Source organism: Flavobacterium sp. GW821-FHT11G01 (assembly GCF_058808175.1).
In genome coordinates, this window is the sequence record NZ_JBXARK010000002.1 from 1 (window position 1) to 57,671 (window position 57,671).

Sequence of the window (57,671 nt, forward strand, 5' to 3'; positions counted from 1 at the left end):
AGTAGTTAAGCCCGCCTGCGCAGATGGTACTGCAGTTATGTGGGAGAGTATGTCGTCGCCTTTCTTTTAAAAACCCTATCCTAATCGGATAGGGTTTTTTGTTTTAAACCCGTTTGTGTTTTAAAATTGGGATTTCTTTTCAATGTGAAACTTCTTGTTTACCCTAAACCACTTTAATGATGGGGCGGTGTTCTTTTGCGGGAAATGAAACCTCATGATGAAATGCCTTAGACAGAATTCCGCAAAAGATTTAGCGAATCCCGAAGCCTCGGGACGACCCGAAGGGAAACGCCCAAATTATTCGTATTCTTTCAACAATATATCATCTTGTTTCTGTTAAATAAAAATCAATTTTGGGTTTTAATTTAACCTCGGTTAGCCATTTTAAATGTGAATCTGTATTTTTGTAGTTATATATTATAATTTAAGTATGAAAAAAAGTATTGTATTGTTGACATTGTTTGTTATTTCAAATTTAAGTGCTCAACAGCGCCCTAAGTTGGTAGTTGGTATTGTTGTAGATCAGATGAAAATGGAATATTTATATCGGTTTTCTGATGATTTTTCACCAAACGGATTTAAGAGATTAATGAATAATGGATTTACTTTTCAGAATATGCATTATAATTATATGCCAACTTATACTGCGCCGGGACACGCCTCTATTTACACTGGAACTACACCAGCGATTCATGGAATTGTTGGAAATGAATGGTTTAGTAGGACTCTGGGAAAAGAAATGTATTGTACTGATGATCCAGGGGTAAAAACTGTAGGTGATGGTACTGTAGAAGAAGGGGCAATGTCTCCTAAAAATCTTCAAAGTACTACTATTACGGATGAAGTAAGAATGGCTACTAATTTTCAAGGGAAAGTGATTGGTATGAGTCTTAAGGACCGTGGTGCAATTTTACCGGCAGGTCATTTTGCAAACTGGGCTTTTTGGTATAGTAAAACTGGTTCTTTTATTTCTAGTACTTTTTATGGTGAAAAATTGCCGGATTGGGTGACTCAGTTTAATAATGAGAAACATTATATGTCATACATAAATAAAGGTTGGGATTTGTACAAACCAGCGTCAACGTATAATGAAAGTTTACCGGATAATAATCCTTATGAAGGAAAACTATACGGTAGTGCAGCGCCAGTTTTTCCATATGATTTGAAAACTATGTATGAGAAAAATGATGCTGGAATTTTAAGAGCTACTCCTTATGGAAATGATTTGTTAGCTGAGTTTGCTAAAAAGGCTATTGAAAAAGAAGAATTAGGAAAAGATAATATTACTGATTTCTTAACCGTAAGTTTCTCTTCTACTGATTATGTTGGACATTTACTAGGACCACGTTCTATGGAACTTCAAGATACTTACCTAAGATTAGATCAAACAATCGCAGATTTTTTAACCTATTTGGATAAAACAGTTGGAAAAGATAATTACCTTCTGTTCTTAACTGCCGATCATGCTGGTGCTGAAAATGTAATTTACCTGAAGGATCGAAAATATAATGTAGATAATTATCCGTCAAAAGACTTTACTAAAAATTTAAAGGATTTCTCAGTAAAAACATTTGGCGTTGATTTACTTTTAAATTATTCTAACTTCAATATTTTTTTCAATAAACAAATAATTAAAGATAAAGGATTGGAGTTGACAAAAGTGAAACAAGCTTTTAAAGATTATATGATTTCATTGCCACAGATTAAAAAAGTGTATACAGAAGAAGAAATTTTAGCAAATTCTGGTAACGATTATTATTTGAATTTTGTTGCAAAGGGATACGATGTAACTCAGGATGGAGATATGGTTATCATTAACAAACCTGGAGATATGGAATATTCAGTTACAGGAACTTCTCACGGGACTCCATATAGTTATGATACTCATGTGCCGGCTATTTTTTACGGATGGCACATTAAAAAAGGAGAATCATATGATAAAAAAGCTATTACGGAAATTGCTCCAACAATAGCACAAAAAATCAAAGTTGCTTTCCCTAATGGAACTGAAGCAAAAATAATGCAGGAAGTTTTAGATGAAAGAAAAGAAGTTTTGAATGCAAAAAAATAAATTTAAAGGTTTAAAACCTGTCTAATTAGACAGGTTTTTTTATGCCATAAAAAAAGGCTTTTCAATTAAGAAAAGCCTTTTAAATAGTGTTTATTTAGTAAGCACTTATTTTAATGTTAGCACTATGCGTTTGCTAACACTAATTCTTCGTTAAAAGGAAGATTCCAAGCTTCAGCAACTCCTTTGTAAAGGATTTTTCCGTTAGCAATGTTTAATCCTTTTTTCAATTCTTCATTTTCATTACAAGCTTTTTCCCATCCTTTATTTGCTAATTGAACTGCGTAAGGTAAAGTTGCATTAGTTAAAGCTAAAGTTGATGTATAAGGAACGGCTCCTGGCATATTTGCTACACAATAGTGAACAATATCATCAATAATAAAAGTTGGGTTTTCGTGAGTTGTTGGGGTACAAGTTTCAATACATCCTCCTTGATCAACCGCTACGTCAACAACAACAGTTCCTGGACGCATTAATTTTAGCATATCACGTGTAATTAAGTGAGGTGCTTTTGCTCCTGGAATTAAAACAGCACCAACAATTAAGTCAGCATCTTTAATTGCTCTTGTAATATTATAATGATTAGACATTTCTGTATTTACGTTTGCTGGCATAATATCATCTAAATGACGTAAACGTGGCAAACTTAAATCCATGATAGTTACTTGTGCTCCTAATCCAGCAGCCATTTTTGCAGCTTGAGTACCAACAATTCCACCACCTAATACTAATACTTTTGCTGGTGGTACACCTGGAACACCACCTAAAAGAATTCCTCTTCCTTTTAATGGTTTTTCAAGATATTTTGCACCTTGTTGTATAGCCATACGACCTGCAACTTCAGACATTGGAACTAATAATGGTAAACTACGGTCTGTTTTTTCAACAGTTTCGTAAGCTAAACAAACAGCACCTTTTTCAAGCATTGCGTGAGTTAACGGCTCTGATGAAGCAAAGTGAAAGTAAGTGAAAAGTAATTGATCTTTTTTGATCAACGGATATTCAGAAGCAATTGGCTCTTTTACTTTAATAATCATTTCTGCAATAGCATAAACTTCTTCAATAGTTTCTAAAACTACTGCTCCTGCTTGCGCATATTCTTCATCAGCAAAACCACTCCCTAAACCTGCAGTAGCCTGAACATACACTGTATGTCCATGTTTTTTCATTTCAGAAACACCAGCTGGAGTTAATGCTACACGATTTTCGTTGTTTTTTATTTCTTTTGGAACACCTATTATCATCTTGTTATATTTTTTATTTTTTTCTTCAATTTGTTTTACAAAGCTACTGATAGAGAATATATTATTGATATTACACTTATAAATAAGAAAATATTATTTTATTTTATACTTTTACAGAAAAATATTCTTTTTAAGTGGGTTTGTACTTCTCAAAAAAGAAAAAATGACTAAATTTTACTAATTAAAGAAAACGTTTTCGTTATGGCTTTAGATGAAATTGACAAAAAAATCTTACGACTTTTGCAGGAAAATGCCCACTATACTTTAAAGGACATTGCAAATAAAATTAATCTATCCCTTACACCGGTTCATGACAGGGTTAAACGTCTTGAAAAAGAGGGAGTTATAGAGAAGTATGTTTCGATTTTAAACAAGAAAAAACTCGGAAACAATCTTACGGTTTATTGCCAGGTAACTTTAACAAAACAGACTTACGATACTTCTGAAGGGTTTAATCAATCCATTCTTAATTTGCCAGAAGTTGTTGAATGTAATTACGTTTCTGGAAATTTTGATTATATGCTTAAAATCATTATTCCGGATATGGAAAGTTATCACCATTTTCATCAAAAAAAATTATCAGTCTTGCCTGAAGTTTCTTTAATCAATACTGTTTTTGTAATTTCAGAAGTAAAAAGCACCACAGTTCTTCCAATTTAAAATAAACAAAAAACCATCAATAAAAATTGATGGTCTTAAGAATAGTTGGTTTTGGTTTTTATATTAATAATAAGTAAAACGTCTCACTTTAGCAATGTATTTGGCTAAACGAATTACCTGATGACTGTATCCATATTCGTTATCATACCAAATATAAAGCACAATATTTTTTCCGTCTTTAGAAACAATTGTTGCATTGCTGTCATAAATTGAGGGAGCAGAAGTACCTACAATGTCAGAAGAAACTAATTCATTATTTAGAGAATATTTGATCTGCTCTACAAGTTCTCCTTCTAAAGCATATTTTTTCATTATTTTATTGATTGCTACTATAGAAGTGGCTTTTTTAACTTCTAAGTTTAATACAACTAAAGATCCGTTTGGAACGGGAACTCTAATAGCATTAGAAGTTAATTTCCCTTCAAGAGATGGAATTGCTTTTGCAACTGCAGTTCCGGCACCAGTTTCGGTAATCACCATGTTTAATGCAGCTGCTCTTCCTCGACGGTATTTTTTATGCATATTATCAACCAGATTCTGATCGTTTGTATAGGCGTGAATGGTTTCTAAATGTCCTTTTGCAACTCCTAAAGTATCTTCAATGACTCTTAAAATTGGCGTTATAGCATTTGTAGTGCATGATGCTGCAGAAAAAATATTTGTTTCGTCGGGATTATATTCGTTGTGATTAACGCCGTGAACAATATTTGGAATTCCTTTTCCAGGAGCTGTCAATAAAACTTTGCTAACTCCATTTGAAGTTAAATGCCTTTTTAGAGTTTCCTCTGTTGTAAAGGCACCAGTATTATCAATAATTAAAGCATCATTGATTCCGTATTGTGTATAGTCTATTTCTTCCGGAGTATTGGCATTTATTATGTGAACAGTAGTTCCGTTTATAATTAGAGCATTATTTTTTGGATCTGCAATTACTGATCCTTGGAAATCTCCATGAATTGAATCGTAACGTAATAGAGAAGCTCGTTTCTCTAAAATTGACGCATCATTTTTGTCGCGGGTTACAATTGCTCTCAAACGCAATTGGTTTCCTTTGCCAGTTTTTGACATTAATTCTCTCGCTAACAAACGTCCAATTCTTCCAAAGCCATATAAAACAACATCTTTTGGCTGAATCTCTTTTGTTGATTTAGCTTTTTTCAATTTTTCCATTACAAAATATCTTGCATCCGGATATTTTTCTTCTTCTAAAAGATATTCGTATGTAAGTTTTCCTAAGTCTAATTTTGCAGGTGGAAAATCTAATGACAAAATTACTTTTGCAATTTCAACAGAATCAAAAACACTAATAGGTTTACCTACGAATTCACCTGCATATTGATGCAAATTGATTATGTCACTGACATTTTTATCTAATAATTGGTTTTTGAATAAAACCATTTCGATGGATTTGTCATACCATAAATCGCTTATGACTTTTATTAATTCGACACCAGCTCTTCTTCGGTCGACTTGTAATGATACCTCTTTTTGGTACAAAGATTTTTTACTCATAATTGCCTAAATTGAAAAAAATAAAACGCTCACTATTTTTAAATTTGGCGCAAAAGTATCCATTTCAATCGATTTCGTAAACTATTTTGTGATTTATTTTTGAAAAATAAAAAAGCCATCTTAATTTATAAGATGGCTTTTTTGAAGTTTTCAGTCAGAGTCTCAGTCGTCAGTCATAAAACTGAAAAATGAGACTGACAACTGTGATTAAATGATGATTCTAAAGATTTCTCCATTTCGGTTTATCATTTCTATACGGACACTTTGCCCTTCGTCTTTTTTACTTAAAAGTTTCGAAACGGTTTCAACATTTATTGCTTTTACATTATCAATGCTCAAAATAATATTTCCTTGCAATTCATTTTGATATTGCATTAAATTCTCATTGGTTATGTTTTTAATTTTTACTCCATAATCAATGTGGAATTTCTTTTTATCAACTGCATCAATATTTTCTAATTCTATTCCTTTGAATTCAGCACTGTAAAATTCATTTTTACTTAAAGTTACAGGAACTGTTCTTGATTGTCCGTTTTTCATATAAGTAACCTTAACAACATCGTTTGGTCGTTTTGTATTAATATAACCTGAAAGGTCGGCATAGGTTGCAATATTTTGATCATCCAATTTTACGATAATATCACCTTTTGCAAGACCCGCTTTTTCAGCTCCGGAATTTTTAGAAACTTTACTGATGTAGAAACCCTGAGTTTGCGTAACACCTAATTCTTTTGATGCTGTACTGTTTAATTCACCACCTTCAACACCTAAAATTCCTCTTTGAACATTTCCGAATTCCATGATATCTTCAATAATTTTTCTGGCAATATTAGACGGAACTGCAAATGAATATCCAACATAAGAACCAGTCATTGATGAAATCATTGTATTAATTCCAATCAATTCGCCTCGGGTATTGACAAGTGCACCTCCACTGTTTCCAGGATTTACAGCCGCATCAGTCTGAATGAATGATTGAATTCCACTTGTATCTAAATTTCTGGCTTTCGCCGAAACAATTCCCGCAGTTACAGTTGAAGTTAGGTTGTAAGGATTACCAACTGCCAAAACCCATTCTCCAATTTTTACATTATCAGAATTTGCAAATGCAGTATAAGGCAATTTTTCATCGGCATTAATTTTTAAAAGTGCGATGTCCATTTTCGAATCGGTACCAATCAATTTTGCAGTATATGATTTCTTGTTGTTTAAGGTAATTTCAATTTCAGAAGCATCTTTAATTACGTGATTGTTGGTCACAATATATCCATCTTCAGAAATAATAACACCAGAACCAGTTCCTACTTGTTCCTGCTGCTGTTGGCCACCATATCCATAGAAAAATTCCATCATCGGATTACTGATTGTTCTTCTTGAAACATTTTTTACGTGAACTACAGTGTGAATTGTTTTATCTGCAGCAGCAGTAAAATCAACTGTTTCAGCTGATAATGCAACATTTCTGCCAAGTGAATTGGGGGCTAGCGTAACAACAGAATTTTCTCTTCCAAAAAAAGAATTGTTGCTGTCAAATAATAATTTGTAAGCACCAAGTGTAGTAGCACCACTTAGTAATGACACTAAAAATAAGCTTGAAAATCTTTTCATAATTAGGATTTATGTTTAAGTTACTAACGTAAAATTAAAGGAAAAAATTATTTCAAAAAATGGTTTAACGCTCTTTAACAATGATTAACATTTCATTAATTAATAGTTCGTACTTTTGTACTTATTAATAGACTAAAAATGCAAATAGAATTTTATAAATATCAAGGTACCGGGAATGATTTTGTAATGATTGACAATCGTACTAATTTTTTCCCAAAAGAAGATATTCAACTAATTGAACGTTTATGCGACAGACGATTTGGAATTGGAGCAGACGGACTTATCTTACTAGAAAATGATTCGGATACTGATTTCAGAATGGTTTATTACAATTCTGATGGAAATGAAAGTTCGATGTGTGGTAATGGAGGTCGTTGTCTTGTAGCTTTTGCCAATCAATTGGGCGTTATCAATAATCAGGCAATTTTTATGGCTACTGACGGATTGCATCACGGTTCTGTGGGAGATGATGCAATTATTTCCTTGCAAATGATTGATGTTGATGAAGTTCAGAAACATGATTCACATACTTTTTTAAATACAGGTTCTCCGCATCATGTTCAGATTGTTGACGATTTAAGACAATATAATGTAAAAGAAAATGGCGCTGCAATTCGTTACGGAGAATTATATGGAGAAAAAGGCAGTAATATTAATTTTGTGAAAAAAATTGATGAAGATACTTTTTCACTTCGTACTTACGAAAGAGGTGTTGAAGACGAGACTTTAGCCTGTGGAACCGGAGCCACAGCCGTTGCAATCGCCATGAATGCAATTGGTCAAACAGATAAAACTTCAATTAATTTAAATGTTGAAGGTGGAAAATTAAATGTTTCTTTTGATAAATTAGGAGATCATTTTACCAATGTTTTTTTGACAGGACCTGCAAAATTTGTTTTTAAAGGAACAATAGAAATCTAAAATCTAGAGTACCAGTAAAAATGCTTTATGGACGAAATCAATGAAAGAAATTTTGTAAGTTATTTAGATCAGTTACCAGTAAATAATAGTTGCCTATATAATCATGCTGATTATCATTTATGGTCTGGAGTAGATCTTGCAATAGAGACTCAATATATCAAAGTTGGAAATATTAATGTTCCTTTTCAAAATTTGGCATATGATATAAGCATCGATAATAAGGAGATTAATCTGCATTTGTGGCCATATTATAATTGTAATATCTATTGCTGTAAAAGATGTAAAGCATTATTTTTTCATCATTATAAAGACATAGATAGTAGATATGATGGCTTTAGAATGATTCGAAAAGAAATATTAAATGAAGATTGTTTGAAAATTTCGACTGAGATTTATTCAGGTAATTTAAATAAGACGTCTTTTTTTAGAATTTGGAATAAATTATTTAAGAATTAAAAATGATAACACTCAAAGGCGAAAATATCTATCTGCGTGCATTAGAACCTAATGATCTGGAGTTTGTGTATGCGATGGAAAATGATCAAAACATTTGGGAAGTTAGTAATACCTATACGCCATATAGCCGTTTTTTGGTTCGTCAATATTTAGAAAATGCTCATCAGGATATTTACGAAGCAAAGCAATTGCGATTGGCTATTTGTCAGGATGAAGATTTCCCTGCTATTGGATTAATTGATTTATTCGAATTTGATCCGAAGAATAATAAAGCGGGTGTTGGAATCGTTATCCAAAACGATGAGAATAAAAGACAAAATATTGGTTCTGAAGCATTAGAACTTTTAATTAAATATGCTTTTTATAATTTAAATTTACATCAGCTCTACGCAAATATTAGTGTTGAAAATGTAGCAAGTATAGCTCTTTTTACTAAATTTGGTTTTGAGAAAATAGGAATTAAAAAAGATTGGATTTTGCTGAATAACCACTATCAAGACGAAGCAATGTACCAGTTAATTAACAAACAAATTTAAAATCTAGACTTTGAGCTTAAAAAAAATTATCACGATAACTGCTGTAGCCGTAATTTCAGTTTTAATGATTTACGGATTTATTTTGATCAGCAGAATTTTTAGCACCAACACAAAATTTGAGGAAAAGGAACTTTATGTTTATGTTCCAACCGGTGCAAATTATACCGATGTTAAAAAAATATTAGAACCTTATATTAAGAATTTCGATAATTTCGAAATGGTAGCCAATAAGAGAAGCTATCCTGAAAATGTGAAATCAGGACGTTTTCTTCTTAAAAAAGATATGAATAATATCGACTTAGTTCGTGCAATGCGATCTAATGTTCCGGTTAAATTAGCTTTTAACAACCAAGAACGTTTGGAGAATTTTGCCGGAAGGGTGGGTTCTGAAATCGAAGCTGATAGTTTATCTTTAATGAAAGCTATTAAAGATTCGACTTTCATGGCTGCTAATGGTTTTAATGAAGATAATGTATTCGCCATGTTTATTCCAAATACGTACGAAGTGTATTGGAATACTTCTGCAGAGAAATTCCGTGATAAAATGATCAAGGAATATCATAATTTCTGGACAGATAAAAGAATTGAAGAAGCAAAAAAACAAGGATTAACACCAGTTCAGGCTACTATTTTGGCTTCGATTGTTCATAAAGAATCAGTTAAAAAAGACGAAAGACCACGAATTGCAGGAGTTTATTTAAACCGTTTGCGTTTAGCAATGCCATTACAAGCTGATCCAACAGTAATTTATGCTTTAAAATTAAGAGATAATAATTTCGATCAGGTTATTAAAAGAGTATTTTATAATGATTTGGTTATGAAATCACCTTATAATACTTATGTAAATATTGGATTACCTCCAGGACCAATCGCAATGCCTGATATTACGGCTTTAGAGGCTGTTTTGAATCCGGAGAAAAACGATTATATCTATTTTTGTGCTAGTGTAGAACGTTTTGGATACCACGAATTTGCTTCAACTTTAGCGGAACACAATGTAAATGCAAAAAAATATTCAGACTGGATTGCTAGTCAAGGTGTAACAAGATAGTTATTAAAATTATTTCCATAAAAAAACCGAAGTTTAAAGCTTCGGTTTTTTTATGGAAATTTTCAAAGTACTATCGAGTTTTTAAATTAAAACAAAGAGTATTGTGAAACAATTCTTATTTTTTTTATCTGACTTAATAGAAAATCACATTGATTTATGTCTAAAAAAAATGGAAATCATGTAAGTTAAATATTATTATTTTAACAAATTTCCTAAAAAATTCCTAAAAATGACATTTTGAGGATTTATTTTTTGGACGTTTTTTGCAAAAATAAATACCTCTTGTTAACGCTCGAAAACTGCACCACTAAAGGGATAGGAAAGATATTAGTATTATTCAAAAACATGTAAACGCCTGAATGTCAGCATTGTTTGTTTTTGATTATCTTTGCACCGTAGAAATTTCAAAAGGGTGACAGCGTTTTGAAGAAAAACAATTTATGATAAAGAAATGGTATTTTTATGCGAGTTTAGTCGTTATTATTACATTTTTAAGTTTGGGTTTTAAACCCTTTAATCTAGAAACCAAACCTTGGTTTTTAATAGAAAAAACAGATGGATCAGAATACTTATTTCCATCGCTAGATAAGGATGATTATCCTGAATCAAACAAGTTAAACGTCCCATACACGGGAAATCATCTAATCGGTTTTAAAGAAGCAGTTGCTTTTAAAGAATCTCAGGGAAAATACCGAAAAGTAAATTCATTGGGTTACATGGGAAAATACCAATTTGGCTCTGAAGCATTGAGAGCTATTGGTATTAACAACAACAAAGCCTTTTTGAAAAACCCTGCTTTACAAGAAAAAGCTTTTGTTGCGCTCCTATCCAAAAACAAATGGATTTTGCGTAATGAAATTGAAAAGTACGAAGGTAAAATCATTAATGGTGTTGCCATTACCGAATCTGGAATTCTGGCTGCTGCTCATCTTGGTGGTGCAGGATCAGTAAAAAACTTCTTTAAAAATAAGGGGAACAGGCATTTTAGAGATGCTTACGGAACTTCATTAAGAAGTTATATGAAAGCTTTCGGAGGTTATGATCTTTCTTATATTGAGGCTGATAGTAACGCTACAATAAACGACTAAAAAAGTAAAAAGCTAAAAAATCCCGAGCTAATCGGGATTTTTTTTGGAATATATTTAATCAATTAATATTTCTAAAATTTTTATCGCTGCTTCACTAATCTTAGTTCCAGGCCCAAAAATTGCCACTGCACCAGCATCAAATAAATATTGATAGTCCTGCGCTGGTATAACACCACCTACAATTACCATAATATCTTCTCTGCCATGTTTTTTAAGTTCTTCAATAACCTGTGGAACCAATGTTTTATGTCCGGCAGCTAAAGAAGAAACACCCAATATATGGACATCATTTTCAACGGCTTGTTTAGCGGCTTCAGCGGGAGTTTGGAAAAGTGGACCAATATCAACATCAAAACCTACATCAGCATAACCAGTTGCAACCACTTTTGCACCTCTGTCATGGCCGTCTTGTCCCATTTTGGCAATCATAATTCTAGGACGTCTTCCTTCTTGTTTGGCAAATGCATCTGCTAGTTGTTTTGCCTTTTCAAAATTTTCGTCATTTTTTATTGCTGCACTATACACACCGCTAAAGGATTTAATTTGTGCTTTATACCTGCCAAAAACACTTTCCAGAGCATCGCTAATTTCTCCTAATGTTGCTCTTTCACGAGCTGCTTCGGTTGCAATTTCCAGTAAATTTCCTTGTCCGGTTTTGGCACAATGAATTAATTTTTCCAGTGATTGATTTACTTTTTCAGTATTTCTTTTTGCTTTTATTTCTTCAAGACGTTCAATTTGTTGTTTACGAACCATTTGGTTGTCAACATCCAGAATATGTAACGGATCTTCTTTTTCTAATCTAAACTGATTTACACCAACAATAATATCTTGTCCGCTATCAATTCTGGCTTGCTTTCTTGCCGCAGCTTCTTCAATTCTAAGTTTTGGAATTCCGGCTTCGATTGCTTTTGTCATTCCGCCTAATTCTTCAACTTCTTCAATAAGTTTCCAGGTACTTTCTAAGATTTCATTGGTCAGGCTTTCAACATAATAACTTCCTGCCCAAGGATCAACTGTTTTGGTAATCTTCGTTTCTTCTTGCAGAAAGATTTGTGTATTACGTGCAATTCTCGCAGAAAAATCGGTTGGTAAAGCAATTGCTTCGTCAAGTGCATTAGTGTGTAAGGATTGCGTTCCTCCAAAAGCCGCTGCGGTTGCTTCAATGCAAGTTCTGGCCACATTGTTAAAAGGATCTTGTTCTGTTAAACTCCACCCACTGGTTTGGCAATGCGTTCTTAATGCTAAAGATTTATCGCTTTTAGGATTAAATTGCTGAATTAATTTTGCCCAGATCATTCGTCCTGCTCTCATTTTGGCAATTTCCATAAAGTGATTCATTCCGATAGCCCAAAAGAAAGAAAGGCGAGGAGCAAATTCATCAATCGTCATTCCTGTTGAAAGTCCGGTTCTGATATATTCTAAACCATCTGCTAAAGTGTAAGCTAATTCAATATCGGCAGTGGCACCAGCTTCCTGCATATGATATCCGGAAATAGAGATAGAATTGAATTTCGGCATTTTTTTGCTCGTAAATTCAAAAATATCAGCAATAATTTTCATTGAAGGTGTCGGGGGATAGATGTATGTATTTCGTACCATAAACTCTTTCAAAATATCATTTTGAATCGTTCCTGATAATTTTTCAATCGCAACACCTTGCTCTTCAGCCGCAACAATATAAAATGCCATGATAGGCAAAACAGCTCCATTCATGGTCATTGAAACTGACATTTCATCCAAAGGAATCTGGTCAAAAAGCACTTTCATGTCTTCGACAGAATCTATCGCAACGCCAGCTTTCCCGACATCGCCAACTACTCGTTCATGATCAGAATCGTAACCGCGATGTGTTGGCAAATCAAAAGCAATAGAAAGTCCTTTCTGTCCGGCAGCTAAATTTCTTCTGTAAAATGCATTGCTTTCTTCAGCTGTTGAAAATCCTGCATATTGACGAATGGTCCAAGGACGTCTTACATACATTGTAGCGTATGGTCCACGCAGATTAGGAGCAAAGCCTGCTCCAAAATCAAGAAATTCTAAATTTTCAAGATCTTTTTCAGAGTATGCTTTTTTAATTTCAATTCCTTCAGCCGTTAAAAAGTTGTCAGCAAAAAGGTCAGGCTTTTGACTTTCGACTTTTGACTTTTGACTGTCAAGATTAATATGTTTAAGGTCTTTTCTTATCATGGAGACACTTCATTTTGTTGGGTTATTAATTACTTTGAAAAAGATTATTCAAGTTCTAATCGCTCTTGTTCCAGTTTCTCAGCTAATCTTTTTTCTATAATTGGTGTAATTAATGTTTTTCTTGGTTTTATTTTTACAAAAGGAAACAACTCTAAATCGTGTTTCATTTTATCTTCTTTGTTTGGATATTTATTAGTTCCTAATAAAACTTCTTTTTTTGAATCGAATAATTCCTGTTCTTTTGCAGCACTTTCCTGAATTTTCTTTTTGATTGTTCCATCGTTTAAAAGTTTCAGAAAGCCTCCATTGGCTTCAATATCTTTAAATAAAGTCAAACTTTTTTCTGCTAATTGGGTTGTTAAACTTTCAATATAATAACTTCCATCGGCAGGATTATCGACTTTATCAAAATAACTTTCATGTTTTAAAACCAGCAATTGATTTCGGGCAATTCGATCTCCAAATTCATTGTCTTTATGATATAAAGCATCATAAGGCAGATTCGCAACGGCATCGGCACCACCTAAAATAGCTGACATGCATTCTGTTGTAGTACGAAGCATATTGACATTGTAATCGTAAATCGTTTTATTTCGTTTGGTTGGTGTAACCAATAAATGACATTCAATATTAGGATTATATTCTTTGGCAATTAGTTTAAAAAGCAGTCGCAAAGCACGAAGTTTTGCAATTTCAAAGAAATAGTTCGTTCCGACAGAAACCTGAAAAACAATTGGCTTGGTAATACTTGGCAAACGATTTAAATATTCATTTGCGTGAGCCAAACTGTAAGCAATTTGTTGTGTAATATTGGCGCCGGCATTTTGATACAAACCTAAATCTATACTTAGTAATGAAAGGTTTGTAGTTACTTTTGCAATATTTTCAATCGTTTCAAAATTATTTTTGTCTGATGTTGGGAACCAATTTCCTTCTCTCGCAAAATGACCAATTGGGTCTATGTTACAATAAAAAACTGCTTTTTTTTGTAAAGAAATAGTGTCTAATTTTTTTACGAAATCGATTGAAATAAAACTTAAATTAAAGTAAACGATTCTATTTTCTAAAGGAAGTGTTTCTAATAATTTTTGAATGTCTATTTTTTCATTTTGAATCGTAAAACGTAGGCTTTCAGCACCTCTTTCAATAGTATTAATAGCTCTTTGAATCGATTTCTCGATGTCGTAAACAAAAATATTTTGACAGATTTTAAAATTTGAAGCTTCCGTTTTTACGGGTAACGCTTTTGAAAATTCATCTCTGTGATAAAAAGGTTTTACCTGAATATCTTCTGGAGAATTCCAAATTACAGTTTGGTTGTATTCGGCTCCATCTAATTCAAACTGAATCTTTTGTTTCCATTGTTTGGATGAAATCGGATTAAAATCGTCGAACAGGGTAGTGGCCATTGGGTGTTTTTTCTAATTATTCTTTGTCTTGAATGGTATCTCCTTCAAATTGGATGATGTAAATATCTTCGCTGTCTTTTTTCATAAAGTACTTTTCGCGAGCGTATTTTTCTATTTGTTCAGGATTTTTAAGTTGTTTGATCTGTTCCTGATCTTTTTTTATCTCTTCCTGGTAATATTTTTTATTGTCTTGTAATTCATTGATTTGCCCGTCTAAAAAGCGATGATCAAAATAGGAGTAATTGTCTAAAAATAACATCCAGACAACAAAAAAAAGCAAAACCCAAACATATTTGTTGCTTAGAAGTTTAAACCATTTTTTGTCTTTATATGGATTTTTCATTTTTAGTTTTGTTTAACCGATTATTTCTTTTGGATGAGATTCGTCTTTCTAGCCCCGATAGAGCCGGTATCCTTTTTATGTCCGCCGCGGCGGACATAAAAAGATAAAGGCGAAAGCGGGAAATAGCTCCTAATTTTTATGGAATAAATTTACAATAAAAATTATGAAATTCGCTGATTAATTACGGCACGAACCACATCAATTGCTACAGTATTATATTTGTCATTTGGAATAATGATATCAGCAAAAGCTTTTGATGGTTCGATAAATTGCTCATGCATAGGTTTTAAAGTGTTCTGATAACGATTTAAAACCTCGTCAATATCACGCCCGCGTTCTGAAATATCTCTTTTTAAACGACGAACTAATCTTTCGTCAGAATCGGCATGAACGAAAATTTTGATATCAAAAAGTTCACGTAATTCCGGATTGGTTAAGATTAAAATACCTTCAACAATCATTACTTTTCTCGGATGTGTTGATACTGTATCATCAGTTCTATTGTGTTGTATAAACGAATAAACCGGCTGATCAATTGTTTCACCCGCTTTTAAAGCTTTAAGATGCTTTACCAATAATTCAAAATCAATAGATCTTGGGTGATCAAAATTAATTAGTGCTCTTTCGTCAAATGACAAATTGGTTGTTTCTTTATAGTACGAATCCTGAGAAATTACGCCAACTTCAGTGTCGGGTAATTCGGTCATGATTTGGTGTACTACTGTTGTTTTTCCACTTCCTGTTCCTCCTGCAAGTCCAATAATGAGCATAATTTTATAGTATATATTTGTTTGGCAAAAATAATAATTTATGTGGATTGCTAAACACATAATGCAATTTAACCATATAAGTAATGTAAGTAAATTTAAGCAGACAGATATTTAAACAAAATAGTACTTAACTGAACTTATATTACTTATATGGTGAAAAACATAAAAAAATCCCGAAAGTAAACCTTCGGGATTTCGTGCAATCAGTATAGTTTTAATAAAATATTCTGAATTTAGTAAGCACTTGTAATTATTTATTCTTTTTTGCTTTTATCATCATTTCAAGCTGATCCCAAAGTTCTTCCGGAATTGCTTCTAATAAATTGAATTGTCCGGCACCTTTTAGCCATTCGCCTCCATCAATTGTGATGACGTCTCCATTTACATAAGCCGAAAAATCAGAAACTAAATAAGCCGCTAAATTGGCTAATTCCTGATGATCACCCACACGTTTTAATGGTACTTTTTTGGCCATATCAAATTTTTCAGCAAGATCTCCAGGTAATAGTCTGTCCCAAGCCCCTTTTGTTGGGAATGGTCCCGGAGCAATTGCGTTAGAACGAATTCCGTATTTTGCCCATTCTACCGCCAAACTTCTTGTCATGGCTAAAACTCCCGCTTTTGCAGTAGCACTAGGAACTACGTAGGCAGAACCAGTCCAGGCATAAGTCGTAACAATATTTAAAATAGTAGCAGAAGTTTGTTTGGTGTCAATCCAATGTTTTCCAAAGGCAAGTGTACAGTTTTTAGAACCTTTCAATACGATATCTATAACGGTATCAAATGCATTTGCAGATAAACGTTCTGTTGGTGAAATGAAATTTCCGGCAGCATTGTTCAAAAGGACATCTACTTTCCCGAATGTTTTTAAAACTTCCTGAAGCATATTTTCTACTTCTTCATAATGACGAACGTCACATTGAAGCGGCAAACATTTTCCGCCAGTTTCGGTTTCAAGTTCTGTAGCAGTTGCTTTTAGTTTGTCTAAATCTCTAGAAGTAATCGCTACCTGAGCGCCTAATTCTAAGAAATATTTAGTCATTGCTTTTCCTAAACCACTTCCGCCCCCAGTAACTACAATGACTTTTCCTTTTAAGGCGTCATCGCGCAACATTTTATCTGTATAGCTCATACTTTTTTCTTTTTATTGCAATATTAATTAAATAAATAGGATGCATGCATAATAATGTTATAAAATTTTGATAAATTTTATATATCGCACAATTTTTTTGCTGCTGATTCCAATGTGAAATTATCTTTGGCAAAACAAAAACGTATCAATTTTTGATCTTTATGATCTGAATAAAAAGTTGAAATGGGAATTGCAGCGACGCCATGATCTATAATTAGTTTTTTACAAAATGTTACATCGTCGTCGTTAGAAATATTTGCATAAGAAGCCACTTGAAAATAAGTTCCTTCGCAAGGTTTTAATTCGAATTGGCTATTCTGAAGTAATTTTTGAAAATAATCTCTTTTCTCCTGATAGAATTTTCCAAGTAAATTAACATCAACAACATCTAAATATTCGCTGATCGCAAATTGTGAAATACTATTGACACTGAAAACTAAAAATTGATGCACTTTTTTGATTTCCTTCATCAGATATTCTGGCGCGATCGTATAACCAATTTTCCAGCCTGTAATATGAAATGATTTTCCGAAGGAAGAAACCATTATACTACGATCTAAAAGAAAGTTTTTTGTGTGAGCCGAAATATGTTTTTCTTCAAAAGTAATGTATTCATAAACTTCGTCAGATAAAACGATCATTTCAGGGTATTTTGAAAGTAGTTTTTCTAATTCTAAAAAATCATTTTCAGTCAAAATCTTCCCTGTAGGATTATGGGGATTATTGATGATAATCATTTTTGTTTTTGAGGAACACGCTTTTTCGATTGTTTCCCAATTTGGTGTATAATCGTCATTTAATGCAACCCGAATTGGTTTTGCATTGCACAATAAAACAGGAGATTCATAAGAATCATAACTCGGATCCAGAATGACAACTTCATCTCCGGTTTTAACTAAAGCTAAAATTGTGGTGAAAATTCCCTGCGTGGCACCAGCTGTAACCAAAAGTTCAAAATCAGGATTTATTGTTCTATTATAAGAACTCTGAATTAACTTCGCAATTTGATTCATCAAAGGGGGATAACCAGCCATTGGCGTATATTGATGCACATTTTCTTTTGATAATTTTGCAACAATATCCGTTAATCTTTCATCGACAGGAAAATTAGGAAATCCCTGCGAAAGATTTATTGCATTGTATTCGGCTGCCATTTTTGACATTACCGTAAAAATGCTTGTGGTTACGTTTGGAAGTTTACTCATGATAAAGTTTGATTTAGGGGAAACTTGTGAGTGAATAAAATAAACTTAATACTAATCTATTATCATAGGTATAGAAAAGAGAACGCGAATTACTTTATTGTTTTGTTTTCCAGGACTCCATTTTGGAAATAGTTTTAAAACTCTTATGGCTTCTGCACCCGTTTCGTATCCAAGGTCTCTTAAAATTTTAATATCAGTTAACGATCCATCTTTTTCAATAATAAAAGTGCAATACATCTTTCCTTTTAAGCCTGGTTTTGGACTTTTGAAATTTTGTTTTATAAACCCGTTCATAGCTTCTACTCCTCCTGGGTATTCTGGTTTTACTTCTAAACCTGCTGTGTTGTATACTTGATTGTCATCTTCAATAACTGGATGCACGGGAATGTAAGATTCAGTATTACTGTTGTTTGTGTTTTTTGTTTTTGACTGAGAATAAAAACTTTGCGCAGTACAAATCAAAATTAGGATTAGGAATTTTTTCATTATGATGGTTTTAAAGTTAGTTTACATTTTATGTATAATAAAAATAGTAGGTCGATTATGTAAATCTACTTTTAATTTTTTCCAATCCGAAATTTTCATTGTTTTTATAAATTCTGTTGGTAACGTAATATCTGTAGCAATGCATAAATGTGTTGAAGGATTTACAATCTGCAAAATATCTTCAACCAATTTATTGTTTCTGTATGGTGTTTCAATAAAAATTTGAGACTGATTTTTATCCTGCGATAATTTCTCAAAATGTCTCAATGCTGATTTTTTTTCGTCTTTATCGATTGGCAAATATCCATTGAAGGTAAAACTTTGTCCATTCATTCCAGAAGCCATCATAGCCAATAGGATAGAAGAAGGCCCAACTAAAGGCACAACCTGAATTCCTTTTTCATGTGCTAATTTTACAATTACAGCGCCAGGATCTGCAACGCCCGGACAGCCGGCTTCACTCATTAAACCCACATTTTTTCCTTCTAATAAAGGTTTGATGAAGTCTAAATGTTCGCTTGGCTCGGTTCTTTTGTTAAGGGTAAAAAGAATAAGTTCTGATTGTTTTTTTTCAGGAGAAACTGCTTTTATTGATTTTCTCGCTGTTTTTTCATTTTCAACAATATAATAATCTATAAAATCAATGCTTCTTTTTACGGTTTGCGGCAAAACATCCATCGGATCGCTTTCGCCCATTGTTGTTGGAATTAAATATAGTTTTCCTGGAAGTTTCATGTGATTTATTTTATAGATTATAAAATGAAATATTTTCAATTATTAGTTGCCAAATAATTGAAAATAGATAAGTTAAGAATGTTTTTCGATAAGTTTTTTAGAAATGATGTCAGCAACTTCGTCTAGCATTTGGTAAACGTTGTCAAAACCATTTACAGCACCAAAATAAGGATCTGGTACATCTACATTTTCGCCCGGAAATAATTCGTTTAAAATAAGGTAGACTTTGTCTTTATGTTCCGGTGTTTTGGCAAGATGAATGACGTCGCGGTAATTCGAATTATCCATAACATAAATATAATCGAATTCATCAAAATCAGAAGTTTTAAATTGTCTTCCTTTTTGATTGTCAATGCATAAGCCGTTTTTTTGTGCAACAGCAATAGAGCGTTTATCAGGTGCGTGACCTACATGCCATGATCCAGTTCCAGCTGAATCAACTGTGAATTTGTCTTTAGGAAGTTTAGAGGCTAAAATACCTTCTGCTAAAGGCGACCTGCAAATATTTCCCAAACAAACCATTAAAATTTTTACTGGCATGATTCGCGTTTATAGCGTTAGTTTTTTGTTGATGTCTTCGACAAATTTTTTGAATTGTTTGTCTGTTGAAACTAAATTGTCAACTGTTTTACAAGCGTGTAATACAGTAGCGTGATCGCGATCTCCAATTTGTGAACCAATGTTTGCCAAAGAAGCCTTAGTGAATTTCTTTGCAAAAAACATTGCCAATTGTCTCGCCTGAACAACGTGCCTTTTTCTGGTTTTAGATTGAAGTGTTTCAATATCCAACTGAAAATAATCAGACACAATTTTTTGAATATAATCGATAGAGATTTCTCTCTTCACGTTTTTAACAAATTTCTCTACAACACTTTTGGCCAACTCGATCGTAACTTCTTTTTTGTTGAAAGAAGATTGAGCAATTAATGAAATAATCGCACCTTCAAGTTCACGAACATTGGTTTTGATATTACGGGCAACATATTCAATAATGTCTTCCGGCATTTCAACACCATCGCGGTACAAAATGTTTTTTAAGATTGAAATACGAGTTTCGTAATCTGGCTGATGTAACTCAGCAGATAATCCCCATTTAAAACGAGATAATAAACGTTGCTCAATATCCTGCATGTCAACAGGAGCTTTGTCCGAAGTTAAAATTACCTGTTTTCCATTTTGGTGCAGGTAATTAAAAATATGGAAAAATACGTCCTGAGTTCCTGATTTTCCAGATAAAAACTGAACATCATCAATAATCAAAACGTCAATTAATTGATAAAAGTGGATGAAATCATTACGATTATTCTTTTTTACCGAATCAATATATTGTTGTGTGAAAATTTCGGCAGAAATATATAAAACCGTCTTTTCAGGATATTTATCTTTTACTTCAACACCAATTGCGTGAGCTAAGTGTGTTTTTCCTAAACCAACTCCACCAAAAATCAATAACGGATTAAATGAAGTTCCTCCAGGTTTATTGGCAACAGCCATACCTGCAGAACGTGCCAAACGGTTTGAATCTCCTTCTAAGAAATTATCAAAACTATAGTTGGCATTTAATTGCGATTCAATTTTTAAATTTCTAATTCCGGGAATTACAAAAGGATTTTTAAGCTCAGGATTTAGGTTTTTAAACGGAGCGTCAACCTCTTGCGGTTTCATTGGCACTCTGTTGGCACTTGGCAACTGTTCGGTAAACGGTTGTTTATTGCCATAAGTGTTCTCCATTTTAATTTTATAGAGTAACTTTGCGTTTTTTCCTAGTTCTTTGGTAAGCGCAACTTTCAATAATTTAACGTAATGTTCTTCTAGCCATTCGTAGAAAAATTTACTTGGTACTTGAATATATAACGCGTTGTCGGTTAGCTCAACTGATTTGATTGGTTCGAACCAAGTTTTATAGGCTTGATCTTGAATATTGTCCTTTATAAAAGACAAACAGTTTTCCCATACCGATTGAGCAGTTTTAGTCATAGATTCAAATAAATTTTTTTATTATTGATAAAGATTCTCCTAATAAAAAAGGAGCAAAATTTTTCCGTATTTCAGGATAACAAATATGTGAACAAATTTCTGTAAAAAAAAATATTTTGGGGTCTAATTTTATAAAAAAATGTTGTAAGTGAACTTTTGGAAGCTAATTTTTTTTAATCAATAAATAATGAAAAATCATCAAACGCAAGTGCGTGTTCGTTACTCTGAAACAGACCAAATGGGGGTCGTTTATCACGGAAATTATGTGCCATATTTTGAGATCGGACGCGTGGAATGGCTTAGAGACAAAGGGATTTCGTATAAAAGTATGGAAGAAAGCGGAATCGGATTACCAATTGTTTCGATGCAAATAAATTACAAAAAATCGGCGCGTTATGATGAGCTTCTTACGATTCACACTACTTTCAAAAGTCAAACATCTGTTAAGATTGAATTTGACTGTGCGATCTTTAACGAAGCGAATGAGTTATTAACAACGGCGGTGTTTATTTTAGTATTTATTTCGTTAAAATCAGGTCGTCCAACTGCCCCTCCGGATTATATTTTAGAATTATTTAAAACGCTTGTATAATTGTTAAAATGCAGTGCGTTTTTGTATCAATTTATATAATTTTGATATCGATTTCAAACATTAAATCAAAAATGTCGAATACAGATTCGGCATTTTTTTTTCGCGTTTTTGTGATTATTTTGCCAATTGGGAGTCCGGATTCTTCGTCAATTTCCATTTCCTGAGAAGTGATTTCCAGTTTTTTTTCTTTGATGACACGCATTACTTTATTCATATTTTTATAATCAAAAGAGATTAAAAAATGAACATCAATTGTTTTTTCGACAATTTCACAAACTTCAAGCGTCATTTGTGCAGTTGTTTTATAAGCAGCAATCAATCCGCCAACTCCTAATTTAACACCTCCAAAAATTCGAACTACAACTACTAAAACATTTGTTAACCCAAAAGACTGAATTTGGCCATAAATAGGCGCGCCGGCTGTATTGCTGGGTTCGCCGTCATCATTGGCGCGATACGATATTTTTGGTGCTGTGCCCAATTGATAAGCATAACAATAATGAACCGCGTGCGGATGCTGTTTTTTTAAGTTTTCAATAATAGGTTTTACTTCGTCTTCATTTTCTATAGGAAATGCATAACCAAAGAATTTACTTCCTTTTTCTTTAAAAAGCACTTCTTCAGATTCAAAAGCAATGGTTTGATAGGTATCGTTATATTCCAAAAGTAAATTTCTAAAGTATTTTTTTATCAAATAAATCCACAACATCTTCCTTGCCTACTTGTAAATTCCATACATTGAAACCTAAAGCTGCAGCTGAATCTGTGTTTTCTTTTTTATCGTCGATAAATAAAGTACGTTTTGGCGACAATTCATGTTTATTGATTAAATATTGAAAAACATCAGCATTTGGTTTTCGTTTTCCAATTTCAAAAGAAAAATAAACTTTTTCAAAACATTGGTAGAAATCGCTATAAAACGAAATGCCACTTTTGGTTTCGAAAGTTTCAATATGAATAGAATCAGTATTACTCAATAAAAACAATCGATATTTTTTTGAAAGCATTTGAAGAAATTCTAATCTGTATAAAGGAAAATCGGTCAGAATGGCATTCCAGGCTTCCAATATTTCTTCAATCGAAGCATTTGGGAGTTCCTTTTGAAAACCTGCCAGAAAATCATCATGCGAAATATCTCCGGTTTCAAACAAAAGATTCAAACGATCCAATTCTGAATTCCATTCGGTCATGCCTAATTTCTGCAATCCTGAAATAGTAGCCTGTTTATCTAAATTGATAAAAATATCTCCAAAGTCAAAAATTATAGTATCAATCATGATTTCTAACGTATATTAATTCGTCGTTTTGAATGCAGATTTTGGTTGTGGCTTTCTTTTGTATAATCGGAGCTTTTGTTCCTTTATTAAAAGTTGTTTTTCCAATAAAAATACGAGCTTCATCCCAAATGTTCTGGTCAATAAAAGCTTGTAAAGTTTTCAAACCGCCTTCAATAATAATAGACTGAATTTGATTTTGATGCAAAATAGCTAAAATCTGCGGTATTATATTTTGTTTAAAATCGATTACTTCAAAGGTAGTGTTTTCTGCTGAAAAGTTAATTTCAGATTTCGTAAACACGATAGTTTTAACACTGTCATCAAAAATAAAACTCTCTTTTAAAATGCGATTATTTTGATCTAAAACAACTCTTACCGGATTATTTCCTGACCAGTCTCTAACGTTTAATTTCGGATTGTCATCAATTACCGTTTGAGTTCCGACTAAAATTGCCTGTTCTTCACTACGCCATTTGTGAACCAATTGTCTTGAGTAAGTATTGGTAATCCAAACTGGTTTTCGTTCCTGATTAAGATCTTTTTCGGTAGACAAAAAGCCATCCTGACTTTCGGCCCATTTTAATATAATATAAGGTCTCTTCTTATTATGAAAAGTAAAAAAGCGTTTGTTAAGTTCGTGGCATTCTTTTTCTAAAACGCCTACGGTAACATTGGCACCGGCGGCAATTAGTTTTTTGATTCCGTTTCCGGCCACTTTTTCGTTTGGATCTACTGTTCCTACAACAACATTAGGAATTTCGTTTGCAATAATTAAATCACAACAAGGCGGTGTTTTTCCAAAATGACTGCAAGGTTCTAAACTAACATAGATTGTTGCCTTTTTTAATAGCAATTTATCTTTTACAGATCGAACTGCATTGACTTCTGCATGTGCTTCTCCGGCTTTTTTATGCCATCCTTCACCTATAATTTGGTCATTATAAACAATTACACTTCCTACCATTGGATTCGGGTAAGTTGTCCCAAAACCATTTTTAGCAAGTTCGATACAGCGTTTTATGTATTTTTCATGTGTATTCACGATACAAAAGTAATTATTTTTGAGTTTAATCTAATAGTAATTGATGTATGATAAGAAACTATCAAAAAACTATTTTTACTTTTGTAGATATTACAAGAATAAATAAAATATGGAAAATTGGCTTATTAGAAAAATTAAGAAAGAAGACAATCAGGCAGTTGCAAAATTAATAAGATCAGTTTTTGATGAAATGGAAATTCCAAAAGTAGGTACAGCCTATGAGGATCCTTATTTAGATTTGATGTTTGAAGAATACAATAAATCACAATCGGTTTATTTTGTCGTTGAAAATGAAGGAGAAATAGTGGGCTGTTGCGGAATTGCGCCTTTAGAAAATGTAGACCCTGCAATTTGCGAATTACAAAAAATGTATTTTTTGCCTGAAACACGAGGTTTAGGAATTGGCAGTAAAATGATGGAGAAATGTTTGGAGCAGGCTAAAGTTTTTGGTTTTGAAAAATGTTATATTGAGACAATGCCATTTATGCATGCAGCTCAAAAATTATATAAAAAATCAGGTTTTGAATATTTAGATGCGCCGATGGGATGTACCGGGCATAGTTCTTGTCCGGTTTGGATGTTGAAAGATTTGTAAAACAATATAATAAGTTAGTTTTTACAATGTTTATTTGAAAGAAAATTGGCTTTTGCCGAAAGATAAATACTCAAAGACCCGAAATGAAAATTAAACAATACCGCACTCAATTTATAAAAGAATTATCGCCTTTTTACGATGCGTATGAAGCGGAAAGTTTTTTTTATTTAATTTTAGATGACAAGCATAAATTGAGACAAATTGATTTGGCCTTAAATCACGAATTGAATTTTTCAGAAAGTGATTTTGTGGTTTGGAATTCATTGTTGAGTCAATTGAAAAAAGAAGTTCCGATTCAGTATTTACTTGGAAAAACAAGTTTTTATGGTTTGGATTTTGAAGTAAATGAGAATGTTTTGATTCCGCGACCAGAAACAGAAGAATTGGTCGAATGGATTATAAATGAAAATTCTAAAACGGATAAAACTAAAAAAATAAAGATTTTAGATATCGGAACGGGAAGTGGTTGTATTGCTATTTCATTAGCAAAAAATCTTCCGAATGCTGAAGTTTATGGAATTGATGTTTCGAAAAAAGCGATAGAAACGGCAAAAAGAAATGCGATAAATAATAATGTTGATGTGACTTTTGTCTTTTTGGATATTTTAGAAACAGATATACTTACATGTAGTTTTGATATTATTGTTTCGAATCCGCCTTATGTTCGAAATTTAGAAAAAGAAGAAATCAAAAAGAATGTTCTTGATTACGAACCACATTTGGCACTTTTTGTAGAAGATAACGATGCGTTGATTTTTTATAGAAAAATAGCTGCTTTGGCAAAAAGTAGTCTTTTAGAAAACGGGCAATTGTTTTTTGAAATCAATCAGTATTTAGGAAAAGAAATGACGGATTTGTTGGAAACAATGAATTTTAAAAATATTGAACTGAAAAAAGATATTTACGATAATGATCGTATGATTTCCTGCAAGGTTTCCAAAACCTTGTAGGTATAAATTCATATAAATAATAACAATCTACAAAGTTTTGGAAACCTTGCAGCAGAACATCTTAAAAGTTTAAAACTTCTAATTTAGCCCCGATAGAAGTGGAAATCCTTTTGTACTGGGGTTCAGTACAAAAGATTGCAACGGATAGCGGGACAATATGTCTTATGAAAAGATTCGCTTTTGCTTCTATTAAATTCATCGGATTTTTACAGTACAGTAACTGAAAACTGCGACTGAAAACTAAAAACTACAATCTACTCATAACGCAAAGCTTCAATAGGGTCTAACTGCGAAGCTTTTATAGCTGGATATAATCCGGAAACTATCGCAACCATAAAACTAGTTGCAAAGGCTGCAAAAATGGCCATCCACGGAATTACAAAAGCAAAACTCATTGCAGCTGCAAAAGCAAAACCGATTAAAATTCCTAATACTATACCAACCATACCTCCAATTTGCCCGATCAATAAAGTTTCAATAAAAAACTGAACTGAAATGGTGACTTTAGTGGCACCTAAAGCTTTACGAACCCCAATTTCGCGGGTACGTTCTGTAACCGAAACAATCATAATGTTCATAAGAGCGATAGACGATCCCAGAATTGTAATAATACTGATAATCCAGGAAGCCCATCCTAAATATTTTGTAATTCCAAGAATTCGGTTAATTAAATCGTCGCTTCGGCCAATACCGAAATTATTATCACGAACCGGACTCAATTTACGTACTCTTCGCATGGTACTTGTAGCGTTGTCAACAGCTTCGTCTAAAAGTTCTTTTTTAGAAACCATTACACTCATTGTATAATTGATATTTGGAGCGGTAAATAAAGAACGTGCCACCTGAATTGGAATTAAAACACGTAAATCCTGACTGTTTCCAAACGTTGATCCTTTTTCTTTTAAAACTCCAATAACTTTAAAACGAGCGCCACGAATCGAAATTACTTTATCAATTGGGTTGACATCTTTTAGTAATCCTTTTTCAAAATCAGAACCTACAATGCAGGAATACGTATTGTTTTCAATGTCAAATTGATTGAAAGAACGACCTAAATTTATTTCTAAACCAGAATTGCTTATAAAATGTTCGTCGACACCCAGCACTTTAATTTCCGGATCTGTTTTTTGATCTAAATATTTTACTTCTGCTGTTGAAGTTGCAGTAAATGAAAGAGAAGTTTCGGTAAAAGGGTATTTGTATTTGTTTTTGAAGGCAACTGCTTCCGGGTATGAAATAATCGGATTTATAATTTCGCGTTTATTTCCACCACGATTTTTAACGTTATTTTCGTATTGATTGATATTGAAGGTATTGGCTCCCATAGAAGCAAAATTGGTAGAAACGGTATTTTCAAGAGCCGTTACTACTGTCAGGATTCCAACAAGCGCTGTAATTCCTATCGCGATGATTAATACGGTAAGAATAGTTCGTAGCAATTGTGTTTTGATGGAACCAAAAGCAATTCGGATATTTTCTTTAAATAATTTTAGCATCATGACCAATTTGACACGAAAATACGTTTTTTGTTACAAGTTTGTTTTCGAACTGCCAATATTTATTTTAAAAAATAAGATATTTGCAGGCGATTTAGGATAAGAATCCAAATAATCTTCGAAGGTTTTAAATTTTCGGCTTTAAGCCAAATCTAAAATCTAAAATCTAAAATCAGAAATCTAAAATAAATAAGATGGCTTCAAAACCAAGCATACCACAAGGAACAAGAGATTTTTCACCTGCAGAGGTGTCAAAACGTCAATATATTATTCAAACGATAAAAAATAATTTTGAAAAATTTGGTTTTCAACCGATTGAAACTCCGTCTTTTGAAAATTCAGATACCTTAATGGGGAAATATGGAGAAGAAGGAGATCGTTTGATTTTTAAAATATTGAATTCGGGTAATTTTTTCTTCAATAAAAATAAAATTGAATTGCCGGAATCTATAGAATCGCTGCAAGTTAATTCGGCCGAAACAATTGATTTGAACCAAAGAATTGAGCTGAATAAATTTACCGGAAAAATTTCGGAAAAAGCGTTGCGTTATGATTTAACAGTTCCGTTTGCAAGATATGTGGTACAGCACCAAAACGAAATTGAATTCCCATTTAAAAGATATCAGATTCAACCCGTTTGGAGAGCTGACCGCCCACAAAGAGGACGTTACAGAGAATTTTATCAATGTGATGCCGATGTTGTAGGTTCAAAATCACTTTGGCAGGAAGTAGAATTGGTTCAGTTATACGATACTGTTTTTACCTCTTTAGGATTGGAAGGTGTTACCATCAAAATCAATAACAGAAAAATATTATCAGGAATTGCTGAAGTAATTGGCGCTTCAGATAAATTGATTGATTTTACTGTTGCTTTGGATAAGTTGGATAAAATTGGTGAAGACGGAGTAAAAAAAGAAATGATCGAAAAAGGTATTTCAGAAGAAGCTTTAGTGAAAGTACAGCCGCTTTTTAGTTTTTCGGGAACTTTTGCAGATAAAATAAAACAGCTTTCAGAGCTATTAGCTTCGTCAGAAGAAGGAATGAAAGGGGTACAGGAGTTAAAATTTATTTGTGACAATGTGGCTACTTTAGGATTGTCGACTGCGACATTAGATCTTGATGTGACATTAGCGCGCGGATTGAATTATTATACAGGTGCTATTTTTGAAGTAGCTGCACCAAAAAGCGTTTCGATGGGTTCTATCGGTGGTGGCGGAAGATACGACGATTTGACTGGTATTTTTGGTTTGAAAAATATGAGTGGTGTCGGGATTTCTTTTGGCTTAGACCGAATTTATCTGGTTTTGGAAGAATTGCAATTATTCCCAGAAACTGTTGCGGCAACATCAAAAGCGTTATTTATTAATTATGGAGATGCTGAGGCTTTGTATGCTTCGCAGGCGATTCAGAAATTGAGAAAAGAAAATATAAAAGTAGAATTATATCCGGACAATGTAAAAGTTGGGAAACAGTTTCAATATGCTGATAAACGTTTGATTCCGTTTGCAGTAATTGCGGGCGATCAGGAAATTGCTTCAAATTCGTATGCACTTAAAAATTTAGTGACAGGTGAGCAGGTTACAGTTGATTTTGAAGGATTGAAGAATGCGTTGTTAGGTTAACTGTCTGAAGCGAAGGTTTTTGCTTCTGAGCCCCGAGATTAAAAGGATTTTCTTTTCAAATCTCTGCCTGAAATAGTTGCTGGAGAAGAAAAAAAACTTTTAATTTGCCGACCTTAAGTTACGGGCGTAGTTCAAGGGTAGAATAGCGGTCTCCAAAACCGTTGATGGGGGTTCGAATCCCTCCGCCCGTGCAATAAAAATATATCATAGGCTTTCGGGCTATACTAAACACATAAAAAAAGCTTCGTCTCTATAAAGGCGAAGCTTTTTTTTAATATAAGGTAAACTTGAATTAATAATTATTTATGAGGCCGAAGCCAACCCTTAAATTCAATTTTGATAGGTAATAATTTTAGTTTTCATTTTGGAATTCAAATATACTATAAACTATATCGTAATAGTCTTAAAATTATACTAAATTTTTTATCCTACATTTGGTGCTTTAAAAGGTTCAGTTTTAATAAAGTGACAATTTGACATTTTTCAAGATTTGGCAGTACTTTTGCAATCCAACAAAAAGAATAAAAATGAAGTTTAAAAATATTTTTAAAAATAAAAGTAATATGACTACGGAAAATACAGAATTCGATCAGGAATTAGATGATGTAACGTTAGAGAACAATGCCAACGGTGAGCAATTAATTGTTGAAGAATTAAGTGTTGAAGAGCAATTGGCTCATGACTTGGCAAAAGAAAAAGATAAATTTTTGAGATTATTTGCCGAATTTGAAAATTACAAAAAAAGAACTTCAAAAGAACGTATCGATTTGTTTAAAACTGCAAATCAAGAAGTTTTGTTAGCAATGCTTCCTGTTTTAGACGATTTTGACAGAGCGACTGTAGAGATCAACAAGTCAGATGATGAAAACTTGAAAAAAGGAGTTGAGTTAATTCATGAAAAACTAAAAAGTACTTTAGTTTCTAAAGGTTTAGAGCAAGTTGAAGTAAGAGCAGGTGATGCTTTTAATGCTGACTTTGCTGAAGCAATTACTCAAATTCCTGCACCCTCTGATAAATTGAAAGGTAAAATTGTTGATGTTATTGAAAAAGGATACAAATTAGGAGACAAAATTATTCGTTTCCCTAAAGTGGTTATCGGAAACTAAAAATGCAAATAAAATTCTAAATGCCAATTTCTTAAGTATTGGAATTTGGAATTTATAGTTTGGAATTTAAACCTAATTATGAAAAAAGATTTTTACGAAATACTAGGCATTTCAAAAAATGCTGACGCTGCCGAAATTAAAAAAGCTTACCGAAAAAGTGCTTTAAAATACCACCCTGATAAAAATCCAGGCGACAAAGAGGCAGAAGAAAACTTTAAACTTGCGGCAGAAGCTTATGAAGTTTTAAGTGATCCACAGAAAAAAGCGAAATACGATCAATACGGACATCAAGCATTTGATGGTTCTGGCGGATTTGGTGGTGGCCACGGTGGTATGAATATGGATGACATTTTCAGCCAGTTTGGTGATATTTTTGGTGGAGGATTTGGCGGCTTCGGTGGAGGCGGAGGCGGTCCTCGTCGCGCTAAAGGAAGTAATCTTCGAATTAAAGTTAAATTGACTTTAGAAGAAATTGCAAATGGTGTTGAGAAAAAAGTAAAAGTAAAACGTAAAGTTCAGGCTAAAGGTGTTACCTACAAAACGTGTTCGACTTGTAATGGTCAGGGACAGGTAATGCGTGTAACCAACACTATTTTAGGAAGAATGCAATCTGCATCTACTTGCCCGACTTGTGGTGGTTCTGGACAAATTTTAGATAAAAGACCTTCTGAAGCTGATGCTCAGGGAATGGTTTTAGAAGATGAAACAGTTTCTATCAAAATTCCTGCGGGAGTTGTTGACGGAATGCAATTAAAAGTTTCTAATAAAGGAAACGATGCTCCTGGAAATAGCGTTCCAGGTGATTTAATTGTTGCCATCGAAGAATTAGAACACGAATTCCTGAAACGTGAAGGTGAAAACATTCACTTTGATTTATATATTAGTTTTCCAGAAGCAGTTCTGGGAGTTTCTAAAGATATCGAAGCAATCAACGGAAAAGTTCGTATTAAACTTGAAGAAGGAATTCAATCCGGGAAAATTTTAAGATTAAAAGGTAAAGGTATTCCAAGTATCAACGGTTACGGAAGCGGGGATTTATTGGTTCACGTAAACGTTTGGACACCAAAAACGTTGAATAAAGAGCAAAAACAATTTTTTGAAAATGCTTTAAACGACGAACATTTTGTTCCGAGTCCGGAAAAATCAGAAAAATCATTTTTTGAAAAAGTAAAAGATATGTTTTCATAAGCTAAGCTTTTTTAGAAATGTTTAAATAAATATAAAACCCATTCTAACATAAATTTAGGATGGGTTTTTTGTGTATTAGTACTCAGATTCGGTGTGAATTATTTACTTTTACAGGCGCAAAGCAACAATGGTCAAATTGACGCAGAAAATCTAAAAAATCGCATGAGCAACTTACTCGAAGTACATAAAGTCGTAAAACAATACGGTGATTATGTAGCGCTTAACGAAGTTTCATTAAATGTACCAAAAGGTAGTATTTACGGATTATTAGGTCCGAATGGAGCTGGAAAAACTTCCCTTATCCGAATCATCAATCAAATTACACTTCCAGACAGCGGTGAAGTTATTTTAGATGGAGAGAAATTGCAGCCCAAACATGTACAGACTATTGGTTATCTTCCTGAAGAAAGAGGTTTGTATACTTCAATGAAAGTAGGAGAACAATGTTTGTATTTGGCACAGATGAAAGGACTTTCTAAAGCAGAGGCAAAAATACAATTGGAATATTGGTTTGATCGTTTGGGAATTCAGGGTTGGTGGAACAAAAAAATTCAGGAACTTTCAAAAGGAATGGCACAAAAAATTCAGTTTGTAGTTTGTGTTTTGCACAAACCGAAATTGCTGATTTTTGACGAGCCTTTTTCTGGTTTTGACCCCGTAAATGCTAATGTTATAAAAGATGAAATTTTAGCATTGAAAGAACAAGGTGCAACCATTATTTTTTCGACACACAGAATGGAAAGTGTGGAGGAACTTTGTGATCATATTGCTTTGATTCATAAATCTAATAAATTAATTGAAGGAAAACTGAGCGATGTAAAACGTCAGTTTAAAACTAACAGTTTTGAAGTTGGAATTCTCACAAGCAATGTTGAAGGTCTGATGTATGACATTACACAGAAATTTACTGTTTCGCCTGCAAATTTTAAATCGTTAAATGATGATTTGAAATTAAATATCCAGATTGGAGATGCTGCTCCAAATGAATTATTGCATATTTTAACACAGCGCGGACAAGTGACGCATTTTGTAGAAAAAATTCCAAGTGTAAACGATATTTTTATTCAAACAGTTACTGAAAATAAAGTTTAGATTTCAGATTTTAGATTTTAGAGTGAAAAATCTGAAATCTAAAAATCTAAAGTCAACAATCTAAAATCTAAAATTAAGAATGAGTATAATTTCATTAATTATAAAAAGAGAATTCATTGCAAAAGTGCGCAATAAGTCTTTTGTTGTCATGACTTTTTTGAGTCCGCTTTTGTTTGTGGCAATTGCTGTGTTTATTGGGTATTTGAGTTCGATGAAAGCAGATACTAAACGAATTGCTATTCATGATGAAACGGGTTTATTTGCAGATGATTTTGTAAAACAGAATAAAAAAGATGCCGAATATAAATATCTGAATCTGTCTGAAATAGATACAAAAGCATTAAAAGACAGTATTGCCAAAGAAGATTTTAGCGGTCTGATTGTTATTCCGAAAACAAATAATTTAAAAGATTTAGAAAGTAAAGTAGAATTCATTTCGAATAATAGTCCAAGTATTTCTTTTATCGAAAACACACAGGATATTATTGCCGGAAAAATTACAAAACTAAATCTGGAAAAAGCTAAATTAGATACGCTTGCAATTCAAAAAGCGCAGGCTGAAGTCAATATTCATTTGGCAAAAGCATCCGGTGAAGAAAGTTTGAAAGGATTGAACGAAATTAAAATTGGTATCGGCGGTGCATTCGGATATTTGATTATGATGTTTATTATCATTTACGGAAACATGGTAATGCGAAGTGTAATTGAAGAAAAAACAAACCGAATTATCGAAATCATAATTTCATCAGTAAAGCCATTTCAACTAATGATTGGTAAAATTGTTGGAACTTCACTTGCGGGAATATTACAATTTATGATTTGGGCCATCATTGGACTCGGATTAATGTTTGCAGCCTCAGCATTTTTTGCTGTAAATGTTGGACCTGGATCTAATATTCCGCCCGCATTAATGCAATCAACGCAACATGATTTTTCGGGAATAGTACAAATGGGACTAAACGAAGCATGGAATTTACCTATTGCTAGTATTCTGATTAGTTTTGTGGTTTATTTTATCGGTGGTTACTTTTTGTACAGCTCGTTTTATGCAGCAATTGGCGCAGCAGTCGACAATCAAACCGATTCGCAACAATTTCTTTTGCCTATTATTATGCCGCTTATTTTGAGCGTTTACATAGGATTTTTTACAGTAGTAAATGATCCACACGGAACCGTTGCTGTAGTGTTTTCAATGATTCCGTTAACATCGCCAATTGTTATGTTAATGCGTATTCCGTTTGGCGTGCCGTGGTGGCAAATTGCGATTTCGGTATCATTATTGTTTGCTACCTTTTTCCTTGTAGTTTGGTTTGCTGCAAAAATTTATCGTGTAGGTATTTTAATGTACGGCAAAAAGCCAACCTGGAAAGAATTGTATAGATGGCTGAAGTATTAGTTTGTATAGTTACAAAGGTTCAGAGGTGCAAAGGGACAAAGGTTTTTTTGAACATATTAACTTTTGTAATTTTGACCAAAATAGCATAGGCAATTATACAAAGAGCATAAATTATAAAATAACGTAGTTTCAATAAGTTTATGGTGGCAAAGATTTTAACCTTTGTACCTCTGAACCTTTGAATCTTTGAACCTCAAAAAGAATGAGTAAAATACTAATTGTCGAAGACGAAGCAGCGATCAGAAGAGTTTTGGTAAAAATATTATCAGAAGAAAATGATACTTATCAGGTTGATGAAGCTGAAGATGGTGCTGCGGGACTTGAGAAAATAAAAAACAACGATTACGATTTGGTTTTGTGTGATATCAAAATGCCAAAAATGGATGGTGTTGAGGTTTTAGAAGAAGTAAAAAAGATAAAACCGGAAATTCCAATGGTTATGATTTCAGGTCATGGCGATATGGAAACAGCCATTCATACGATGCGTTTGGGCGCTTTTGATTACATTTCAAAACCGCCAGATTTAAATCGTTTATTAAATACGGTTCGTAATGCTTTAGATAAAAAACAACTTGTAGTTGAGAATAAAATTCTGAAGAAAAAAGTTAGTAAAAACTATGAAATGGTAGGGGAGAGTGAAGCCATCAGTCATATTAAATTGATGATTGATAAAGTTGCACAAACTGAAGCCAGAGTTTTAATTACTGGTCCAAATGGAACCGGAAAAGAATTAGTTGCGCATCAGTTGCACGAAAAAAGCGAGCGTGCTAATTTTCCTTTAATAGAAGTAAACTGTGCTGCGATTCCGAGTGAATTGATCGAAAGTGAATTGTTTGGTCACGTAAAAGGAGCTTTTACATCAGCAGTGAAAGATCGCGCCGGAAAATTTGAAGCAGCAGACAAAGGAACTATTTTTCTGGATGAAATTGGAGATATGAGCCTTTCGGCGCAAGCCAAAGTGTTACGTGCTTTACAAGAAAGTATGATTACGAGAGTTGGAGCAGAAAAAGATATAAAAGTTGACGTGCGTGTAGTTGCGGCGACGAATAAAGATTTAAAAACAGAAATTGCCGAAGGTCGTTTCCGTGAAGATTTATACCATCGTTTGGCTGTGATTTTGATTAAAGTTCCGCCATTGAATGAAAGACGAGATGATATTCCGGCTTTGATAAGACACTTTGCTGAGAAAATTGCTTCGGAACAGGGAAATGTTGTTAAAGTGTTTTCACAGTCCGCCATAAAATTATTACAAGAATACGATTGGACAGGAAATATACGTGAACTTAGAAATGTAGTCGAAAGATTGATTATTTTAGGAGGAACAGAAATTTCTGAAAACGATGTAAAAATGTTTGCAAGCAAATAATGCTTCGCGCTGTAGGCTATAAGCAATAAGCTGTAAGCTTTTCAGCGATAATTCAAAAGTTTTTTGCCTATGGCTTATTGCCTAGAGCGTTAAAAATAATACTATTTTAGCTTTATAGCCTATAGCTTAAAGCCTAAAGCATAAAAAAATGAAACTAAAAAAAATAAACGAGAAGTTACAAGACGGCTTAATTGAAAACGGTTTGACAGAAGCAAATGTCTTGCAGATGGAAACTTTTTCAACCATTAAAAGTGGTGCGGACTGTATGATTATTTCGCCAAAAGGAACTGGAAAGTCGACTACGATTGTATTGAATGTGATTCAGCAATTAGCAGGGAAAAATGAAGAATCGCCACGCGCTTTGATTATTGTAGAAGACAAAGAAAAAGTGTTGGCAATGGAATCTCTTTTCGAGAAATACGGAAAATATACCAATCTTGAAGTTTACGGAGTTCATGACAAAGGCGATATGGACTACGATAAAAACTATATTTCAACCGGAATCGATGTTTTAATTGGAACGCCAAACAAATTGAGTGATATGTTTACCACTGCTGGTTACAACGTAAATCGCTTAAAAATGTTGATTTTGGATGATGCAGATCCTATTTTGAGATTGCGTAATGAAACTAAAATCATGCGTATTTCGAACAGTATTGCCAAAACACAACGTATTATTTTTGCTGAAATATTGACAGAACGTATCGAAATTCTGGCTGATAAATTCTTGCTAGAACCTTATTTCTTTGATATGGATGAAGAAGGAGAAGAGGAACTGGACGAAGAAGAGGATGGAATTGAAGAGGAGGAAGAATAAAGCTTTCTGAAAGACTCCTATGGAAATGATAAAAACACTTAGATTTTTAGCGATTATACTTTTAGCGTTTTTCGCTGTAATTTATGTGATTATAATTTCTTATGTATATTTCAATCAAGTGGAAATGATCTTTCAAAGTGCTTCACTTTCAAAAGAATATCAGTTTGATTATCAATCAAAGTTTGAAGAGATAAATATTAAATCTTTTGACGGCGTAAACCTAAATGGACTTTTATTTAAAGCAGATAAATCCAAAGGATTGATTTTTTATCTCCATGGAAATGCGGGAACACTTGAAACTTGGGGTAAAATAGCAAAAACATATACTAATTTAGGTTATGATATTTTTATTTTAGATTATCGAAGTTTTGGAAAAAGTGAAGGAGAAATTGAAAATGAAGAACAGTTAAATAAAGATATTGCTATTGTTTATAGAACATTAAATAAGCGATATTCAGAAAATAAAATCATTATTACAGGTTATTCGATTGGTTCAGGATTTGCCGCAATTTTGGCTTCCGAAAATAAACCAAAAGCTTTGATCTTGCAATCTCCATATTATAGTTTTACAGAATTATCTACTGGCAGAGTTCCGTTTTTTCCTGATTTCATGAAGAAATTTCAATTAGAAACTTTCGAATATCTTCCAAAAATTAAAGCTCCAATTTATATTTTTCATGGAAAAAAAGATCAATTAATTCCTTATGAAAATTCAGTTAGGCTGAGTAAAATAATAAAATCAAATGGACAAGTTTATCTTTTAAATGATCAGGAACATATTGGTATGAATGAGAATAATGATTTTCAGAATCAGTTAAAAATAATATTAGAATAAAAATATATAAACAATAAAAAATAAAATGTCATGGGATTAATGAAGGTGTTTTCAGGAAGTGAAGTTTTAGCAATTGCTTTGCAAGAAAGATTAGAAGAAGCGGGAGTAGAAACTGTAAAAAAAGATAATATTCAATCTGCTCGTTTAGGAGGTTTTGGCGGAACAGATTTGGCTATTGAAGTTTTCATTCAGGAAACTGATTTTGCAAAAGCAAATCCGGTGATTGAAGATTTCAGAATGAGTATATAAAAAAGTATTCAGTGTTCAGTATCTAGTATTCAGTCACAGTTTGATGCTGTAATTGTAAACTGCGACTGAATACTAGATACTGAATACTGAGAAGTAAAAAAAATATGCAATATAAAATGCTGGTGCTCGACATGGATGATACCTTGTTGACAGACGATCATAAAATTTCGGAATTAAATAAAAAAGTACTTCTTGAAGCTCAGGCAAAAGGTGTTTATGTGGTTTTGGCTTCAGGCCGACCAACATCAGCTATGACAGCTTATGCGAAAGAACTGGAATTAGATTTAAATGATTCTTACATTATTTCCTTTAATGGCGCTATAATTAGTACCGTAAAAGACGATCTTGTTTTATTTGAACAAAAATTGACTGTAGAGCAAATTCACGAATTATACGATTATAGTGTGAAAATGAATACACATATTATAACGTATCTGGATAATGAAATTATCAGCGAAACGGATTCTGAATACATAGAAATTGAAAAAGAAATAACAGGACTCGCACATGTTAAAGTTCCTAGTTTTAAAGAGGCGGTTTCCAAACCTGCAGTAAAATGTATTTTATTGGCAGAGCCTTCTTATTTAAAAGAGCTAGAACAGGATTTGAAATTAGCAATGTCTCATTTAAGTATAGCGATGTCAAAACCATTTTTCCTGGAAGCGGCTCAAAACGGAATCGATAAAGCAGCAAGTATAAAAATATTAGCAGAGAAATTAAATATTCACCAAAGTGAAATTATTGCTGTCGGAAATGCAGGAAATGATTTAACGATGATTGAATATGCCGGTTTAGGGGTTTGGGTTGATAATGTAACACCAGAATTGCGTGACAGGGCTAATGTAATTGTAGCATCAAATAATGACAATGGTGTTGCTGAAGTTGTTCAGCGTTACATCTTAAATAATTTTGTTTATGAAGAAATCAATTGAAACGGAACGTCTGCTTTTGAGAGAGCTGGAACTTTCTGATGCAGATGGAATGTTTGAATTGGATTCAAATCCGAATGTGCATTTATTTCTGGGAAATAAACCTGTAAAACATATTGACGAGAGTATTGATCAAATTAAAAATATTCAAAAACAATATACAACTTTTGGAATTGGACGTTGGGCAGTTGTTCTTAAAGAAACCAATGAATTTTTAGGTTGGTCCGGAATAAAGTTTATCACGGATAAAATCAACAATCATCAAAATTTCTATGAAATTGGATATCGTTTTATAGAAAAACATTGGGGAAAAGGATATGCTACCGAGGCAGGGAAAGCCTTTATAGATTATGCTTTTAATGAAATGAATGTTGACGCTGTCTATGCTTACGCAGATGCAGGAAATGAAAATTCAAGAAGAATTCTCGAAAAACTAGGTTTGAAATACATCAATTCGTTTGAATACGAAGAAGAACTGGAAGTTTGGTACGAATTGAAAAATCCAAATTTATTTTAATACAGAGAAATGCGTCCCAAATCTTTGTAAACTTTCCTCATAAAGGTATGCAAAGATTTGGAAAACAACTCGTAATTTTTATTCTCTGATTTTTTTGGTATTATTTTTTAGCCACAGAAACAAAATACTTATTTCCATCACCCATTGTTAATTTTACACGTTCGTCGCAAAGATCGATTGCAAAATTTACACTTTCATAACAGCTGCAAGTCGTGTTTTTGTCTTTAGACATTTCCGTTTTACAATTGTTATTTTTGAAAGTTGCCAACTGTGGTGTGTATAAGCTTACTAAATCTGTAGAAGCTGTAACTAGTGAAATAATACTTGCTGAATTATTGTTTGTAATTCTATACACAATTCTGTCAGTATAATTTACTTCATTTACAGTTACTTTACGGATATAAGTATAAGATGTAGATTCTGCACCCGGTTCCTTTACTTCAAATTTAAATCCAACCGCACGAATAGCAATATCAAATTGTGATTGAGAGTTTAAACTCGCCCAAGTTGTTAAAGTGCTAATTGATGGAAATGGATTTGTTGCAGCCGGAGTATTAGTTTGCGCTTGCGAACTAAAAACGGTTAAGAACATCAAGCAGATTGTGGGTAAAAATGCCTTCATATAGAATTTGATTTATAATTTTCGCCTACTCTTTCTGGTTTTCGGCCTTCCCATTTTTTATTATAACAAAACAACAACATAACGAGTAAAAAACAAAATTGTTATGCGTAATTTGTTTATAAAATAATTTAGTTCTTTTTAGCGAAGTGAAAATACTCCTAAAAATTTTCTAAACAAAGTTAAATGTAAGAAAATTTCAATTTAAACGGCAAAAAAATGTATTTAATCGATAATATTTGCTTTTAATCGATATTTTGTCATTTTATTCTTATTGAAAATATTTTTTGTTCTTCTAAAATTATGCAATTTTTTAAATATACTTTGTTTGTATAACTGTTTTTCAGGTTGATTCAAAATACAGGCTACGTGCAAAATGTTGATATATAGTATATTATTGATTTTATTTTAAAGAATATTGTACGTAAATTTGCAAACTCTTCAAAAGAGATGTAAATATAATATCTTACTACTTAAAACGTAGTCTATTCCTATGGAAAACAGAAAAAAAGTTGCTTTTTATACGCTTGGTTGCAAACTGAACTTTTCAGAGACTTCTACAATCGCCAGAAACTTCAATGATGAAGGTTTTGATCGTGTCGATTTTGAAGAAGTTGCAGACATTTATGTTATCAATACCTGTTCGGTTACAGAGAATGCAGATAAACAATTTAAGCAGGTTGTAAAAAAAGCAATGAAACTTAATGAAAAGGCTTTTGTGGCGGCTGTTGGTTGTTATGCTCAATTAAAACCGGAAGAATTGGCAGCTGTCGATGGTGTTGATTTGGTTTTGGGTGCTACAGAAAAATTTAAAATTACCGATTATATTCATGACTTAAGCAAAAACGATATGGGTGAAGTACATTCATGTGAGATTGCCGAAGCTGATTTTTACGTTGGAAGTTATTCTATTGGAGACAGAACCCGTGCTTTTTTGAAAGTTCAGGATGGTTGCGATTATAAATGTACGTATTGTACAATTCCGTTGGCAAGGGGAATTTCACGAAGCGATGCTCTTGAAAATGTTTTACAAAATGCAAAAGAAATCTCAGCTCAAAATATTAAAGAAATTGTCTTGACCGGAGTAAATATTGGAGATTACGGAAAAGGAGAATTTGGGAATAAAAAACACGAACATACTTTTCTTGATTTAGTTCAGGCTTTAGATAAGGTTGACGGAATTGAGCGTTTGCGAATTTCATCAATCGAACCTAATTTATTAAAAAACGAAACAATTGAATTTGTTTCTAAAAGTCGCACTTTTGTTCCGCATTTTCATATTCCGTTGCAATCTGGAAGCAATGATATTTTAAAATTGATGAAACGGCGTTATTTACGTGAAGTATATACCGAACGCGTGAATAAGATTCGTGAAGTAATGCCACACGCTTGTATTGGCGTTGATGTTATTGTTGGTTTTCCAGGAGAAACGGATGAGCACTTTTTGGAAACGTATCATTTCTTAAATGAAATGGATATTTCGTATTTGCACGTATTTACCTATTCAGAAAGAGATAATACAGAAGCTGCTAATATGTCTGGAGTAGTTCCTGCAAATGTGCGTGCAAAACGAAGCAAAATGCTCCGTGGTTTATCTGTTAAAAAACGTCGTGCTTTTTACGAAAGTCAATTAGGAACTAACAGAACGGTTCTTTTTGAAGGTGAAAATAAAGAAGGATATATTCATGGTTTTACTGAAAACTATGTAAAAGTAAAAACGCCATGGAATCCTGAATTGATTAATACATTGCAAGAAATTAATTTGACAAAAATCGATGAAGACGGAAGTGTTCGTTTAGAATTTTTAAACAAATTGGCAGAAGCATAAAATGATAAATGATACTTGTGAAATGTTTTGTTTCTTAAGTGGATATTAAAAACAGAAAAGCCCTTTAAAAAAGGGCTTTTCTGTTTTATAAAATAAAATTCTATTTCTAATTTTCCGGAATCACCAACTTCAAAGAATTAATATAATCCGTATCAAATTCAATTACTCTGATTTTTTCAGGATTGAAACTTAATTCACCACCAAACTGACCTCTTGTATCCAGAAAATCAATAGTTAGTTCTTCGTTATTTAACTCAAGCAGTTTACCTAAATAAGCTGATTTAGCTGATTTTTTTGAAATCTGAAAAATACCATATTTATTGGTTAAGAAATTTACAATCGTAGATAAATCTTTAATCGGAATAATATCTTCGGCGCTTGTTTTCAATCCTTTTAAGCGGATTACTTTTTCTGTAAAGGCAAGATCCTGATCTCTGTGGATTGCTTCTATGTTTTTGTTTTTCAGAATCACAAAACCATCCAGAATATAATCGACTGGATTGTTTCTCAAAAGAATCCAATCATCAGAATAATCAATAAGGAACCCAGTGAAAATTTCTTTTTTATCTGTAAATTCTATTGCAATTAATTGTCTTAAATATTGTTCCATTTGACGTTTTAAATTAAGGCGTTTAAATCTTCGTTAAAGATTAAAGTAAGTTACGGATTTGTAGACCAAATACTGCTGTTTTTAATAAAAACTCTGCGGTTTAATTTAAGCTGAGCAATTAATAGTTCTGCTATATCTTCAGGTTGCATTATTTTTTCCGGATTACCGTCCGTTAAATTTAAATCTATGGCTAAATCAGTTGCAACAGTGCTTGGTATTAAGGCCGAAACACGAATATTGTGTTTTCTCATTTCCTGCATTAAAGAATCAGTCAAACCTAAAACTGCAAATTTTGAAGCGCTGTAGGCACTTGTTAATGCATTTCCGTTTAATCCTGCAGTTGATGAAATATTAATAATATCACCAGTTTGTCTTTCGATCATATTTGGAATAACGGCGCGGGTGGTATAATAAGTTCCCATTAAATTTACCTGAATAATTTTTTCCCAGGCAGCTGGCTCTAATTCCATGAATTTTCCAAAAGAAGCAATTCCGGCGTTATTGATTAGAATGTCTATTGTTTTAAATTTTGACAATGCCTTTTCGACAGCATTATTTATAGAATCAATATCCGAAACGTCTGCCGCTAAAGCCAATGATTTTACGCCTAAATTTGATGCTTCGTCTGCCAATTGATCAATATCGGTTTGGGTTCTCGAAATCAAAATTACGTTTACACCTTCTTTGGCTAAAGCAATGGCAATTGCTTTTCCAATTCCTTTTCCGGCTCCTGTAATTAGGGCATTTTTATTTTTTAAGTCTGTCATGATAGTATTTTTAGAAATGCAGAAAGCATTATTTTAGTAACACAAAAATACAGTTTTTGCTTCCTAAAATAATGCTTTAAATATTTTCTTAATCTAAGTTTAACAACTTTTTTATTCTTTTAGAACCATGTCGATACACATGACGGCAGCCAAAATTAATTGTCTAAGCGGACTGTCTTGCGGTACGTTTTCTTCAATTTGTAAAACGTAATTATCAGCACTGGTAAAAAACTCTTTGCCCATTCCGGCCCATTTTTTATTTACCTGAGCCAGTTGTTTGTTTTCATGGCTGAATTTAAAATCCCAACCTGTCCATTTTCCCTGAAGTGTTGCAACAGGTTTTTCGTTTTTATCTAAAATCTCAAATTTTCCTCCAATTGAAAAAAACTTTTGTTTGAAAGTTCCAACCAAACGATCTTTCTCATCAAAAACTTCCACTGTTGATCTAAACCAGGCAATTCCTCGTTTCACACCAATTATTTTTTCGCCCGAAGCCGTAGTAATTTCAATATTAAAAGGTGTCATTCTTTTATATTCTGTAAAGCGTAACATTTTGGTAAAAAATCCCAAATTGTTTTCTCTGCAATTCATGATAAGTTGATTGCTTTCCGGATTGTAAATGTCATAATTGTTAGCGGCTTTAAACATTCCAATATGTTCTTTGACAAGAAATAGATTCTGATTTAAAATTGGGTTCATGAAATTTTGTTTGAAATTGATTTTGTACTAGAATAATTTTTGAAATATTTTTCAAAAGGAGACCAAATGTAAATAAATATTGGTTAATAATAGGAATGAATTAGCGGACAAAACCAATTTTATTCTTTTTTATTGTTTAGACTATTCTTTGTTTTTGTTGTAATAATAACAACTCCGTTTACGGCCTGACTTCCATAAATAGAAGTTGCATCAATTCCTTTTAAAACTTTTATTTCCTGAACATCATTGGGATTTATTTCGGCAATTTTTTTTGTATTTACCTGAATTCCGTCCAGAATATATAAAGGTTCACTTGTTTTAGAAATGGTTTTCATACAAACTATTCGTATTTTACGTGAAGTGTCTTGCTGTGGGAAATTAGTAGGTATTTTAACATCAGCAATTTTGATTGAATTTGTTGGAACAAGTGATTTAGTTTCAATAACAATCGCTTTTTCAATTGGCATTTTTTCCTGCGCTTTTGATACGAAACATACAAGCATAGAAAAGGCTAATGAAATAAGTTTTACTTTTTTCATGAAAGTGATTTTTAAGATTGCTCTTGGAATTAATCTTTGTCAAAGTTTCAAACTCTGACAAAGATTTCTAGATAAGATTATTTTTTTTCTGCTGGTTTTCCGGTTTTAGTTGTAATAATCACAACTCCTTTTTTTCCTTTTTCACCGTATTTAGCCACAGCTTCTAAATCCTGAAGAATGGTGATTGTTTTGATTTCCTGTTTGTTTAAAGGCGCATATGGACTCGTAGGATTATCTCCAAATAAATCATTTTCCGAATAATAAACGCCATCAATAATATATAAAGGTTCGTCTAAAACCACTAACGATTCTACATTTTCGGGTTGTAAGTTTGGTAATTCTGTCTGCATCATCTCATCTCTTTTAGCATCATTGCTATGAGACATTGCTTTTCCGTTTAAGATAACCAAAGGAGTGCTTTTTTTAGCTCGTTCAGCTTGTTGTTCGGCTTTTGCAGCAAAGGTTTCTCTTTCCATCTTTTTTGAATAACCAAAATCGGCAACCTTATCTTTTTCAACTGAATGTTCGTCGTCATTAGTATAACCTGAATAAACAGATTCTGAAATTGGTGCGTTTGCTTCTTCGTAAACAGGCGCGTAAACTGTTCCTGCACCAACAGCTTCTGGAATTGTAATAGTCTCGTTGTTGGCAACCGTAGTTTGCTGTTTCTTTATTTGTTTGTTTAAAATTTTAACCGCTTCCGCTTTCTGAATTAGTTTAGAGTCTTCGACAGCAACTCCATCCTTGTTAATTTCTGAATTCTGAATTACTTCTTTTTCTGTTTCATTTACGACAACTTCTGAAGCTGGAATCGTAGTGTTTTTATCTGATTTAAAAAATTGTGTCCCTAAAGAAATAAGTAATAAAAGAGAAGCTGCAATGGCAATTTTTTTCCATAACGAAATGGCTTTTTTATCTTCTTTTTTATCTAGTTTCTCTTCAACACGCGCCCAGACTTTTTCCATTCCCGGAAAGTCTTTCTGTTCCGAGTTGTGAGCGGCTTCTTTAAATTTATCGAATATTTTATCTTGATTGTCCATGACTACTTTGCTTTTTGATAATACAATTTGTTTACTAATTCCTTCAGCTTGGTTTTAGCTGCATTCAATTGTGATTTTGAGGTTCCTTCAGAAATATTCAGCATTGCTGCAATTTCTTTGTGACCAAAACCTTCAATAACAAAAAGGTTAAAAACAGTTTTACATCCGTCCGGAATATGGTTTAGTAAATTGAGTAAATCTTCTTCTTCCAGAGCATTAATTTCATCTGTAAAAGGTTGAGAAAGTAATTTGACATCATCAAGATACATATTGAAATTGGTGTTTTTCTTGATAGTTGCCAAACAGTGATTGACGGTTATTTTTCGCGCCCAGGCCTCAAAAGCCTTTGGTTCTTTAAGTTGTTCCAGTTTGGTAAAAACAGTATAAAAAGCGTCGGCCATAGCTTCTTCAATTTCCTCTTCCTTTTTTAGGTATCGTTTGCAAACGCGATACAATTTTGGAGCCATATGCTCATACACCTGACGCTGGGCATCGCGGTGCATTTTTTTGCAGTTAGAAATGATGGTTTCGTTTATCACAATTGTTGTCTTTATACTAAAGAGAGCTTAAAAGAGAAAAAGGTTGGGACGGCGATGAAAAAAAGTTTAGAAATGGGCGTTTATTTTTTTAAATATACGTTTTTTATTTTGTAGAGGCGCACAGCAGTGCGTCTACGTTGCGGGAGACGCACTGCTGTGCGCCTCTACGATTACCGACAATTTTGTCATTCCTCGTTCCTCGGAATGACATACAAGGCGAATATATTATCTATTTTTCTGATACCACGTTTCAATTTTTTTAATTGAAGCTGAATCTACTTTCGGATTAGAATTTAATCCTAAATTGATTTTTGTCTTAGAAATATAAGCGTTTAAAAAGATTATGGCAAAACCTCCAACTTCAGCATCTTCACTTGAAATAGTTGAGGAGAAAGTATTCATGTATCCGCAACATTTTTCTTTAGAATACATAATTGAAATTAAATATTGAACATCATTTGGTTTGACCCAATCTTCAGGAAATTCTCCACTCAATGTTACAAAATTCAGTTTTGAATCTTTGTTATATTTCTAGTAAAAAGTGCAATAAATGATTTTGGATCTAGATCTTTTGGTGATAAAGATTTATAATATTTTGTTGTATTTGGACTTAAATCTTCTGCGTTTGCAGTTTTAGAATTATTTTTATCGATGTTATTTATTTTAAAATCATAAATTAGATAAGCGCCAGTCAAAAGAATGAAAACTATTATTAATGAAAGGAATATTTTTTTCATAGAGGTTTTTTATTTAACAGACAAACTCAACTTAAAAATCTTTGTCTCTAAAAGCTCTGTATCATTATCCTCGCAAAGTAAAAACTCAATTTTACCGTTTTCTTTTTTGTAAAAAGTCAAACCTTCAAATTTATTGGTTGAAGTTATTTTTTGAGTGAAATCGATTTTCATGGTTTTAAGATCTATTCTTCCAATAAAACTTCCTAAGATTTCACCATCGTCGTAAGTTGATTTGGTGTCTTCAGCAGTTGATAAGAAATAAATTTTGTCTTCGACTAAAATAGCGTCGGTAAAACTGGAACGCACTCCTTTAATTTTAGGCAATTTATAATTCGAGGCAACCAAAGCAAATTCTTCGCCCAAACTTTTGGCGTGAATAGTGAAAATGGTGTTTTTGTTTGATATTCCGTTACCGCGATTGAATAAATACCAGTTTTCGCCATCGAAAATAGCACCTTCAAGATTGAAATCTTCCGGTTTTATTTTGCCGAAACTTTGCATTAACGCATATAAATCGACTAAATCATTTTTTTGTAAAATGGTTTTTGACTTAAGATCGAATGCAATCATTTTATTTCGTTTTTCGGTAGAGCCGGAACCAAAAACATATAAAGTATCATTGTGATGTGTTACCGATTCAAAATCAGGTTTTATATTTTTTGGAATGTTTTGCGATGCATTTTCAATTAAAGGATGATGGTTTAATTGTTGATCCTGCATATTGTATTCGTATAAAAATCCGCTATTATCGCCAATGATATAAAGAGAATTGTTATTGAAGAATAATCCGGATGCTGATCCGATTCCGATAATTTGAAATAGTATTTCTAATGTAAATTTTTCCATGAATGTTGTTTTGAAAAAGAGTGCCTAGCCCTGATAGAAATGAAAATACTTTGAGGAGAAATTGTATTTTTTACTGGCAGAACAAAGCGACCGGAGGAAGCTCTTGTTGTGTCTTGTAAAAAAACAATTTATTGAAAAAGTATTGCAATGAATAGCAGGAATATGCTTCGTAAAATTAGTATATTTATAATATAAAAACTCAGAAATATGAAATCTATTGATCCGAATGATTTTAAAGTTACAGATAAAATAAAGTTAGCCAAGATTCCAACTCAACTCAACATTGATGCCGATAGTGATGAAAAGGAAGCAAAATTAGATAAAGTTCAGAAAAAATTAAGCGATTTGCAGGATGTGATGTATTCGCATAATAAATACGGTGTTTTAATTTGCCTGCAGGGAATGGACACCTCCGGAAAAGATAGTTTGATTCGTGAAGTTTTTAAGGAATTTAATCCGCGTGGAGTTGTGGTGCATAGTTTTAAAACGCCCAATTCGACTGAATTAGAGCATGACTATTTATGGAGACATTATATTGCATTGCCTGAAAAGGGAAAATTTGCCATTTTTAACCGAACACATTATGAAAATGTTTTGGTAACACGTGTACATCCGGAATATATTTTGGGAGAGAATTTACCGGGAATTAATTCGGTTAAAGATATTACGCCCAAATTCTGGAAAAAAAGGATTGACCAAATCAATAATTTCGAAAAGCATATTGCAGAGAACGGAACGATTGTAATGAAATTTTTTCTGCATTTGAGCAAAGACGAACAAAGAGGACGTTTATTACGCCGTTTGGAAGAAGGAAAACACAATTGGAAATTTTCACCAGGCGATCTAAAAGAACGTGAACATTGGGATGAATATCAAAAATATTATGAAGAAGCCATAAACAGAACTTCGACAGAAAATGCGCCATGGTATATTGTTCCCGCTGATGATAAAGAAATGGCCCGCTATATTGTTGCCAAAATTATTTGGGAAGAAATGCAAAAACATACTGATATTAAAGAACCAGAGTTGGACGATAAGATTAAAGCCAATATCGAAATGTATAAAAAAGAATTGGGTGGATAATTAGATAATTTGTCAATTAGAAAATTAGATAATTTTATAATTAAACCCGACTGGTTTTGAAACCAGTCGGGTTATTTTTTTTGATTTTTTTGGACTTTCTATAAAACAACAAAACCCGACAGACTATGAGGATCTGTCGGGTTCATACCAAAAACAAAAGAATAAATGAACGTATTTTTATAAATCAAATCCGTAGGCAAGACGTAAAGCCACCTGATTGGTTTTGAATTTATTGTAGTCCTCGTAGCGGACACTGATATCGATATACTTGTTGGCGTACCCAATTCCTGGCGCCCATAAAAAAGTGGTGTCGTTATATCCGTTTGTAACGGCAAAACCCGCACCAACTTCACCTAAAACATAGAATTGATCTTCCCAAATGAAGGCTTTAAAACCAGCTTTTGCAGGAATAAATCCAAGATCTTTTTGATCAACTCCATTGTCATCTTTTCCCATAAATAAATTGGTAAAACCAGTTGTCAGGGTTAATGAAGCTCTTTTTGTTAAATCATATTGTAAACGAACGTCTCCACCAAGAGACCAGTCGTAAGCATTGTCAGTTGGTAAACCTCCGTTTAAACCAAATCCCAATCTAAAACCCTGATCGTAATTTTTAATTTCACCTTCAGTTTTTGCAATTGCAGTTTCTTGAGCGAAAGTTGTGTTGGCAGATAAAAAAGCTATAGCAGCTAGGCAGATAAATTTCAGATTTCTTGAGATCATAAAGGCATTTTTTTTTGAATTATTAATAATGTAAAAGTAGTATTGAGGTGTTTGGTAGTCGTTATATAATTTTCTGGAATTGTTATATAATTTTAAAAACCACTTTTTTTATGATTGAAATTTGAACTTTTATTTTCTGTTGATTTCTTAAAACCTGCTTATCTTTTTTAATAATACTGCAGAATTCAAAGCTTCTGATTATCTTTGCCGACTTAAAAAGAATAGAATTGAACTTAGCACAGTATACAAAGGAGTTTTCATATAACTTAAAGTTAGCTTATCCCGTAATTTTAGGAATGGTGGGGCATACCTTAATAGGTATCGTCGATAATATCATGGTAGGAAAGTTGGGAAGTACTGAACTTGCTGCTGTTTCCCTTGGAAACAGTATGATTTTTATTGCCATGTCTTTAGGAATTGGTTTCTCTACAGCAATTACTCCAATCGTGGCCGAAGGTGATGCGGAAAAGAATGATACTAAAGTTCGTTCTGCTTTTCATCATGGTTTATTTTTATGTACTATTTTAGGATTAATGCTTTTTGGTGTAATTGTTTTGGCAAAGCCAATAATGGAATTACTGCATCAACCAGCCGATGTAATCAAACTTGCAAAACCATATCTTGATTGGGTTGCTTTTTCTTTAATTCCGCTGATTATGTATCAGGGATACAAACAATTTGCTGACGGAATGTCGATGACAAAATATTCGATGTACGCTATGATTATGGCAAATGTGCTGCACGTTGGTATTAATTATATGCTGATTTATGGTATTTGGATTTTTCCAAAAATGGGAATTATCGGTGCAGCTCTTGGAACAGTAATTTCAAGAATATTTTTGGTGATGTTCATGCATATTATGCTGTCAAGAAGAAATGATTTAAAACGCTTTTTTAAGGATTTCAGTTTTCAGGAAATTAAAAAAGAAACGATAAAAAAAATAATAAGTATTGGTTTTCCATCAGCCATGCAAATGCTTTTTGAAGTAGTATTGTTTACAGCTTCAATCTGGCTTTGTGGAAATATTGGAAAAACGAGTCAGGCTGCCAATCAAATTGCGTTGAGTCTGGCATCGATGACTTTTATGTTTGCGATGGGATTAAGTGTAACTTCGATGATTAGAGTGAGTAATCAAAGAGGTTTGCAGGATTTTAAAAACCTGGTGGTTGTGGCCCGTTCTATTTTTTTATTGGCCATTATTCTTGAAACTATTTTTGCTATTCTGTTTGTTGTCTTTCATAATTACTTGCCGTATATCTTTTTAAATATGGAAAATGGCGGACAACTTTTAGATAATAATGAAGTGATAAGTATTGCATCAAAATTACTTTTGATAGCGGCTATTTTTCAAATTTCGGACGGAATACAGGTGGTGGTTTTGGGAGCACTTCGTGGTTTGCAGGATGTAAAAGTACCAATGTATATTACCTTTGTTGCTTATTGGGTAATTGGTTTCCCGATTTCGTATTATTTGGCAGAATATACACCCTGGAAAGCCAGCGGCGTATGGATTGGACTTTTGGCAGGATTAACCTCAGCAGCTGTATTTCTGTACATTCGTTTTCATTACTTAACCAAAAAATTAATTAATAATTCAGTTTCAAATAGTTAAATTTGAAGCATATAAAACAATAATAAAATGGAATTACCTAAATTTTTACTCGGAGACAATACTGATTTTCCAGATGATATTTTTATCGTTCACCTTGATTACCCAAGATTTATAATTAATTTAAAAGATGATGAGGTTGAGTTTTTAGAAGAAGCAGAAGATCTTGATGAAGCCGAATTAAATGCAGAAATGGAAGGCTTGATTGAAAAAGCAAATGAATTTTATGACAGAGAAATAAATCGTTACGAAGAGTAGAGATGCACTGCAGTGCGTCTTTACTAATTTGAAATTATTTTTTACGTTCTAAATCTTTCTAATGAAAAAATTAAGTTTTTTAAAACCCATTTTTAATTTTATAGCAATCGGATTGCTAATTACTACCCTGAGCCGACTATTTTTATTTTTTATTTTTAAAGATAGGGTTGTCGAAACACCAAATTTCTGGTACATTTTTCCAATCGGTCTCCGAATGGATTTGATTTTACTATGTTATTTATCTTTTCTTCCTGCGGTTTTAATTACTTTTCTTCCGAATAAATGGTTGAAGTTTACGAATAAATTCCTTGTAATTTATAGTTTCTTATTTCTGTTTCTTATTCTGTTTGTAGAATTAGCTTCTCCGGATTTTGTAAAACAATACGACACACGTCCGAATAAAATTTTCTTAGATTATCTTATTTATCCAAAGGAAGTGGTCGGAATGCTTTTAAAAAGTTACCTGACTTCGATTATAGTTACTTTCCTGATTTTGGGAGTTGTTATCTATTTTGCTTTCAAAAAAGGAAAAAAATACTTTTATACATCACTGGCTGACTATAAATTCAAATTAATGGTTTTTCCATTAGTTGCTTTTTTATTGTTTTTTGGAGCGCGTTCAAGTCTTACTTCAAAACGTCCAATCAATGCCAGTAATGCTGTTTTTTCTACGGATCAATTGACAAATACGCTTGGATTAAATTCGTTTTATACCGTAGCTTTTGCAGCATATTCGATTAAAAATGAAGGAAATACCAAGATGTACGGAAAAATGGATGAAGCAGAAGCCATTGCCCGTGTAAAAAAATATATGATTGCCGGTCCAAATGATTTTACAGATGCCGAGATTCCGTTTTTGCATGTTCAGCAACCGGATTCTGCTAACAAAAAGCCTTATAATCTGGTTATTTTTTTACAAGAAAGTTTAGGTGCTGAATACGTTGGAATTTTAGGTGGAAAACCATTGACACCGGAATTTGATAAATTGTCGAAAGAAGGTTTATTGTTTACCAATCTATATTGTACCGGAACACGAAGCGTACGTGGAATTGAAGCGGTTGTAACCGGATTTTTACCTTCACCTTCTGAAAGTGTGGTAAAATTAGGGAATTCACAACAAGGATTTTTTACGCTTGCAGATGCCTTAAAACAAAAAGGGTATGACACCAGTTTTATTTATGGTGGAATGGCGAATTTTGATAATATGGCTTCGTTTTTCAACGGAAATGGTTTTCAGGATATTGTTGATCAGGAAGATTTTGAATCAGATGGAAATAAGTATGCCTTCAAAGGAACCTGGGGATATTCTGATGAAGATTTGGTTACCAAAGCAAATAATTACTTTAAGGCAAAAGGCGATAAACCTTTCTTTTCTTTAATGTTTTCGACTTCAAATCACGAACCTTTTGAATATCCGACAGGAAGAATCAAACCTTTTGATAAAACACCTGCAACTGTTAATAATGCCATGAAATATGCCGATTTCTCTATTGGAAAATTCTTCGAAATGGCTAAAAAAGAAGCGTATTTTAAAAACACTATTTTCATTGTTATTGCAGATCACAATACAAGAACGTACGGAAAGAATTTAGTACCAATCAATAAATTTCATATTCCTGCTTTAATAATGGGGCCAGGAGTGAAGAAAGGTACAGTTTACAGTAATTTGGCAAGTCAGATTGATATTCCGCCAACCTTATTAGGTTATTTAGGAATTCCTTTTGAAACACCAATGGTTGGTAGAAACTTAAATAAGTTAGATGCCAAAACGCAAGGAAGATCAATTATGCAGTTTAATGATATTAACGCTTTCAGAGTCGAAAATCAGGTTGTTATTATGCAACCCAATTTGAAACCGCTGCAGTTTGAAATCAAAAACGACACGACTTTAATTCCTGTAAAATTAAATGAAGAATTAGCAAAAGATGCTTTAGCGCATGTAATTACGGCAGGAAATTTATATAAGGAGAATAAGTATAAGTTAAGAAAAAAATAGTTTCAAAGGTTCAGAGGAACAAAGGAACAAAGGTTCAAAGAAACAGAGAAAAACTTTGTTGCTTTGAACCTTTGATATTTTAAGTCCTTAAAAAAATTAATATGTTCTAGACTCCATTTGGAATGACAAAATTGAAGAAAATTTTAGAGACTTTAAAAAAACCTCTGTCCCTTTGAACCTTTGCTACTTTGAACCTTTATTAAAATAAAATTTTAATAAATCAGAAGCAGCTGCAAAAGGTGAAATTTCATCATTTTGCACTGCTTTTTTGTTTTGTTCTAATTGCGAAATGATTTCGGGCTGATTATAGAAGTTCAGTTTCAATTGTTCATTGATGGTTTCCATCATCCAAAAATGATTTTGTTCTTTTCTTTTTTCGGGAAAGAAACCAGTTTCAGTGGTCATTTGAAAGTAAGTTGAAATGGTGTCCCAAATTTCAGAAATTCCTTCTTTGGTAATCGCACTGCAAGTTGTCACTTTTGGCTGCCAGTTTGATTTTTTGGGAGGAAATAAATGCAAAGCTCTATTGAATTCTAACTTTGCCTGATTCGCTTTTTTAATATTGTCACCATCCGCTTTGTTGATCACAATAGCATCGGCCATTTCCATAATACCACGTTTAATACCCTGAAGTTCATCCCCGGCACCGGAAATTTTCAGTAATAAGAAAAAATCCACCATGCTTTGAACGGCAGTTTCACTTTGGCCAACGCCAACAGTTTCGATAATTATAGTATCATAACCAGCTGCTTCACACAAAATAATCGATTCACGGGTTTTTCTCGCCACGCCGCCTAAAGTATCTCCGGAAGCACTTGGCCGGATAAAAGCATTTTCATCTTTTACCAGTTCTTCCATACGTGTTTTGTCGCCCAAAATACTCCCATGCGAAAGCGAACTACTCGGATCAACCGCCAATACCGCTACTTTTTTACCAAGTCCTGTTAGAAACGTTCCAAAGGCTTCAATAAAAGTACTTTTTCCAACGCCGGGAACACCAGTAATTCCTATTCGGATAGATTTATTAGCATGTGGCAAACATCCTTTAATAACTTCGTTTGCTTTTTCAGTATGTTCGGGATTCGTACTTTCTACCAAAGTAATAGCGCGACTTAAAGAAGTTATGTTGCCATCAAGAATTCCACTAATTAATTCTTCTGAAGAAGGTTGTTTTCGCCTGTTTTTTTGTATTTGACTGATAGCCGATACATTGATAATTTCAGGAGGTGAAATACCGGCTTTTTCTTGTAAACTGCTGGATGGTTTTTTTTGACTTGACAAAATATATTTTTTGGTATTGTAAAAATACAGAAAACAAAAACAGTTTCAAAAAGTTAGTTTGCCACGAATTACACGAATTTACACGAATTTGTTATTCCGTTTTTTGTCATCCTGACGAAGGAAGGATCACACACGGAACTCCACATAGAAAGTCGCCAATCTTTGTCGAGTTTCTAGTGTGATCCTTCCTTCGTCAGGATGACAAATAGTACTTGTTTTTACTAAAAATTAATAGCCTGCAGTAAAGCGAACCTGATGATGTTTTGGAGTTTCTGCTTCGTCAGCAATTACAACTGCTAAATCTTCTACAGATAAAATGCTTCTTTGTTCGTCATTGAATACTGGGTTTTCTAATCCTAAACGGTATTTCCCGGTTCTTCCTGTTGTAGTTCCGGCGTGCATTTCAAATGCCGGACTAAAAAATGCCCAATCCAGTTCTTTTTCCTCTTTAATGATATTCAGGTAATCACGTGCAGCAGTAGCAGCAACATAATATTCTTTTGGAAAATCAGGCGTGTCTACCGCTTGTAAACCTGGAGCTACAAACAAGCTTCCGCCGCCTCCAATAACAATGAAACGTTTTACTCCTGATTTTTTTACGGCGCCCTGAACAGATTTCGAACCAGCGATAAAATCGTCATAAATGTTTGGGTTGGTCCATCCGGCATTGTAAGCACTAATTATAAGATCATTTCCTTTTAATATTTCGGCTAATGCATCTGAATTAAAAATATCAGCAGCTACCCAATTCACATTTGCAGTCACTTTTGGTGTTCTGGCAATGGCAGTAATTTCATGATTTCTGCTTGTCAATTCGTTTAAAATGGCTGAGCCAACAAATCCTGTTGCTCCAATAATTGCGATTTTCATAAGTATATAATTTAATAGTAATAAAAAAAGTTACAGTTTTGTGTAAAAAAAAGTTTTAGAACTGATTCGAAAAATCTTCTAAAGAAATTCCTTCTAATTGTAAACTAACTTTTTGATTCATATCCGCATATAAAGCGGCTAAATTTTGATTGATTTTTTTTCCAACCGGACAATCTGGATTAGGTTGATTTTTAGCATATCCCAAATTAATGGTTTCAAAAGTCATTTCAAATATTTCTTTCAAAGTAAGATTCGTGGCATCTACAGCTAATTTTGTTCCGCCATTTTTACCTTCTTTACTTTCTACAATATGATGCGCTTTTAAATTCGCAATTTCTTTTCGTACCAAAACAGGGTTCAGGTTGATACTTCCCGCTATATATTCAGATGATAAATAATCATTTGGATATTTAGTAAGCAAAGTAAGAATGTGAATCGTTATGGCAAATTTACCTGAAATCATACTGTAATAAAATATATTACAAATGTAGTGAGTTTTATAATGCAAAAAATAATTTTAACGTTTTTTTTAGTTCCTAGTGATTAGTCCTTAGTGCTTAGTCCTTAATTTAGTGAGTTTATGTAAAAGTTGTTTTATTAAGTTTACTAAAAAAGAAATAGACAATTACTTATTCATAATAACTAATCACTAGGAACTAATTACTAAGGACTAATTACTAAAGACTAATCACTAATTACTAAACTAGAAATCCTTATTTTTGTCGTGAACCTACGATATGAACAATTTTATTCAGATATTCTTCTTCTTGTTTTTGGGATTGCTTTTGCAAAATGTGAAGCGATTTCCCACTCATATTTACAAAAGCATTAATAAAATTGTTATTTATATATGCTTGCCAGCCATTACTTTATATCATATTCCGAAGATAAAATGGAATAACGATTTGTTGTTTCCAATAGGAGCGGGGTGGATTAGTTTTTTTCTGGCTTTTATCTTCTTTCATTTTTTAGGGAGAAGATTAGGTTGGTCAAATAAACTAATTGGTTGTTTGGTTTTGACTGCAGGATTGAGTAATTCCTCTTTCTTGGGTTATCCTATAGTAGAAGCTTTGTTTGGAAAAAAAGGTTTAGAAACCGCTATTCTGGTAGATCAACCCGGAACCTTTGTTGTAGTTTCGACTTTGGGTGTTTTTGTGGCGGCTTTTTATTCTAAAGGAAGCCCCGATGCGTGGAGTATCCTTAAGAAAGTAATTTTATTTCCGCCGTTCATTACGTTTGTGGTAGCCTGCTCTTTGAATATTTTTCAATATGATTTAGATTTAAATGTTCAATCTGTTTTATTGAAAGTAGGAAGTTTGGTGACACCTTTGGCTTTATTTTCTGTTGGATTACAATTGAATTTTGATAGAAAAAGCCAGCATTGGCGATTTTTACGATTAGGGCTTTTCTTCAGGCTTATCGTGACGCCATTTATTATTATGGTTTTATATGTTTTCATTTTTAATCAACATTCTGAGGCGATTAAAATTACTATAATAGAAATCGCAATGGCACCAATGATTACAGGCGCAATATTAGCTTCGACTTATGGCTTAAAGCCAAAGTTAAGCAGCATGATGATTGGTTTCGGTATTCCGATATCTTTTATAACCCTTGCAATTTGGTATTTTATTGTTGGTTTTATATAAGATATTTTGACTCATTTTATGTGTTTAGAATAAAATTGATAGAAAAAGTAGAGTTTAGTTTTTTTAATTATTTTTTTTAGTAATTTTAGAGGAACTAAAAAAATATAATTATGTCAACATTAAGATTAGGCGATATAGCTCCGGATTTTCATGCAGAAACCACTGAAGGACCAATCAATTTTCATGAATGGTTAGGAGATTCGTGGTGTGTTTTATTTTCACATCCATCAGATTTTACTCCCGTTTGTACAACAGAACTAGGAACAGTAGCTAATTATCTACCGGAATTTACAAAGAGAAATACAAAAGTTATAGCGTTGAGTGTTGATGGTTTAGAGTCACACAAAGAGTGGATCAAAGACATCAATGAAACTCAAAATACAACAGTAAATTTTCCGATAATTGCAGATGAAGATAAAAAAATAGCAACATTATATGATATGCTGCATCCAAATGCCAGCGATAAATTTACAGTTCGTTCTGTTTTTGTAATTGGTGCCGATAAAAAAATCAAATTGACTTTAACGTATCCGGCTTCAACAGGAAGAAATTTTGACGAATTACTTCGTGTTATTGATAGTTTGCAATTAACAGCCAATTACAGCGTAGCAACTCCGGCAAACTGGAAAGATGGTGAAGATGTAGTAATTACTCCAGCGGTTCCGGATAGTGATATTCCGGCTAAATTCCCAAAAGGGCACACGCCAATAAAACCGTATTTGCGTATGACACCGCAACCGAATAAATAAGTTTTTTTAAGCCTCTAAGATGCTAAGTTTCTAAGATACTGAGTTTTTTCTCAATGAAATCTTAGAAACTTAGCATCTTAGTTTCTTAGCAACTTAGATTAAGTTTTCTTCATCAACTCACTCATTCTTTTTTTATCTCCAACAACCCAGATAATATCATTTTTTCCTAATACGATATTTGATTCCGGGTTTAATATTCGGTTTCCGTTTCTTTCAATTCCCACAACCATTCCACCTGTTTTTCCTCTAAATTGACCGATACTTTTATCAATAAATTCATCTTGAGAAACTTCCAGTTGACGCAATACAATTTGAGATTCCTCAACTGATGCAGGTGCTTCAACTTCGTTTTGATTTAAATATTTGGTAAACTCGGTAACTTGCGCATCGGTACCAATTACACATACTTCATCACCAGGAAACAAACGTTCATTTTTAGTGGGAATAGAGATCATAACATCGCCTCGTTTTATATACGCGATATTAATTCCCATTTGCTCGCGAATACGTAATTCTTCTAATGTTTTCCCAGCCAAATTCGATTCTTTTCCAATATCAAAAAATGACATGTGACCGTCCCAAGGCATCAAATTCGCATAGCGTCTATCTATTTTTTTGTTTTCTCGATCATTTAAATTCTTTAAAAAGTGACTTTCAATTCTATGATATTGTTCATTTAATTTTTTAGGGAATATTTGATATACCGCAATTGCGATTATCAAGGCAACAAAAGCAACTAATGGCGAGAAGAAAATATTCAGTAGGAAA

General features: G+C 33.0%; 60 protein-coding genes and 1 tRNA gene (1 of these 61 running past the window's edge). 29 read left to right on the plus strand and 32 right to left on the minus strand.

Features of this window, described 5'->3' with window-relative positions; genetic code table 11:
• Positions 1–430: 430 nt before the first annotated feature.
• Positions 431–2,071, plus strand: a complete 1,641-nt coding sequence (gene pafA / locus AC1RRN_RS03775; protein WP_492966031.1) for an alkaline phosphatase PafA — start codon at positions 431–433, stop codon at positions 2,069–2,071.
• 122 nt (positions 2,072–2,193) lie between these two features.
• Here the strand turns inward: pafA and ald are convergent, their stop codons facing one another.
• Positions 2,194–3,312: an alanine dehydrogenase gene (gene ald / locus AC1RRN_RS03780; RefSeq protein WP_492966032.1), complete on the minus strand. Its 1,119-nt coding sequence runs from the start codon at positions 3,310–3,312 to the stop codon at positions 2,194–2,196.
• 201 nt (positions 3,313–3,513) lie between these two features.
• Between ald and AC1RRN_RS03785 the strand changes: the two genes are divergently transcribed.
• A complete protein-coding gene (locus tag AC1RRN_RS03785) occupies positions 3,514–3,972 on the plus strand; it encodes an Lrp/AsnC family transcriptional regulator (protein ID WP_068844397.1) in 459 nt (152 codons plus the stop codon).
• 63 nt (positions 3,973–4,035) lie between these two features.
• On the opposite strand, the gene AC1RRN_RS03790 is transcribed toward AC1RRN_RS03785, so the two are convergent.
• Both AC1RRN_RS03790 and AC1RRN_RS03795 read right to left on the minus strand, forming a co-directional pair.
• Positions 4,036–5,484: a glyceraldehyde-3-phosphate dehydrogenase gene (locus AC1RRN_RS03790; RefSeq protein ID WP_492966033.1), complete on the minus strand. Its 1,449-nt coding sequence runs from the start codon at positions 5,482–5,484 to the stop codon at positions 4,036–4,038.
• Positions 5,485–5,691: 207 nt separating this feature from the next.
• Positions 5,692–7,092 (minus strand): S1C family serine protease, encoded by a 1,401-nt coding sequence (locus tag AC1RRN_RS03795; RefSeq protein ID WP_492966034.1) that lies wholly within the window; start codon positions 7,090–7,092, stop codon positions 5,692–5,694.
• A gap of 138 nt (positions 7,093–7,230) precedes the next feature.
• On the opposite strand from AC1RRN_RS03795, the gene dapF reads away from it, so the two are divergent.
• The 5 genes from dapF to AC1RRN_RS03820 all read left to right on the plus strand — a co-directional run bounded on the left by dapF (position 7,231) and on the right by AC1RRN_RS03820 (position 11,144).
• On the plus strand, positions 7,231–8,013 hold the full coding sequence (gene dapF, locus AC1RRN_RS03800; protein ID WP_492966035.1) for a diaminopimelate epimerase: 783 nt from the start codon (positions 7,231–7,233) through the stop codon (positions 8,011–8,013).
• A 27-nt stretch (positions 8,014–8,040) separates the two neighbouring features.
• A complete protein-coding gene (locus tag AC1RRN_RS03805; protein ID WP_492966036.1) occupies positions 8,041–8,469 on the plus strand; it encodes a hypothetical protein in 429 nt (142 codons plus the stop codon).
• A gap of 2 nt (positions 8,470–8,471) precedes the next feature.
• Positions 8,472–9,005: a GNAT family N-acetyltransferase gene (locus AC1RRN_RS03810; protein WP_492966037.1), complete on the plus strand. Its 534-nt coding sequence runs from the start codon at positions 8,472–8,474 to the stop codon at positions 9,003–9,005.
• Between the two features lie 10 nt (positions 9,006–9,015).
• Positions 9,016–10,056 carry an endolytic transglycosylase MltG gene (gene mltG, locus AC1RRN_RS03815; RefSeq protein WP_492966038.1) on the plus strand — a complete coding sequence of 347 codons (1,041 nt, stop codon included), beginning with the start codon at positions 9,016–9,018 and terminating at the stop codon, positions 10,054–10,056.
• 440 nt (positions 10,057–10,496) lie between these two features.
• Positions 10,497–11,144 (plus strand): peptidoglycan-binding protein LysM, encoded by a 648-nt coding sequence (locus tag AC1RRN_RS03820; protein WP_492966039.1) that lies wholly within the window; start codon positions 10,497–10,499, stop codon positions 11,142–11,144.
• A 54-nt stretch (positions 11,145–11,198) separates the two neighbouring features.
• On the opposite strand, the gene scpA is transcribed toward AC1RRN_RS03820, so the two are convergent.
• The 10 genes from scpA to dnaA form a co-directional block, all read right to left on the minus strand.
• Positions 11,199–13,334 (minus strand): methylmalonyl-CoA mutase, encoded by a 2,136-nt coding sequence (gene scpA, locus AC1RRN_RS03825; protein WP_492966040.1) that lies wholly within the window; start codon positions 13,332–13,334, stop codon positions 11,199–11,201.
• Positions 13,335–13,378: 44 nt separating this feature from the next.
• Positions 13,379–14,743 carry a methylmalonyl-CoA mutase subunit beta gene (locus tag AC1RRN_RS03830; protein ID WP_492966041.1) on the minus strand — a complete coding sequence of 455 codons (1,365 nt, stop codon included), beginning with the start codon at positions 14,741–14,743 and terminating at the stop codon, positions 13,379–13,381.
• Positions 14,744–14,759: 16 nt separating this feature from the next.
• Positions 14,760–15,086 (minus strand): FtsB family cell division protein, encoded by a 327-nt coding sequence (locus AC1RRN_RS03835; protein WP_492966042.1) that lies wholly within the window; start codon positions 15,084–15,086, stop codon positions 14,760–14,762.
• A 161-nt stretch (positions 15,087–15,247) separates the two neighbouring features.
• Complete coding sequence (udk, locus tag AC1RRN_RS03840) at positions 15,248–15,856, minus strand: uridine kinase (protein ID WP_026984962.1); 609 nt, start codon at positions 15,854–15,856, stop codon at positions 15,248–15,250.
• 250 nt (positions 15,857–16,106) lie between these two features.
• The gene (locus AC1RRN_RS03845) at positions 16,107–16,988 is read right to left on the minus strand and encodes an SDR family oxidoreductase (RefSeq protein ID WP_316635665.1); all 882 of its coding nucleotides are present in this window, start codon (positions 16,986–16,988) and stop codon (positions 16,107–16,109) included.
• A 77-nt stretch (positions 16,989–17,065) separates the two neighbouring features.
• Positions 17,066–18,193, minus strand: coding sequence for a methionine aminotransferase (locus AC1RRN_RS03850; RefSeq protein WP_492966043.1), 1,128 nt, complete (start codon positions 18,191–18,193; stop codon positions 17,066–17,068).
• 51 nt (positions 18,194–18,244) lie between these two features.
• The gene (locus AC1RRN_RS03855; RefSeq protein ID WP_492966044.1) at positions 18,245–18,679 is read right to left on the minus strand and encodes an energy transducer TonB; all 435 of its coding nucleotides are present in this window, start codon (positions 18,677–18,679) and stop codon (positions 18,245–18,247) included.
• 21 nt (positions 18,680–18,700) lie between these two features.
• Positions 18,701–19,414, minus strand: a complete 714-nt coding sequence (locus tag AC1RRN_RS03860; RefSeq protein ID WP_492966045.1) for an SAM-dependent methyltransferase — start codon at positions 19,412–19,414, stop codon at positions 18,701–18,703.
• Positions 19,415–19,486: 72 nt separating this feature from the next.
• Complete coding sequence (locus AC1RRN_RS03865) at positions 19,487–19,954, minus strand: low molecular weight protein-tyrosine-phosphatase (protein ID WP_492966046.1); 468 nt, start codon at positions 19,952–19,954, stop codon at positions 19,487–19,489.
• Between the two features lie 9 nt (positions 19,955–19,963).
• Positions 19,964–21,391 carry a chromosomal replication initiator protein DnaA gene (gene dnaA, locus AC1RRN_RS03870; protein WP_072973220.1) on the minus strand — a complete coding sequence of 476 codons (1,428 nt, stop codon included), beginning with the start codon at positions 21,389–21,391 and terminating at the stop codon, positions 19,964–19,966.
• Between the two features lie 187 nt (positions 21,392–21,578).
• On the opposite strand from dnaA, the gene AC1RRN_RS03875 reads away from it, so the two are divergent.
• The gene (locus AC1RRN_RS03875) at positions 21,579–21,983 is read left to right on the plus strand and encodes an acyl-CoA thioesterase (RefSeq protein WP_492966047.1); all 405 of its coding nucleotides are present in this window, start codon (positions 21,579–21,581) and stop codon (positions 21,981–21,983) included.
• Positions 21,984–22,014: 31 nt separating this feature from the next.
• On the opposite strand, the gene AC1RRN_RS03880 is transcribed toward AC1RRN_RS03875, so the two are convergent.
• From AC1RRN_RS03880 to ribD, 3 genes are read right to left on the minus strand one after another with little or no spacing between them, the layout of a single operon-like run.
• Positions 22,015–22,647: an IMPACT family protein gene (locus tag AC1RRN_RS03880; RefSeq protein ID WP_492966048.1), complete on the minus strand. Its 633-nt coding sequence runs from the start codon at positions 22,645–22,647 to the stop codon at positions 22,015–22,017.
• A gap of 10 nt (positions 22,648–22,657) precedes the next feature.
• On the minus strand, positions 22,658–23,260 hold the full coding sequence (locus AC1RRN_RS03885; protein WP_492966049.1) for an HAD family hydrolase: 603 nt from the start codon (positions 23,258–23,260) through the stop codon (positions 22,658–22,660).
• Positions 23,253–24,302, minus strand: coding sequence for a bifunctional diaminohydroxyphosphoribosylaminopyrimidine deaminase/5-amino-6-(5-phosphoribosylamino)uracil reductase RibD (ribD, locus tag AC1RRN_RS03890; RefSeq protein ID WP_492966050.1), 1,050 nt, complete (start codon positions 24,300–24,302; stop codon positions 23,253–23,255). Before ribD ends, AC1RRN_RS03885 begins: the two co-directional genes overlap by 8 nt.
• A 109-nt stretch (positions 24,303–24,411) precedes the next feature.
• Between ribD and AC1RRN_RS03895 the strand changes: the two genes are divergently transcribed.
• Both AC1RRN_RS03895 and prmC read left to right on the plus strand, forming a co-directional pair.
• Positions 24,412–24,897, plus strand: a complete 486-nt coding sequence (locus AC1RRN_RS03895; protein WP_492966051.1) for a GNAT family N-acetyltransferase — start codon at positions 24,412–24,414, stop codon at positions 24,895–24,897.
• Positions 24,898–24,980: 83 nt separating this feature from the next.
• A complete protein-coding gene (gene prmC / locus AC1RRN_RS03900) occupies positions 24,981–25,847 on the plus strand; it encodes a peptide chain release factor N(5)-glutamine methyltransferase (protein ID WP_492966052.1) in 867 nt (288 codons plus the stop codon).
• A 254-nt stretch (positions 25,848–26,101) separates the two neighbouring features.
• On the opposite strand, the gene AC1RRN_RS03905 is transcribed toward prmC, so the two are convergent.
• Positions 26,102–27,346 (minus strand): ABC transporter permease, encoded by a 1,245-nt coding sequence (locus AC1RRN_RS03905; protein WP_492966053.1) that lies wholly within the window; start codon positions 27,344–27,346, stop codon positions 26,102–26,104.
• A 191-nt stretch (positions 27,347–27,537) separates the two neighbouring features.
• Here AC1RRN_RS03905 and hisS point away from each other — a divergent pair, with 191 nt between their 5' ends.
• From hisS to AC1RRN_RS03965, 12 genes are all read left to right on the plus strand, one after another.
• The gene (gene hisS, locus AC1RRN_RS03910) at positions 27,538–28,965 is read left to right on the plus strand and encodes a histidine--tRNA ligase (protein WP_492966054.1); all 1,428 of its coding nucleotides are present in this window, start codon (positions 27,538–27,540) and stop codon (positions 28,963–28,965) included.
• Between the two features lie 120 nt (positions 28,966–29,085).
• Positions 29,086–29,156, plus strand: a tRNA-Trp gene (locus tag AC1RRN_RS03915).
• A 336-nt stretch (positions 29,157–29,492) separates the two neighbouring features.
• Complete coding sequence (locus AC1RRN_RS03920) at positions 29,493–30,071, plus strand: nucleotide exchange factor GrpE (protein ID WP_155104339.1); 579 nt, start codon at positions 29,493–29,495, stop codon at positions 30,069–30,071.
• A 78-nt stretch (positions 30,072–30,149) separates the two neighbouring features.
• Positions 30,150–31,259 carry a molecular chaperone DnaJ gene (dnaJ, locus tag AC1RRN_RS03925; protein ID WP_492966055.1) on the plus strand — a complete coding sequence of 370 codons (1,110 nt, stop codon included), beginning with the start codon at positions 30,150–30,152 and terminating at the stop codon, positions 31,257–31,259.
• Positions 31,260–31,421: 162 nt separating this feature from the next.
• Positions 31,422–32,351 carry an ABC transporter ATP-binding protein gene (locus tag AC1RRN_RS03930; protein WP_492966056.1) on the plus strand — a complete coding sequence of 310 codons (930 nt, stop codon included), beginning with the start codon at positions 31,422–31,424 and terminating at the stop codon, positions 32,349–32,351.
• A 79-nt stretch (positions 32,352–32,430) separates the two neighbouring features.
• Positions 32,431–33,747, plus strand: coding sequence for an ABC transporter permease (locus AC1RRN_RS03935; RefSeq protein ID WP_492966057.1), 1,317 nt, complete (start codon positions 32,431–32,433; stop codon positions 33,745–33,747).
• Positions 33,748–33,949: 202 nt separating this feature from the next.
• Positions 33,950–35,113, plus strand: coding sequence for a sigma-54-dependent transcriptional regulator (locus AC1RRN_RS03940; RefSeq protein ID WP_492966058.1), 1,164 nt, complete (start codon positions 33,950–33,952; stop codon positions 35,111–35,113).
• A gap of 148 nt (positions 35,114–35,261) precedes the next feature.
• Positions 35,262–35,930, plus strand: coding sequence for a DEAD/DEAH box helicase (locus tag AC1RRN_RS03945; RefSeq protein WP_492966059.1), 669 nt, complete (start codon positions 35,262–35,264; stop codon positions 35,928–35,930).
• Between the two features lie 124 nt (positions 35,931–36,054).
• A complete protein-coding gene (locus tag AC1RRN_RS03950; protein ID WP_492966060.1) occupies positions 36,055–36,765 on the plus strand; it encodes an alpha/beta hydrolase in 711 nt (236 codons plus the stop codon).
• 30 nt (positions 36,766–36,795) lie between these two features.
• Positions 36,796–37,014, plus strand: coding sequence for a putative signal transducing protein (locus AC1RRN_RS03955; protein WP_492966061.1), 219 nt, complete (start codon positions 36,796–36,798; stop codon positions 37,012–37,014).
• A gap of 104 nt (positions 37,015–37,118) precedes the next feature.
• A complete protein-coding gene (locus AC1RRN_RS03960; RefSeq protein ID WP_492966062.1) occupies positions 37,119–37,946 on the plus strand; it encodes a Cof-type HAD-IIB family hydrolase in 828 nt (275 codons plus the stop codon).
• On the plus strand, positions 37,930–38,460 hold the full coding sequence (locus AC1RRN_RS03965; protein WP_492966063.1) for a GNAT family N-acetyltransferase: 531 nt from the start codon (positions 37,930–37,932) through the stop codon (positions 38,458–38,460). Before AC1RRN_RS03960 ends, AC1RRN_RS03965 begins: the two co-directional genes overlap by 17 nt.
• Positions 38,461–38,560: 100 nt before the next feature.
• On the opposite strand, the gene AC1RRN_RS03970 is transcribed toward AC1RRN_RS03965, so the two are convergent.
• Positions 38,561–39,082 carry a hypothetical protein gene (locus AC1RRN_RS03970; protein WP_492966064.1) on the minus strand — a complete coding sequence of 174 codons (522 nt, stop codon included), beginning with the start codon at positions 39,080–39,082 and terminating at the stop codon, positions 38,561–38,563.
• Positions 39,083–39,572: 490 nt separating this feature from the next.
• Here AC1RRN_RS03970 and mtaB point away from each other — a divergent pair, with 490 nt between their 5' ends.
• On the plus strand, positions 39,573–40,907 hold the full coding sequence (gene mtaB, locus AC1RRN_RS03975; RefSeq protein WP_492966065.1) for a tRNA (N(6)-L-threonylcarbamoyladenosine(37)-C(2))-methylthiotransferase MtaB: 1,335 nt from the start codon (positions 39,573–39,575) through the stop codon (positions 40,905–40,907).
• A 106-nt stretch (positions 40,908–41,013) separates the two neighbouring features.
• Here the strand turns inward: mtaB and AC1RRN_RS03980 are convergent, their stop codons facing one another.
• From AC1RRN_RS03980 to AC1RRN_RS04020, 9 genes are all read right to left on the minus strand, one after another.
• Positions 41,014–41,517 (minus strand): hypothetical protein, encoded by a 504-nt coding sequence (locus AC1RRN_RS03980; RefSeq protein WP_492966066.1) that lies wholly within the window; start codon positions 41,515–41,517, stop codon positions 41,014–41,016.
• A 50-nt stretch (positions 41,518–41,567) separates the two neighbouring features.
• Positions 41,568–42,284, minus strand: a complete 717-nt coding sequence (locus tag AC1RRN_RS03985; RefSeq protein WP_492966067.1) for a 3-ketoacyl-ACP reductase — start codon at positions 42,282–42,284, stop codon at positions 41,568–41,570.
• A gap of 111 nt (positions 42,285–42,395) precedes the next feature.
• Positions 42,396–42,983, minus strand: coding sequence for an LURP-one-related/scramblase family protein (locus AC1RRN_RS03990; RefSeq protein ID WP_492966068.1), 588 nt, complete (start codon positions 42,981–42,983; stop codon positions 42,396–42,398).
• A gap of 119 nt (positions 42,984–43,102) precedes the next feature.
• A complete protein-coding gene (locus AC1RRN_RS03995; protein ID WP_492966069.1) occupies positions 43,103–43,522 on the minus strand; it encodes a TonB-dependent receptor plug domain-containing protein in 420 nt (139 codons plus the stop codon).
• A 77-nt stretch (positions 43,523–43,599) separates the two neighbouring features.
• Entirely contained in the window at positions 43,600–44,562 is a 963-nt protein-coding gene (locus tag AC1RRN_RS04000) for a hypothetical protein (RefSeq protein ID WP_492966070.1), read from the minus strand.
• A gap of 2 nt (positions 44,563–44,564) precedes the next feature.
• The gene (locus AC1RRN_RS04005; protein WP_492966625.1) at positions 44,565–45,065 is read right to left on the minus strand and encodes an RNA polymerase sigma factor; all 501 of its coding nucleotides are present in this window, start codon (positions 45,063–45,065) and stop codon (positions 44,565–44,567) included.
• 261 nt (positions 45,066–45,326) lie between these two features.
• Positions 45,327–45,596, minus strand: coding sequence for a hypothetical protein (locus AC1RRN_RS04010; protein ID WP_492966071.1), 270 nt, complete (start codon positions 45,594–45,596; stop codon positions 45,327–45,329).
• An 11-nt stretch (positions 45,597–45,607) separates the two neighbouring features.
• Entirely contained in the window at positions 45,608–45,838 is a 231-nt protein-coding gene (locus tag AC1RRN_RS04015; RefSeq protein ID WP_492966072.1) for a hypothetical protein, read from the minus strand.
• Positions 45,839–45,847: 9 nt separating this feature from the next.
• Positions 45,848–46,684, minus strand: a complete 837-nt coding sequence (locus AC1RRN_RS04020) for a DUF6929 family protein (RefSeq protein ID WP_492966073.1) — start codon at positions 46,682–46,684, stop codon at positions 45,848–45,850.
• Between the two features lie 207 nt (positions 46,685–46,891).
• On the opposite strand from AC1RRN_RS04020, the gene AC1RRN_RS04025 reads away from it, so the two are divergent.
• Positions 46,892–47,767 carry a PPK2 family polyphosphate kinase gene (locus AC1RRN_RS04025; RefSeq protein WP_492966074.1) on the plus strand — a complete coding sequence of 292 codons (876 nt, stop codon included), beginning with the start codon at positions 46,892–46,894 and terminating at the stop codon, positions 47,765–47,767.
• A 177-nt stretch (positions 47,768–47,944) separates the two neighbouring features.
• Here AC1RRN_RS04025 and AC1RRN_RS04030 read toward each other — a convergent pair whose 3' ends face one another.
• Positions 47,945–48,490, minus strand: a complete 546-nt coding sequence (locus tag AC1RRN_RS04030) for a hypothetical protein (RefSeq protein ID WP_492966075.1) — start codon at positions 48,488–48,490, stop codon at positions 47,945–47,947.
• 227 nt (positions 48,491–48,717) lie between these two features.
• Between AC1RRN_RS04030 and AC1RRN_RS04035 the strand changes: the two genes are divergently transcribed.
• From AC1RRN_RS04035 to AC1RRN_RS04045, 3 genes are all read left to right on the plus strand, one after another.
• Positions 48,718–50,103 carry an MATE family efflux transporter gene (locus AC1RRN_RS04035; protein ID WP_492966076.1) on the plus strand — a complete coding sequence of 462 codons (1,386 nt, stop codon included), beginning with the start codon at positions 48,718–48,720 and terminating at the stop codon, positions 50,101–50,103.
• 27 nt (positions 50,104–50,130) lie between these two features.
• Positions 50,131–50,358, plus strand: a complete 228-nt coding sequence (locus AC1RRN_RS04040; RefSeq protein ID WP_056196313.1) for a DUF8828 family protein — start codon at positions 50,131–50,133, stop codon at positions 50,356–50,358.
• A gap of 61 nt (positions 50,359–50,419) precedes the next feature.
• The gene (locus AC1RRN_RS04045) at positions 50,420–52,354 is read left to right on the plus strand and encodes an LTA synthase family protein (RefSeq protein ID WP_492966077.1); all 1,935 of its coding nucleotides are present in this window, start codon (positions 50,420–50,422) and stop codon (positions 52,352–52,354) included.
• 183 nt (positions 52,355–52,537) lie between these two features.
• Here the strand turns inward: AC1RRN_RS04045 and meaB are convergent, their stop codons facing one another.
• The 3 genes from meaB to AC1RRN_RS04060 all read right to left on the minus strand — a co-directional run bounded on the left by meaB (position 52,538) and on the right by AC1RRN_RS04060 (position 54,968).
• Positions 52,538–53,635 (minus strand): methylmalonyl Co-A mutase-associated GTPase MeaB, encoded by a 1,098-nt coding sequence (meaB, locus tag AC1RRN_RS04050; RefSeq protein ID WP_492966078.1) that lies wholly within the window; start codon positions 53,633–53,635, stop codon positions 52,538–52,540.
• 228 nt (positions 53,636–53,863) lie between these two features.
• Complete coding sequence (locus AC1RRN_RS04055; protein ID WP_492966079.1) at positions 53,864–54,505, minus strand: NAD(P)-dependent oxidoreductase; 642 nt, start codon at positions 54,503–54,505, stop codon at positions 53,864–53,866.
• Positions 54,506–54,560: 55 nt separating this feature from the next.
• A complete protein-coding gene (locus tag AC1RRN_RS04060; protein WP_492966080.1) occupies positions 54,561–54,968 on the minus strand; it encodes an RrF2 family transcriptional regulator in 408 nt (135 codons plus the stop codon).
• Positions 54,969–55,242: 274 nt separating this feature from the next.
• Between AC1RRN_RS04060 and AC1RRN_RS04065 the strand changes: the two genes are divergently transcribed.
• Both AC1RRN_RS04065 and AC1RRN_RS04070 read left to right on the plus strand, forming a co-directional pair.
• Complete coding sequence (locus AC1RRN_RS04065) at positions 55,243–56,154, plus strand: AEC family transporter (protein WP_492966081.1); 912 nt, start codon at positions 55,243–55,245, stop codon at positions 56,152–56,154.
• Positions 56,155–56,264: 110 nt separating this feature from the next.
• Positions 56,265–56,903, plus strand: coding sequence for a peroxiredoxin (locus AC1RRN_RS04070; protein ID WP_492966082.1), 639 nt, complete (start codon positions 56,265–56,267; stop codon positions 56,901–56,903).
• Between the two features lie 98 nt (positions 56,904–57,001).
• Here the strand turns inward: AC1RRN_RS04070 and AC1RRN_RS04075 are convergent, their stop codons facing one another.
• On the minus strand, positions 57,002–57,671 hold the 3' portion of the coding sequence (locus tag AC1RRN_RS04075; protein ID WP_492966626.1) for a cation:proton antiporter. Its footprint extends 1,568 nt past the window's final position; the window shows 670 of its 2,238 coding nt (coding positions 1,569–2,238); the start codon falls outside the window, past its right edge; the stop codon is at positions 57,002–57,004.

Coding starts and splice junctions, on each gene's coding strand:
- pafA (WP_492966031.1), top strand. CDS start 431: ATGAAAAAAAGTATTGTATTGTTGACATTGTTTGTTATTTCAAATTTA.
- ald (WP_492966032.1), bottom strand. CDS start 3,312: ATGATAATAGGTGTTCCAAAAGAAATAAAAAACAACGAAAATCGTGTA.
- AC1RRN_RS03785 (WP_068844397.1), top strand. CDS start 3,514: ATGGCTTTAGATGAAATTGACAAAAAAATCTTACGACTTTTGCAGGAA.
- AC1RRN_RS03790 (WP_492966033.1), bottom strand. CDS start 5,484: ATGAGTAAAAAATCTTTGTACCAAAAAGAGGTATCATTACAAGTCGAC.
- AC1RRN_RS03795 (WP_492966034.1), bottom strand. CDS start 7,092: ATGAAAAGATTTTCAAGCTTATTTTTAGTGTCATTACTAAGTGGTGCT.
- dapF (WP_492966035.1), top strand. CDS start 7,231: ATGCAAATAGAATTTTATAAATATCAAGGTACCGGGAATGATTTTGTA.
- AC1RRN_RS03805 (WP_492966036.1), top strand. CDS start 8,041: ATGGACGAAATCAATGAAAGAAATTTTGTAAGTTATTTAGATCAGTTA.
- AC1RRN_RS03810 (WP_492966037.1), top strand. CDS start 8,472: ATGATAACACTCAAAGGCGAAAATATCTATCTGCGTGCATTAGAACCT.
- AC1RRN_RS03820 (WP_492966039.1), top strand. CDS start 10,497: ATGATAAAGAAATGGTATTTTTATGCGAGTTTAGTCGTTATTATTACA.
- scpA (WP_492966040.1), bottom strand. CDS start 13,334: ATGATAAGAAAAGACCTTAAACATATTAATCTTGACAGTCAAAAGTCA.
- AC1RRN_RS03830 (WP_492966041.1), bottom strand. CDS start 14,743: ATGGCCACTACCCTGTTCGACGATTTTAATCCGATTTCATCCAAACAA.
- AC1RRN_RS03835 (WP_492966042.1), bottom strand. CDS start 15,086: ATGAAAAATCCATATAAAGACAAAAAATGGTTTAAACTTCTAAGCAAC.
- udk (WP_026984962.1), bottom strand. CDS start 15,856: ATGCTCATTATTGGACTTGCAGGAGGAACAGGAAGTGGAAAAACAACA.
- AC1RRN_RS03845 (WP_316635665.1), bottom strand. CDS start 16,988: ATGAGCTATACAGATAAAATGTTGCGCGATGACGCCTTAAAAGGAAAA.
- AC1RRN_RS03850 (WP_492966043.1), bottom strand. CDS start 18,193: ATGAGTAAACTTCCAAACGTAACCACAAGCATTTTTACGGTAATGTCA.
- AC1RRN_RS03855 (WP_492966044.1), bottom strand. CDS start 18,679: ATGAAAAAATTCCTAATCCTAATTTTGATTTGTACTGCGCAAAGTTTT.
- AC1RRN_RS03860 (WP_492966045.1), bottom strand. CDS start 19,414: ATGAAACTTCCAGGAAAACTATATTTAATTCCAACAACAATGGGCGAA.
- AC1RRN_RS03865 (WP_492966046.1), bottom strand. CDS start 19,954: ATGCCAGTAAAAATTTTAATGGTTTGTTTGGGAAATATTTGCAGGTCG.
- dnaA (WP_072973220.1), bottom strand. CDS start 21,391: ATGACTAAAACTGCTCAATCGGTATGGGAAAACTGTTTGTCTTTTATA.
- AC1RRN_RS03875 (WP_492966047.1), top strand. CDS start 21,579: ATGAAAAATCATCAAACGCAAGTGCGTGTTCGTTACTCTGAAACAGAC.
- AC1RRN_RS03885 (WP_492966049.1), bottom strand. CDS start 23,260: ATGATTGATACTATAATTTTTGACTTTGGAGATATTTTTATCAATTTA.
- AC1RRN_RS03895 (WP_492966051.1), top strand. CDS start 24,412: ATGGAAAATTGGCTTATTAGAAAAATTAAGAAAGAAGACAATCAGGCA.
- prmC (WP_492966052.1), top strand. CDS start 24,981: ATGAAAATTAAACAATACCGCACTCAATTTATAAAAGAATTATCGCCT.
- AC1RRN_RS03905 (WP_492966053.1), bottom strand. CDS start 27,346: ATGATGCTAAAATTATTTAAAGAAAATATCCGAATTGCTTTTGGTTCC.
- hisS (WP_492966054.1), top strand. CDS start 27,538: ATGGCTTCAAAACCAAGCATACCACAAGGAACAAGAGATTTTTCACCT.
- AC1RRN_RS03920 (WP_155104339.1), top strand. CDS start 29,493: ATGAAGTTTAAAAATATTTTTAAAAATAAAAGTAATATGACTACGGAA.
- dnaJ (WP_492966055.1), top strand. CDS start 30,150: ATGAAAAAAGATTTTTACGAAATACTAGGCATTTCAAAAAATGCTGAC.
- AC1RRN_RS03930 (WP_492966056.1), top strand. CDS start 31,422: ATGAGCAACTTACTCGAAGTACATAAAGTCGTAAAACAATACGGTGAT.
- AC1RRN_RS03935 (WP_492966057.1), top strand. CDS start 32,431: ATGAGTATAATTTCATTAATTATAAAAAGAGAATTCATTGCAAAAGTG.
- AC1RRN_RS03940 (WP_492966058.1), top strand. CDS start 33,950: ATGAGTAAAATACTAATTGTCGAAGACGAAGCAGCGATCAGAAGAGTT.
- AC1RRN_RS03945 (WP_492966059.1), top strand. CDS start 35,262: ATGAAACTAAAAAAAATAAACGAGAAGTTACAAGACGGCTTAATTGAA.
- AC1RRN_RS03950 (WP_492966060.1), top strand. CDS start 36,055: ATGATCTTTCAAAGTGCTTCACTTTCAAAAGAATATCAGTTTGATTAT.
- AC1RRN_RS03955 (WP_492966061.1), top strand. CDS start 36,796: ATGGGATTAATGAAGGTGTTTTCAGGAAGTGAAGTTTTAGCAATTGCT.
- AC1RRN_RS03960 (WP_492966062.1), top strand. CDS start 37,119: ATGCAATATAAAATGCTGGTGCTCGACATGGATGATACCTTGTTGACA.
- AC1RRN_RS03965 (WP_492966063.1), top strand. CDS start 37,930: ATGAAGAAATCAATTGAAACGGAACGTCTGCTTTTGAGAGAGCTGGAA.
- AC1RRN_RS03970 (WP_492966064.1), bottom strand. CDS start 39,082: ATGAAGGCATTTTTACCCACAATCTGCTTGATGTTCTTAACCGTTTTT.
- mtaB (WP_492966065.1), top strand. CDS start 39,573: ATGGAAAACAGAAAAAAAGTTGCTTTTTATACGCTTGGTTGCAAACTG.
- AC1RRN_RS03980 (WP_492966066.1), bottom strand. CDS start 41,517: ATGGAACAATATTTAAGACAATTAATTGCAATAGAATTTACAGATAAA.
- AC1RRN_RS03985 (WP_492966067.1), bottom strand. CDS start 42,284: ATGACAGACTTAAAAAATAAAAATGCCCTAATTACAGGAGCCGGAAAA.
- AC1RRN_RS03990 (WP_492966068.1), bottom strand. CDS start 42,983: ATGAACCCAATTTTAAATCAGAATCTATTTCTTGTCAAAGAACATATT.
- AC1RRN_RS03995 (WP_492966069.1), bottom strand. CDS start 43,522: ATGAAAAAAGTAAAACTTATTTCATTAGCCTTTTCTATGCTTGTATGT.
- AC1RRN_RS04000 (WP_492966070.1), bottom strand. CDS start 44,562: ATGGACAATCAAGATAAAATATTCGATAAATTTAAAGAAGCCGCTCAC.
- AC1RRN_RS04005 (WP_492966625.1), bottom strand. CDS start 45,065: ATGCACCGCGATGCCCAGCGTCAGGTGTATGAGCATATGGCTCCAAAA.
- AC1RRN_RS04015 (WP_492966072.1), bottom strand. CDS start 45,838: ATGAAAAAAATATTCCTTTCATTAATAATAGTTTTCATTCTTTTGACT.
- AC1RRN_RS04020 (WP_492966073.1), bottom strand. CDS start 46,684: ATGGAAAAATTTACATTAGAAATACTATTTCAAATTATCGGAATCGGA.
- AC1RRN_RS04025 (WP_492966074.1), top strand. CDS start 46,892: ATGAAATCTATTGATCCGAATGATTTTAAAGTTACAGATAAAATAAAG.
- AC1RRN_RS04030 (WP_492966075.1), bottom strand. CDS start 48,490: ATGATCTCAAGAAATCTGAAATTTATCTGCCTAGCTGCTATAGCTTTT.
- AC1RRN_RS04040 (WP_056196313.1), top strand. CDS start 50,131: ATGGAATTACCTAAATTTTTACTCGGAGACAATACTGATTTTCCAGAT.
- AC1RRN_RS04045 (WP_492966077.1), top strand. CDS start 50,420: ATGAAAAAATTAAGTTTTTTAAAACCCATTTTTAATTTTATAGCAATC.
- AC1RRN_RS04055 (WP_492966079.1), bottom strand. CDS start 54,505: ATGAAAATCGCAATTATTGGAGCAACAGGATTTGTTGGCTCAGCCATT.
- AC1RRN_RS04060 (WP_492966080.1), bottom strand. CDS start 54,968: ATGATTTCAGGTAAATTTGCCATAACGATTCACATTCTTACTTTGCTT.
- AC1RRN_RS04065 (WP_492966081.1), top strand. CDS start 55,243: ATGAACAATTTTATTCAGATATTCTTCTTCTTGTTTTTGGGATTGCTT.
- AC1RRN_RS04070 (WP_492966082.1), top strand. CDS start 56,265: ATGTCAACATTAAGATTAGGCGATATAGCTCCGGATTTTCATGCAGAA.